General features: G+C 68.5%; 46 protein-coding genes and 1 tRNA gene (2 of these 47 only partly in view). 18 read left to right on the top strand and 29 right to left on the bottom strand.

Translation table 11 applies throughout. From position 1 onward, the window contains the following. From bcsG to AC0IZS_RS01985, 10 genes are all read right to left on the bottom strand, one after another. Positions 1-171, bottom strand: the 5' portion of a protein-coding gene (gene bcsG, locus AC0IZS_RS02030) for a cellulose biosynthesis protein BcsG (RefSeq protein ID WP_471634122.1). Its footprint begins 1,404 nt before the window's first position; the window shows 171 of its 1,575 coding nt (coding positions 1-171); its start codon is at positions 169-171; its stop codon lies off the left edge, out of view. Next, positions 168-2,678: a UDP-forming cellulose synthase catalytic subunit gene (gene bcsA, locus AC0IZS_RS02025; protein ID WP_471634121.1), complete on the bottom strand. Its 2,511-nt coding sequence runs from the start codon at positions 2,676-2,678 to the stop codon at positions 168-170. The genes bcsG and bcsA overlap by 4 nt, the downstream gene beginning before the upstream one ends. Beyond that, the gene (bcsQ, locus tag AC0IZS_RS02020) at positions 2,675-3,463 is read right to left on the bottom strand and encodes a cellulose biosynthesis protein BcsQ (protein ID WP_471634120.1); all 789 of its coding nucleotides are present in this window, start codon (positions 3,461-3,463) and stop codon (positions 2,675-2,677) included. Before bcsQ ends, bcsA begins: the two co-directional genes overlap by 4 nt. A 25-nt stretch (positions 3,464-3,488) precedes the next feature. Further along, entirely contained in the window at positions 3,489-3,662 is a 174-nt protein-coding gene (locus AC0IZS_RS02015; RefSeq protein ID WP_471634119.1) for a hypothetical protein, read from the bottom strand. Further along, positions 3,659-5,494: a cellulose biosynthesis protein BcsE gene (bcsE, locus tag AC0IZS_RS02010; RefSeq protein WP_471634118.1), complete on the bottom strand. Its 1,836-nt coding sequence runs from the start codon at positions 5,492-5,494 to the stop codon at positions 3,659-3,661. The genes AC0IZS_RS02015 and bcsE overlap by 4 nt, the downstream gene beginning before the upstream one ends. A gap of 1 nt (position 5,495) precedes the next feature. After that, entirely contained in the window at positions 5,496-9,392 is a 3,897-nt protein-coding gene (locus AC0IZS_RS02005; RefSeq protein WP_471634117.1) for a cellulose synthase subunit BcsC-related outer membrane protein, read from the bottom strand. Positions 9,393-9,397: 5 nt separating this feature from the next. After that, positions 9,398-10,552: a cellulose synthase complex periplasmic endoglucanase BcsZ gene (bcsZ, locus tag AC0IZS_RS02000; protein ID WP_471634116.1), complete on the bottom strand. Its 1,155-nt coding sequence runs from the start codon at positions 10,550-10,552 to the stop codon at positions 9,398-9,400. Further along, positions 10,545-12,884 (bottom strand): cellulose biosynthesis cyclic di-GMP-binding regulatory protein BcsB, encoded by a 2,340-nt coding sequence (bcsB, locus tag AC0IZS_RS01995; protein WP_471634115.1) that lies wholly within the window; start codon positions 12,882-12,884, stop codon positions 10,545-10,547. Before bcsB ends, bcsZ begins: the two co-directional genes overlap by 8 nt. 484 nt (positions 12,885-13,368) lie before the next feature. Continuing rightward, positions 13,369-13,444, bottom strand: a tRNA-Lys gene (locus AC0IZS_RS01990). A gap of 89 nt (positions 13,445-13,533) precedes the next feature. Further along, positions 13,534-14,421, bottom strand: coding sequence for an NAD(P)-dependent oxidoreductase (locus tag AC0IZS_RS01985; RefSeq protein WP_471634114.1), 888 nt, complete (start codon positions 14,419-14,421; stop codon positions 13,534-13,536). Between the two features lie 123 nt (positions 14,422-14,544). On the opposite strand from AC0IZS_RS01985, the gene AC0IZS_RS01980 reads away from it, so the two are divergent. Then, on the top strand, positions 14,545-15,441 hold the full coding sequence (locus AC0IZS_RS01980; protein ID WP_471634113.1) for an alpha/beta hydrolase: 897 nt from the start codon (positions 14,545-14,547) through the stop codon (positions 15,439-15,441). A gap of 33 nt (positions 15,442-15,474) precedes the next feature. Here the strand turns inward: AC0IZS_RS01980 and AC0IZS_RS01975 are convergent, their stop codons facing one another. Next, the gene (locus tag AC0IZS_RS01975; protein ID WP_471634112.1) at positions 15,475-16,452 is read right to left on the bottom strand and encodes a GMP reductase; all 978 of its coding nucleotides are present in this window, start codon (positions 16,450-16,452) and stop codon (positions 15,475-15,477) included. A 226-nt stretch (positions 16,453-16,678) separates the two neighbouring features. Continuing rightward, on the bottom strand, positions 16,679-17,395 hold the full coding sequence (locus AC0IZS_RS01970) for a hypothetical protein (RefSeq protein WP_471634111.1): 717 nt from the start codon (positions 17,393-17,395) through the stop codon (positions 16,679-16,681). Between the two features lie 31 nt (positions 17,396-17,426). On the opposite strand from AC0IZS_RS01970, the gene AC0IZS_RS01965 reads away from it, so the two are divergent. Then, positions 17,427-19,880, top strand: coding sequence for a UvrD-helicase domain-containing protein (locus AC0IZS_RS01965; RefSeq protein ID WP_471634110.1), 2,454 nt, complete (start codon positions 17,427-17,429; stop codon positions 19,878-19,880). A gap of 134 nt (positions 19,881-20,014) precedes the next feature. Beyond that, a complete protein-coding gene (locus AC0IZS_RS01960; RefSeq protein WP_436179440.1) occupies positions 20,015-20,167 on the top strand; it encodes a hypothetical protein in 153 nt (50 codons plus the stop codon). Between the two features lie 29 nt (positions 20,168-20,196). Here AC0IZS_RS01960 and AC0IZS_RS01955 read toward each other — a convergent pair whose 3' ends face one another. The 5 genes from AC0IZS_RS01955 to AC0IZS_RS01935 all read right to left on the bottom strand — a co-directional run bounded on the left by AC0IZS_RS01955 (position 20,197) and on the right by AC0IZS_RS01935 (position 25,239). Next, complete coding sequence (locus tag AC0IZS_RS01955) at positions 20,197-21,171, bottom strand: Bug family tripartite tricarboxylate transporter substrate binding protein (protein ID WP_471634109.1); 975 nt, start codon at positions 21,169-21,171, stop codon at positions 20,197-20,199. A 210-nt stretch (positions 21,172-21,381) separates the two neighbouring features. After that, entirely contained in the window at positions 21,382-22,338 is a 957-nt protein-coding gene (locus AC0IZS_RS01950) for a Bug family tripartite tricarboxylate transporter substrate binding protein (RefSeq protein ID WP_471634108.1), read from the bottom strand. Further along, complete coding sequence (locus AC0IZS_RS01945) at positions 22,335-23,141, bottom strand: citryl-CoA lyase (RefSeq protein ID WP_471634107.1); 807 nt, start codon at positions 23,139-23,141, stop codon at positions 22,335-22,337. The genes AC0IZS_RS01950 and AC0IZS_RS01945 overlap by 4 nt, the downstream gene beginning before the upstream one ends. Before the next feature lie 10 nt (positions 23,142-23,151). Next, entirely contained in the window at positions 23,152-24,045 is an 894-nt protein-coding gene (locus AC0IZS_RS01940; protein WP_471634106.1) for a dioxygenase family protein, read from the bottom strand. Positions 24,046-24,087: 42 nt separating this feature from the next. Beyond that, entirely contained in the window at positions 24,088-25,239 is a 1,152-nt protein-coding gene (locus tag AC0IZS_RS01935) for a CaiB/BaiF CoA transferase family protein (RefSeq protein ID WP_471634105.1), read from the bottom strand. Between the two features lie 152 nt (positions 25,240-25,391). Here AC0IZS_RS01935 and AC0IZS_RS01930 point away from each other — a divergent pair, with 152 nt between their 5' ends. After that, positions 25,392-26,312 (top strand): LysR substrate-binding domain-containing protein, encoded by a 921-nt coding sequence (locus AC0IZS_RS01930; RefSeq protein ID WP_471634104.1) that lies wholly within the window; start codon positions 25,392-25,394, stop codon positions 26,310-26,312. A 21-nt stretch (positions 26,313-26,333) separates the two neighbouring features. Here AC0IZS_RS01930 and AC0IZS_RS01925 read toward each other — a convergent pair whose 3' ends face one another. From AC0IZS_RS01925 to AC0IZS_RS01905, 5 genes are all read right to left on the bottom strand, one after another. After that, entirely contained in the window at positions 26,334-27,455 is a 1,122-nt protein-coding gene (locus AC0IZS_RS01925; protein WP_471634103.1) for a DUF1513 domain-containing protein, read from the bottom strand. 1 nt (position 27,456) lies between these two features. Continuing rightward, positions 27,457-28,554, bottom strand: a complete 1,098-nt coding sequence (locus AC0IZS_RS01920; protein WP_471634102.1) for an imelysin family protein — start codon at positions 28,552-28,554, stop codon at positions 27,457-27,459. After that, positions 28,551-30,017: a di-heme oxidoreductase family protein gene (locus AC0IZS_RS01915; protein ID WP_471634101.1), complete on the bottom strand. Its 1,467-nt coding sequence runs from the start codon at positions 30,015-30,017 to the stop codon at positions 28,551-28,553. The genes AC0IZS_RS01920 and AC0IZS_RS01915 overlap by 4 nt, the downstream gene beginning before the upstream one ends. A 26-nt stretch (positions 30,018-30,043) precedes the next feature. Next, positions 30,044-31,246: an imelysin family protein gene (locus AC0IZS_RS01910; protein WP_471634100.1), complete on the bottom strand. Its 1,203-nt coding sequence runs from the start codon at positions 31,244-31,246 to the stop codon at positions 30,044-30,046. Between the two features lie 319 nt (positions 31,247-31,565). Beyond that, the gene (locus AC0IZS_RS01905) at positions 31,566-33,512 is read right to left on the bottom strand and encodes a PhoX family protein (RefSeq protein ID WP_471634099.1); all 1,947 of its coding nucleotides are present in this window, start codon (positions 33,510-33,512) and stop codon (positions 31,566-31,568) included. Positions 33,513-33,788: 276 nt separating this feature from the next. Here AC0IZS_RS01905 and AC0IZS_RS01900 point away from each other — a divergent pair, with 276 nt between their 5' ends. Then, on the top strand, positions 33,789-35,819 hold the full coding sequence (locus tag AC0IZS_RS01900) for a PhoX family protein (RefSeq protein ID WP_471634098.1): 2,031 nt from the start codon (positions 33,789-33,791) through the stop codon (positions 35,817-35,819). 92 nt (positions 35,820-35,911) lie between these two features. Here AC0IZS_RS01900 and AC0IZS_RS01895 read toward each other — a convergent pair whose 3' ends face one another. The 4 genes from AC0IZS_RS01895 to AC0IZS_RS01880 all read right to left on the bottom strand — a co-directional run bounded on the left by AC0IZS_RS01895 (position 35,912) and on the right by AC0IZS_RS01880 (position 39,109). Beyond that, on the bottom strand, positions 35,912-36,739 hold the full coding sequence (locus tag AC0IZS_RS01895) for a FecR family protein (protein ID WP_471634097.1): 828 nt from the start codon (positions 36,737-36,739) through the stop codon (positions 35,912-35,914). Continuing rightward, on the bottom strand, positions 36,702-37,535 hold the full coding sequence (locus AC0IZS_RS01890; RefSeq protein WP_471634096.1) for a BPSS1780 family membrane protein: 834 nt from the start codon (positions 37,533-37,535) through the stop codon (positions 36,702-36,704). Before AC0IZS_RS01890 ends, AC0IZS_RS01895 begins: the two co-directional genes overlap by 38 nt. A 184-nt stretch (positions 37,536-37,719) precedes the next feature. After that, the gene (locus AC0IZS_RS01885; RefSeq protein ID WP_471634095.1) at positions 37,720-38,673 is read right to left on the bottom strand and encodes a homoserine kinase; all 954 of its coding nucleotides are present in this window, start codon (positions 38,671-38,673) and stop codon (positions 37,720-37,722) included. Between the two features lie 76 nt (positions 38,674-38,749). Next, positions 38,750-39,109: a hypothetical protein gene (locus AC0IZS_RS01880; protein WP_471634094.1), complete on the bottom strand. Its 360-nt coding sequence runs from the start codon at positions 39,107-39,109 to the stop codon at positions 38,750-38,752. A 67-nt stretch (positions 39,110-39,176) separates the two neighbouring features. Between AC0IZS_RS01880 and polA the strand changes: the two genes are divergently transcribed. From polA to arsC, 9 genes are all read left to right on the top strand, one after another. Next, positions 39,177-42,002, top strand: a complete 2,826-nt coding sequence (gene polA / locus AC0IZS_RS01875) for a DNA polymerase I (protein ID WP_471634093.1) — start codon at positions 39,177-39,179, stop codon at positions 42,000-42,002. Between the two features lie 41 nt (positions 42,003-42,043). Next, the gene (locus AC0IZS_RS01870) at positions 42,044-42,973 is read left to right on the top strand and encodes a LysR family transcriptional regulator (RefSeq protein ID WP_471634092.1); all 930 of its coding nucleotides are present in this window, start codon (positions 42,044-42,046) and stop codon (positions 42,971-42,973) included. Positions 42,974-43,136: 163 nt separating this feature from the next. Beyond that, positions 43,137-44,027, top strand: a complete 891-nt coding sequence (locus tag AC0IZS_RS01865; RefSeq protein ID WP_471634091.1) for an amino acid ABC transporter substrate-binding protein — start codon at positions 43,137-43,139, stop codon at positions 44,025-44,027. 15 nt (positions 44,028-44,042) lie between these two features. Next, positions 44,043-44,819: an aspartate/glutamate racemase family protein gene (locus AC0IZS_RS01860; protein WP_471634090.1), complete on the top strand. Its 777-nt coding sequence runs from the start codon at positions 44,043-44,045 to the stop codon at positions 44,817-44,819. A gap of 91 nt (positions 44,820-44,910) precedes the next feature. After that, the gene (locus AC0IZS_RS01855; RefSeq protein WP_471634089.1) at positions 44,911-45,867 is read left to right on the top strand and encodes an amino acid ABC transporter substrate-binding protein; all 957 of its coding nucleotides are present in this window, start codon (positions 44,911-44,913) and stop codon (positions 45,865-45,867) included. 115 nt (positions 45,868-45,982) lie between these two features. Then, a complete protein-coding gene (locus tag AC0IZS_RS01850; RefSeq protein WP_471634088.1) occupies positions 45,983-46,927 on the top strand; it encodes a 3-hydroxyacyl-CoA dehydrogenase NAD-binding domain-containing protein in 945 nt (314 codons plus the stop codon). Between the two features lie 138 nt (positions 46,928-47,065). Further along, positions 47,066-47,962 (top strand): dienelactone hydrolase family protein, encoded by an 897-nt coding sequence (locus tag AC0IZS_RS01845; protein WP_471634087.1) that lies wholly within the window; start codon positions 47,066-47,068, stop codon positions 47,960-47,962. Positions 47,963-48,084: 122 nt separating this feature from the next. After that, on the top strand, positions 48,085-48,909 hold the full coding sequence (locus tag AC0IZS_RS01840; RefSeq protein WP_471634086.1) for a ZIP family metal transporter: 825 nt from the start codon (positions 48,085-48,087) through the stop codon (positions 48,907-48,909). 129 nt (positions 48,910-49,038) lie between these two features. Next, a complete protein-coding gene (gene arsC / locus AC0IZS_RS01835) occupies positions 49,039-49,398 on the top strand; it encodes an arsenate reductase (glutaredoxin) (RefSeq protein ID WP_471639452.1) in 360 nt (119 codons plus the stop codon). Positions 49,399-49,405: 7 nt separating this feature from the next. Here arsC and AC0IZS_RS01830 read toward each other — a convergent pair whose 3' ends face one another. Beyond that, positions 49,406-50,158, bottom strand: a complete 753-nt coding sequence (locus tag AC0IZS_RS01830) for a LytR/AlgR family response regulator transcription factor (RefSeq protein ID WP_471634085.1) — start codon at positions 50,156-50,158, stop codon at positions 49,406-49,408. After that, complete coding sequence (locus AC0IZS_RS01825) at positions 50,155-51,336, bottom strand: sensor histidine kinase (RefSeq protein ID WP_471634084.1); 1,182 nt, start codon at positions 51,334-51,336, stop codon at positions 50,155-50,157. The genes AC0IZS_RS01830 and AC0IZS_RS01825 overlap by 4 nt, the downstream gene beginning before the upstream one ends. Before the next feature lie 51 nt (positions 51,337-51,387). On the opposite strand from AC0IZS_RS01825, the gene argH reads away from it, so the two are divergent. The 4 genes from argH to AC0IZS_RS01805 all read left to right on the top strand — a co-directional run bounded on the left by argH (position 51,388) and on the right by AC0IZS_RS01805 (position 56,473). Continuing rightward, positions 51,388-52,857 carry an argininosuccinate lyase gene (gene argH, locus AC0IZS_RS01820; protein ID WP_471634083.1) on the top strand — a complete coding sequence of 490 codons (1,470 nt, stop codon included), beginning with the start codon at positions 51,388-51,390 and terminating at the stop codon, positions 52,855-52,857. A 124-nt stretch (positions 52,858-52,981) separates the two neighbouring features. Continuing rightward, positions 52,982-53,968, top strand: coding sequence for a Bug family tripartite tricarboxylate transporter substrate binding protein (locus AC0IZS_RS01815; RefSeq protein WP_471634082.1), 987 nt, complete (start codon positions 52,982-52,984; stop codon positions 53,966-53,968). Positions 53,969-53,999: 31 nt separating this feature from the next. Continuing rightward, positions 54,000-55,463: a diguanylate cyclase domain-containing protein gene (locus AC0IZS_RS01810; RefSeq protein WP_471634081.1), complete on the top strand. Its 1,464-nt coding sequence runs from the start codon at positions 54,000-54,002 to the stop codon at positions 55,461-55,463. A 146-nt stretch (positions 55,464-55,609) separates the two neighbouring features. Next, positions 55,610-56,473 (top strand): SGNH/GDSL hydrolase family protein, encoded by an 864-nt coding sequence (locus tag AC0IZS_RS01805; protein ID WP_471634080.1) that lies wholly within the window; start codon positions 55,610-55,612, stop codon positions 56,471-56,473. 12 nt (positions 56,474-56,485) lie between these two features. Here AC0IZS_RS01805 and opgC read toward each other — a convergent pair whose 3' ends face one another. Further along, positions 56,486-56,912 carry the end of an OpgC domain-containing protein gene (opgC, locus tag AC0IZS_RS01800; RefSeq protein ID WP_471634079.1) on the bottom strand. It continues 842 nt past the right edge of the window, so 427 of the gene's 1,269 nt are visible here — the last part of the coding sequence; its start codon lies off the right edge, out of view — the gene reads right to left on this strand; it ends in the stop codon at positions 56,486-56,488.

The following is a 56,912-nucleotide window of genomic DNA, read 5'->3' as shown; positions in this document are numbered from 1 at the left end:
GGCGATGGCCGCGGGCCAGGCCAGCACGGCGCGCGTGCGCCGCAGCAGTGGGTGCGCGATGGGTGGCAGCAGGGCCAGCCACAGCAGCAGGTTCAGCCACCAGCTGAAGCCGATGTAGCCCGTGAAATGCAGGCCGACCTTGACCAGGAAATACAGGTTCCAGTAGCTCATGCGCGCAGCCCTTGTTGCCCGCGCTGGCGGCCCAGCGGCCAGCGCGCCCGTGCGGCTTCGAGCAGTGATTCCCAGAACTTGCGGTAGCCCAGCACGCCCAGCTGGGCGATCTCCTGCAGGCCGTGCAGGGGGCGGTCGGTGTCGTGGCTGTCGTTCCATTCGCGCCAGGTGTCCGGGCGCGCGAAGGTGCATTGCACCAGGTCGATCTGTTGTTCGCGGGTCATGGGGTCGAATTGCAGGCCCGTGGCGCCCTGGCCCCGGTGCAGCATGATGGTGGCAGGGAAGGTGCACTCGGTGTCGCCGCGCCACAGGCCCACCTGGACCCTGTCGCCCACGGTCAGCGGTGTGCCGCCCGGCAGCTGCAGGCCCAGGCCCGTCATCGAGAAGTCGATGCACACCGCCTGCAGCACGCTGCCATCGTCCTGGTACAGCGTGGCCTGCAACTGGGTGGCTACGCGGTGCATGCGGCGCACCTGGCGCGCCTCGGAGGCCACGCCCAGCGCGGCGCCCAGCATCAGGATGCTGTAGGTGGTCCACAGCAGGTTCAAGAGCACGGTAGCGGTCTCCTCGGTGTTCCAGAAGAACAGGCGCCCGATCCCCATGCCGAAGGCCGCGAAATTCAGCAGCACCAGCACCGTGTAGGGGCGCGAGATCACCCAGTCGAAGTACGGCTGCTCCACCAGCCCGCCCTTGGCCGTGACATTGAACTTGCCCAGGCGCGGGTTGATCAGCGCCACCGTGGTGGGCAGGGCCACGTACCAGGCCAGCACCGTCTCGTAGACCTCGGCCCAGAAGGTGTGGCGGTGCTCGCCCTGCACGTGGGCGTTGGCAATGTTCGATTGCAGGATGTAGGGCAGCACGTACAGCGCGATCATGATGGCGCCCGCGTTGATGATGTGCCACTCGAAGAACAGGAAGGCCATGGGCGCGGTGAGGAACACCAGCCGTGGCAGCCCGAAGAAGAAATGCACCATGGCGTTGGCATAGCAGATGCGCTGCCACAGCGTGAGGCCCTTGCCCAGGAACGGGTTGTCCACGCGGAAGATCTGCGCCATGCCGCGCGCCCAGCGGATGCGCTGGCCCACATGGGCCGACAGGCTCTCGGTGGCCAGGCCGGCGGCCTGGGTCTCGTTGATGTAGGCCGTGGTATAGCCGCGGCGGTGCAGCTTGAGGGCGGTGTGAGCATCCTCGGTCACCGTCTCCACGGCGATGCCGCCCACTTCCATCAGCGGGCCGCGGCGGATCACGGCACAGGAGCCGCAGAAGAAGGTGGCGTTCCAGAAATCGTTGCCGTCCTGGATCAGGCCGTAGAACAGCGCGCCCTCGTTGGGCACGCGGCGGAAGGTGCCCAGGTTGCGCTCGAACGGGTCGGGCGAGAAGAAGTGGTGCGGCGTCTGCAGCATGGCGCACTTCGGATCGCGCTGGAACCAGCCCACGGCCGTGGTCAGGAAGGAGCGCGTGGGGATGTGGTCGCAGTCGAAGATGGCGACCAGGTCGCCGTCGGTCTTGGCGAGTGCGTGGTTCAGGTTGCCGGCCTTGGCATGGTTGTTGTCGGGGCGCACGATGTAGCCCACGCCCATGGACTCGGCGAAGGCGCGAAATTCCTCGCGCCGGCCATCGTCCAGGATGAAGACCTTGACCTTGTCCTCGGGCCATTCCAGCGCCATGGCGGCCAGCACCGTGGTGCGCACCACGCTCAGCGGCTCGTTGTAGGTGGGGATGTACACGTCCACCGTGGGCCACGAGGCCGGCATGCCCTGCAGTGCGGCCGGGCGGCGCTGCAGCGGCCAGGCGGTCTGGATGAAGCCCAGCACCACCACCAGCCAGGTGTAGGCCTCGGCCGCGAGCAGGCCGTAGCCCAGGAAGGCCTCGATGACCGAGTCGAACTCGATGGACGAGGTCACGCGCCACCAGGCGTAGCGGCCCATGGCCAGCAGGCTGATGGCGGCGAGGGCCAGCGACGGGTAGCGCCCGGGCAGGCGACGCAGCACCAGCGACAGGCCCCAGCACAGCAGCATGAACAGGGTCTGTCCGAACCAGTTGAAGGGCGTGGTCATCACCACCAGGCCGGCGAGCATGCCCACGGCCAGCACGGCCCAGCGCAGTCCGGGGATCTCCAGGGCGGGCGACAGCACCCGGTCGGCCAGGCGCATGCCTTTTTCCACATTCACGTGGGTGGCCAGCCGGTCCATGGCGCGCAGGAACAGCCGGATCGGCCAGAACACGGCGGTCAGCAGCAGCGCCAGGCCCTTCCAGCCCCAGCGCAGCACGAAGGCAAGGCCCGCAAAAAGCCAGTGCACCGGCTGGAGCAGCCAGGGCAGCAGGGCGCGGTCCGGCGTGGCGGGCAGCACGATGCAGCGCCACAGCCACATCCACCAGGGCGCGCCAGGGGCCACTTCGAGCTGGCGCGCCAGCCATAGCCAGGCCAGGCGCAGCCGTGCGCGGGCGCCCTGCGCCGTGGCGGGTTCGGCGGGCGGGGCCACGCTGGTACCTGCTTGCACTGTCATGGCCGGCTTGCTCCAGCCACCAGCATCGACAGGGGGGCCTGGCGCTGGCCGGTGAGCCAGTTGCACACGCCCTGCAGGTCATGGGCCGACTGCGCCTGGGGCGCGAAGCTGCCTACGCACATGCCGCGTGCGAGCGCGCGCGGGATGTTCTCGTCTTCGTGCAGCGTATAGGGAATCAGCCGCTCGCCCCATTGCTGGCGCAGTGTCTGCAAGGCATCGCGGTGCGAGATCCGGCGTGGGTCGAAGCGCGTCACCAGCACGCCCTGGTCGGCCGGTGCCGCTGCAGCCTCGTGCAGCATGGCCTGCAATCCTGCGGGGTCGGCGCAGGCGCGGGCAGAGGCCTCCAGCGTCACCAGCACGGCATCGGCGCAGCGCAGCGCAGCCCGCGCCAGGGGCGATGGCCAGGCCGGCGTGTCCAGCACCACGGTGCAGGCATCGGGCACGTCGAGCAGCTCCAGTTGGTCCTGCAGCCAGCGCGGCTGCGCCTGCAGTTGCCGGTGCAGGGTGTCGATGGCCTCCGGCGTCGCCTTGCCGAAGGGCAGCACGCTGACGCCGTCCGTGTTGTCGAAACCGGCGTCGGCCCACCACTGGCCTGCCGCCGCCAGGGGGACCCAGCCCAGGGCGCTGGGCTCCTGCATGCCCAGGTGCATGCCCAGCAGGTTCTGGGCGCACAGTTCCACCGCCAGACAGGACTGGCCCTGGCGCGCCAGGAGCGTGGCCAGATGGGCGGTCAGGGTGGTTCGCCCCGATCCACCGAGCGGCGATACGACGGCAATCACACGCATGCAGGATCTCTCTTCATTTGTTCGGTCATTCCGCGGATGGCGGGGTCGCTGCGCCAGGCGGCGGCAGCGCGGGGCGGTAGGGCTGCACGCAGCGCAGCGGCCGGTGCGCGTGCCGCAGGCGGCGCAGCACCAGCCAGCAGGGCCAGGCCAGCAGGGCGCCCAGCACGGTGTAGAGCAGCAACTCGATCAGGATCTTCATGCCATCGACCTCGGTGAGGGGCGCGGCACGGCACGCCGCGCAATGGGCCGGTGCTGCACGCCAGGTCCGGCGGCCACGGGAAGCAGCGGACGGGGTTCGGTGCCGGCCACCTCGGGTGCCAGGCCGGGCGCAGGCGGCAGGGCCGGCAGGTCTGCCAGGGCCGGGGCGGCCACCGGCACGGCGCGGGCCGCGGCCTGCGCAGCGGCGGGCCGGGGGCTGCCAGCGAGGGCGGCGCTGTAGTCGGGCAGGCCCTTGCGCAGCGATTCCTGCAGGGGGGCCACCATGGCGCGGATGCCGGTGTCCGTGCTGTCCGTGGCTTCGCTGGCGAACAACTGGGTCAGGGGCAGCGTGAACAGTCGGTGCAGCGCCAGCTCGACGTCGGGCTCGCGGCAGGCGAACAGGAAGACGTAGACGCTTTCGTGGTCGGCGGTGAGCAGGTCGCCGTCGCGCGAGGTGTGGCAGGCGCGCAGGGCATCGAGGTGCGGGATCTGCGCCAGCACGTTCAACCGCACCAGGCTGTGCGACAGGCCGATGCCGTGGGTCCGGTCCAGCATGCCGCGCACCAGGGCGCAGAACTGGGCCGGTGGCTGGTAGCCACGCTCGCGCGTGGGCATGAAACTGTCCAGCGCTTCCTCGTAGTCGGGGTGTACCTTGCGGGTGTGGCTCTGGGCGTTGATGTCCTGCAGCAGTTGCAGCAGCCGGGAGAAGCCCACTTCCTTGTAGACCACGGCGCTCGCACCCAGTTGCAGCAGGGCCTGCTCGCTGTGCGTGCGCAGCTTGCCCAGGTTCTCGCGCACCACGATCTTGAGCGTGAGCGGGCGCGACAGGCGCAGCTGGTGCACCAGGCGCGCACGCGCCTCGAAGTCCGATGCCTGGCCTGCGTCGATCAGCACCGTGGCGGCCACGCTCGCGGCGGCGGCCACCTCCATGTCGGCCAGGCTGTCCACGATGCGCCAGTGGCCGGGCACGCCGCGCTGGCCATCGACCGAGGCACGCGTGGCGATCACCTCCGACTGGTCCACGGCCTCGACCAGTTCGCGCACGGCGCCCCGGGTGCGGGTGCCATCGGCCGCCAGGCGGTCCGACGCGCCATCGTGCAGCAGGCCGAAGGCGGTCTGGAAGAGGGCGCCGGCCTCCGTGTTCCAGCGTTCCAGGCCCAGGCTCCAGCGGTCGGCCTCGGTGCGCAAGGTGGCGATGTGCATGGACATCTGGCACAGGTTGCGCAGCGCGGGCAGCAGCACCTCGGGCGCAAGCGGCGGGAAGAAGCCCAGCACCACCGGGCGCAGGCGCTCGCGGCACAGGGCGCTGAGCTGGCGGCTCACCCGCGCCAGCTCGGCCACGCTCAGGCCTGTCAGAAGGCCCTGGGCATCGCAGAGGTACAGCGCGTGTCCGGGCTGCAGGCCGGTGCGCTCGAGTTCTTCCACCAGGGGGGGCAGGCCATGGCGCCGCACCTCGGATTGCAGGCCGGGGGAGAGCAGCCACAGCCGCAGGCGTCCGGCACGGTAGGCCGCCTGCAGTGCGGGGCGCTGCAGCAGCCCGTCGGCCCACGGCGCGCTCGAAGCGACCAGGGCCACCGGGCCGGCCGCGACAGCGTCTTCGATCAGGGCCGGGAACCACCGTGCGGCACTGCTGTCGTCGGCAGCCACCAGGGACACCGGCACATGCGCAGGCAACTGGCCCACCCCTTCGGGCAGGCCTTCGATGCCGATGCGTGTCGGCGTGGCGCTGGCGGCCGCATCCTTGCGGGCCGCGGGCCGCAGCCAGCGCAGGGCGGAGCGCGCCAGCCCTGTGGGTGGTGCGCCCTTGCGCGGGGAAGAGGAAGCGGAGGACATGTCAGAAACTCGAATAGGGCTGCACCGGACGCGGGCGGTTTTCCAGCGGCGCGAGCACCGGGTCGAAACGGTAGCGGCCGTAGACCATGAGGTTGGTGGGTGCGTAGTAGGCCGAGCGGTCCAGCTCCAGCTGGGCACCCAGGGCGAGGTTTTTGGTGACCTGGTACTCCAGTGCGCCGCGGAACGAGCGGCCAAAGCCCGAGCCCGAGCTGCCCGTGTACACCGGCACGCTGCTGCTTTCGGCCAGGCGCGCGCGCGCCAGCGATTGCAGCAGCGCGTTCTGCGGGAAGTAGTCGGTGTCGGCGCTGCTGCTGCGCGAGACCGAGATGGCACCCCGCGCCAGCCAGGTGAGTGCGCCCTTGCGCCCACTCCACTCGAGGGGCAGTGCGATGGACGCGTAGCTGCGCGGGCTGTAGTAGCCGCCATGGCCGAAGCTGTACTCCGACAGGTCCTTGCCGTAGTGCCAGGCCGAAAAGGTCACGCCCATGTTGACCACGCTGGTGTCGCCCTTCCAGACGTCGCGGTCCACGGCCACGCGCAGCTGGGCACGGGTGTTGGTTTCCACGCTCTTGCCCGTGAGGGCCGCGAGGTTCAGGCTCACCGAGCTGCTGTAGGGGCCGAAGTCGGTCGACAGGCGCCCGGAGGCACCCGTGGCCACCACACCGCCCCAGACCTGGCCGGTGATGGGATCGCGCGCGCCGGCATAGGACAGCAGGCTGCCCGTGATCGGACGGCGGAACCCTTCGAGCTTGTAGCGGTAGCGGCCCAGCTCGCCGGTCCTGGCGAGGCCCCCCACCAGGTTGGTCACCGGAAAGCCCACGCCCGTGGTGCCGATGTCCCACTGGAAGTCATCGCCCACGAAGCCGAAGCCCAGGTTGGTGCCCGTACCGCGCTGGCGCCGGTAGGCCAAGGGCGAATTGGGCGGCAGCGCCGCGATCTGGCCGAAGTCCGTGAAGTCCGAGCCATCGGCCGGCAGCTCGCCGGCATCGAGCTTGACCCGGTCCACATGCAGGAAGTAGTGGCCGTCGTAGCCGCGCGGCATGAAGGCCACCACGGGCCGCTCCCAGCCGCGCAGGCTGGAGATGCCATCGGTGGAGTTCTTGCGCAGGCCCGTGTGGGCAGCTTCGATCCACACCTGGCGGCGCGCTTCGATGGAGTCGATCTCGCCCTGGATCTTGGCCACCACGGCCGTGTCCACGGGCAGCGAGAGCGCATAGCTCTGCTGCAGTACCAGCGGGGGCTCGGTCACCGTGGATGGGTCGGGGGCGGTTTCTGCGGGCGCGCTGGCAGCAGCGCGCGTCTCCAGCATCAACGCGCTGCGAAAGAACACCAGCGCCTGCGCGTAATTGCGGTTTGCGCGCTCAAGCCGCGCCGCATGCAGCAGCACGTCGCTGTCCTGCGGAAAGTCCTGCAGCAGCCGTGCGGACAGCGCACGCGCCTCGTCCATCCGGCCGGCGCGCTGCCAGATGCGCAGCAGCGCCAGTTGCTGGCCGGCGTCGGTGGCCGGCAGGTGGTCCTGCAGCCACTGGGCGTGCTCGGTGGCGCCGCGTGCATCGCCCAGGCGCGACAGCGCGTCCGCCAGGTTCATGCGGACCTCCATGCTGTCGGGCTGGGCCTTGGCCAGCGGGGCCAGCAGCTGGGCGGCATCGGCGTACTCGCCAGCAGCCATGAGCAGGCGCGCCTGCGTCTGCGTGCGCTGCTGGGCGGTGGCGGGCGTGTCGGGCAGTTGCAGCGGCTGGCGGGCCAGGCGCAGGGCTTCGCCGAGGTGGCCGGCCTGGCGCTGCTGCTCGATGAGCCGCTCGCGGTGCGCGGTGTACACGGCGACGAGCCGCGCCTCCTGCTCGGCGCTCCAGCCGGGCGACTGCAGCAGGCCGGGCAGGCGGACGGCCAGGCCCACGTCGTCCTGCGCGCGGTTGAGCAACTGGGCATGGTCGAGCTGCACGTCCATCGGCAGCGCTGCGCTGCGCGCGGCCAGGCGGTCGAACACGGCCACGCCGCGGGCCGATTGCGCGCGGCGGAACCAGGTGTTGGCCACCGAATACAGCAGCTCGGCATCGTTGCCCGCCGCTTGCTCGGCCTTGTCGAGCAGGGCCTGGGCCTGTGCCGGGCTGCGGCTGGCGCCACCCTGGGCCACCAGCGACTTGACCGTGGAGCGCTGCGCCAGGGCCCGCATGGCATCGGTCTGCTCGGCCGCAGGGATCTGTGCCAGGTCGGCGAGGGCGCCCTCGTCGTTGTCCACCGCCGAGCGCACCAGGGCGCGCGCATAGTGCATGGCGCTGCGATCCGTGCCGGCCGCCGGTGGCCGCGCGATGCCTTCGTCCATCACGCTCAGCGCCTCGCGCGGCAGGTTCAGCCGCAGGTACAGGCGCGCCAGGCGGTGGCGCAGCCAGGCATCGTCGGGCGTGAGCAGCACGGCCGACTCCAGCGTGCGCATGGCGGCGCTCAGGCGCTGGGCCTGCAGGTGCTCGTCGGCCTGGGCACCGAGGATGTCGGCCTGCGTGCCCAGCAGTTTTTCACCCAGCGCCGCGTCGCTGGCGGAGGCCTTCTCGAGCAGTACCAGGGCTTCGCCCGAGCGGCCCGTGCGCGCATACAGCCCGGCCAGGCCCTTCAAGGCCGAGCTGCTGTTGGCCTCGGTCTGGATCGCGCTTTGGTACAGGGCTTCGGCCTGGGGGCGCTCGCCCTGCAGGTCGCGGATGCTGGCCAGGGTCGTCAGCGCCTCGGCATTGTTCGGCTGCATGGCCAGGGCCCGGACCGCCAGGTCGGCGGCCGTGGCCAGTTCGTTCTTTTCCAGCGCCACGTCGGCCTGGCGCAGGTAGCCCCAGAACCGGGCCGTGGCCTGCAGGTCCTTCCACTTGCCCTGGCGGGTGAGCGCGAAGGCCTGGCCGAACAGGTCCTGGGCCTCTCCATGCTGGCCCTGGCGCAGGCGGATCATGCCCAGGTTGCCCAGGCTCTCGCCGTCGCCGGGGCGCAGCGCGAGCACGGTCTGCAGTTGCTCTTCGGCGCGCTCGGTGTTGCCCTGGTCGAGTGCCAGGCGCGCGGCATTGCGCGCGATGTTGGCCGGGTCGCGGGCTGCGCGCTCCGCGCGTTCGACGGCCTGCTGCATCGCGGCCAGGCGGTCCACCATGGCCTGGTCGCCCGGGTAGCGCTGCAGGAAGTTGCGCACGCGCGGCATGTTGGCTGCGGTGTTGGGCAGGCGGTCCACAGCGCGGCGCCACAGGTCCTGCAGTTGCTGGGCATTCACGTCGGGCTGCTTGGCAAGCGCCTCGATCTCCTGCACCACGGCGCTGGGGTTCTCGCCGCCGTACATGCGCATTTCGAGCTGCGCCAGGCGGTAGCGCGACTCGCCCGTGTCCTGGTAGAGCTTGCCCAGCTGGCGTGCGGAATCGCCGCCGCCCTTGGCGCCTGAGCCCAGGATCTGGTGGTATTCGAGGGCCAGGCCGCCGAGTTCGGGCGGGCCGGCGGGAAACAGCTCGCGTGCCAGGTCGGCGGCCTCGGCCTTGCGGCCGGCACGCGCCATCAGCCGCATCTGCGAGAGCTTTTCGCGGTCGGGGCCGTACACGCGCACCAGGGTCTCGAGTTCCTGGGTCACCTTGTTCTGGGGGTGGCGGGTGCGCAGCGTCTCCAGGATGCGCTTGGCCTCGTCGGTCTTCTTTTCGCGCAGCGCCAGGTCACCGAGGGTGCCCAGGCCCTGGGGGGAGTAGGGGTCCATGGCCAGCAGCTTGTCGACCAGTTGGCGCGCCATGTCGGGGCGGTTCTTGGACGCCCACAGGCGTGCGCCGCTGAGCAGCTCAGCCTCGATGGCGGGCGGCGCACTGGCCAGCACGCCGTGGCTGGCCGGAAGGCAGGCGGCGGCCAGCAAGGTGAGCGAGGGCAGCCACTGGCGGGTCCGGCGGGGCATTGGGGTCACGGTTTCCACCGCGCAATGAGCTGGCCCGTCGCCGTGAATCGGTACTGGCCATCGAATGCGCCCTGGCCGAAGAGGGCCAGCACCTGTTCGTAGTAGGCCGTGGGCCGCAGGGGGCGGGCCTCCAGGCGCATGCGCTGGGCTTGCAGGGCCTTGTCGTCGCCCGCGGCGCGCAGGAAGGGCAGCATAGCGGCCGAAAAGCCCGAGGGCGCCGGCCCCGAGGCCTGCCCGGTCAGGATGTCGATGGATTCGGGCGGATAGCCCTGCTCGCGCACGTAGCGGGCCATGGGCGCCAGGGTGTCGAGCAGCGCCCTGCGGCCCGGCGCGTCGGCATGCACCATGCCGGCCCACAGGTAGACGCGGATGGCGTTGTAGGTGCCCTGGCCTTTTTCCTTGCCCTCGGTGTCGACGAGGAAGCCCTGCTTGGCGTCGTACACCGTCCAGTCGGGCGTGAAGCCCTTGGGCGACGAACCGCGGATGACCTTGAGCGAGCTGTCCACCAGCAGCTTCCACTGCGGGTCGGCGTCGCCCGCGGCCAGCCAGTGCATCAGGTGCATGGGCATGTAGCTCGGGTTCAGGCGCCAGCGTCCATTGGGCTGCACGAAGCCCTTGGGCGCGGGCAGCAGGGTGGGGCCCAGGCCGGGGATGTCGGCGGTCTCTTCGCGCAGCACGCGCGCGGCCAGCAGGGCCGACAGGGCGCGGTAGCTGCGCTCGTTCCACAGGCGGCCGGCTTCGCCCAGGGCGTAGGCGATCCACAGGTCGGCGTCGGAGGCGGCGTTGGCGTCGATCACGCCCCAGGTGCCATCGGGGCGCTTGCCCCAGAGCCAGGCGGGCAGGCGCGCCGTCATGTCGCCGGCGCACAGGTTGTTCTCGGTCCAGCGCAGCAGCTTGTCGAACATCGGGCGGTCGTTGGCCACCAGGGCGAAGAACAGCGCATAGCCCTGGCCTTCGGAATAGGTCTGGCCCCCCCCATCGTCATCGGAGACCACGCGGCCGCCTTCGTTGATGAACTGGGCCTTGAACACATCCCAGGCGGGCCAGACCGCGCGGCCGGGGGCGGCCTGTTGGGCCCGGGCGGCCGGCAGGCCGGACAACAGCAGGGCTGCACTGGCACCGGCCTGCAGCGCGGTGCGGCGTCGAAGGAAATCAGTCATTGCGTGCCGCCAGTCGGCGCCGGGCCATGCTGCGCAGCGCGGCATAGACGATGAAGGTCAGCAGCAGGCCGGTGCCGATGCCCACCAGGGCCAGCAGCAGCGGGTGGCTGTGCATGTGGAACCACAGGCGCTGCCACCAGGGCAGGTCGCCCACGTAGTACACCGGCTTGATGCGAAAGCTCTCGATGGCGTCGCCGCGCATCAGTCCCAGGTCGCCGCGCAGGCTCTTGATCTTGCCCGCATCGTTGAGGCCCAGGCTCAGGAGGGCCATGGCCTCCTTGTCGGTGGCCGTGAGGGCCACCACGCTGCGCCCGGCCGAGAGCGGGGACTCGAAGCCCGTGACGGCGGCCAGCGGGCCATTGCCCTGCAGGATGGCCTGGCCGCCCGAGGCCGACAGGCGCTGGTTGGACTCGAGGTTGAACAGGTCGATGAAGGAACCCATGGCACGCTCCAGCGGCTGCACGGAGCGCGCGCCGGCAGCCAGCAGGGCCGGCAGGTGGCTCTGCCACTTCTGCAGCAGGCCATCGCTGTCGGCCTGGGAGATCACGAGGATGTCGGTGTCGGCGGCCTTGTCGGCCTCGGCCGCGCGCAGCAGCTTGAAGCGCGTGCCGGGATAGCCGGTGGAGGCGCTCATGCGGCCCACGGCGGTGAGGAAGACCTCCACGTCCGCGGTGGTCGGCTGGTTGGGCAGGATGATGGAGGTCTGCGCCAGGTCGGGCACCCGCGTGAAGGGGAAGCCGCTGTTGGCATAGGCCGCCAGATTGGGCATGGCCAGGTAGTGGCGGAAGGCCGTGAGGTCGATGGTCGACTGCGGGTCGATGGCCGCGTACAGCTCCGTGGGCGGCGCCGAGCGGCAGCGACCCAGGTCGTTGGGCGGGATCTGGAAGGCGAACTGCAGCTGGTTGTCGCCGCCGATCATGAAGGCCGGGATCTTCAGGTCCGAACGCGTCTGGGCGTTGCCGTCATCGAACAGCGGCAGCATCACCGTGCTCTTGCCGCTGGTGCGGTCTTCGCGCGACTGCAGCGGGTAGGACTGGATGAACTGGTTGTTGATCGAGATGTTCAGCGCGCCGTGGTCCGACACGCTGTTGGGCGTGTAGCGGTAGGTCAGGTCCAGCGGCACGCCCTTGGCGTTCCAGGTGAACAGGTCGGGCGCCATGCGCGTATAGACATTCACCGTGTCATTGAGCACCGAGCCGCGCAGCTGCAGGTCGGCTGCGCTCTGCACCAGTTCGGCCAGGCGCACGGGGCGCTTGGTGGTGATCCAGCGCGGGGCATCGTAGGGCTTGGCCAGGTCGGGGTAGTCGAGCGATTTGACGGCGATGGTCTGCCCCGACAGCACGGCCTTGCCCAGGGCCAGCGCATCGGCGGCCATCTGCACCTGTGCATCGTCCTTGCCCAGCACCAGCAGCAGCTTGGCACCGGGCACCTCGGGGTGGGGCACGACGGAGAGCGTAGGCTCGGTGACCGGTGCCATCGCCTGCAGGAAGGCGGGGCGGTTGTCGTTGGTGGCCAGCACCACGGCGTGCTGGCGTGGCAGCTGGTTCTCGAACACCGGGAACTGGTTGCCGCGGTAGCCGGCGAGCATGCCGATCCAGCTGGCAATCGAGCCCGATGCCTTGAGCGTGCCGGTGCTGGGCTTGGCGCCGTACACGAAAGGCAGGTTCACCGGCCGGTTGTCGCGCGGGTCGAAGAACGGCGCGGGCAGCAGGGCCAGGTCGTCGCGCAGCGGGATCTGGCGCAGCGACAGCTCCAGCTGGCTCTCGTTGCTGATGGTGGCCCACAGGCTCGAATGGTTGGGCGCCTCGCACTCCATCGTGTAGTGGCCGATGAACTGGAAGCGAAAGCGGTTGTAGTCGGTGAAGTAGCGCGGGTCGATGGTGAGTTCGACCGTCTGTGGCGTGCCCAGGCGCTCCTTGTCGAGCACGATGGTCTGCAGCGTCTCGTCGTTGAGGATGAGCTTGAGGTGCGACAGGTTCGGGATCAGCGCCGGCGACAGCGTGAAGGTCAGGCGCAGCCGGGCGGCCTCCACCACTTCGTCGCGCCGCACACCCACGCCGACACTGGCTTCGCTCTCCACGCCGCGCAGGGATATGGGGCGCGCCAGGCCCAGGTCCTTGAGGCTGGTCTTCCACTGGCGCAGGGGCAGGGCGGGTGCGGTGGGCTCTGCCGCCGCGGCCGTCGCGGGGCTGTCGGGCACCGTGGCTGTGTTGCGGGCCGCGCGGGCCTTGGCCCGCTCCCTGGCGGTCGATTCCTTGGCGGGCGCCGTCTGGGCGTTGGCCGTGGGAAGGGGCGCAGAAACCAGGCCCAGGGCCATCAGCGCAGCCAGCAAGGGAACTGTTCGGGTGGTGTGTCGAGAATTCACGGGGCTTTGAAGGGTTCTGGCGGTTGGGTGGTGGAGACGCCCGCGACTTGCCTGCCGACGATGTCATCTGTATGACAAAGTGTATCGATACATTTTGACTATGAAATACCGGAAGACACTAGTTTGCAATTAACGCGGACGCATTGAGGGCCTTGCGCATGGGTACGCGGGAAAGTGCTTGCTGGATGCAATTTCCGCGCAAAAAATCTGTCGCGCCAAATTCACGCTGGCTTTTGTCGGGAACAGGGGCGGGGGGTTTTCGCACGCCGGATGCGCAGGCGGTGCGCGCGCATCCAGATGACCCGAGTGCGAAGACCGGTGGTGTGCAAAAACAAGGGGGAGGGCAAGCCCTGGGGAGGCGCGGGTGCCATCCACTGATCGACTGCGGCGCCAACAAAAAAGCCGATACCACGTGAGCAGTATCGGCCTTGTGTGCCTTGCGGCTTAGATTTGGTGGGTCCTGAGTGACTCGAACACTCGACCTACGGATTAAGAGTCCGCTGCTCTACCAACTGAGCTAAGAACCCAAATCTTTTAATGATCTGTCTGCGTTGCTGCAGAGCCTCGAATTATGCACTAGTTTTTTCAGGGTTGGCAAGTCGCGGCAAAAAAATCTTCATTGCATCGCATTGCGGCTGGCCAGTTCCACGAACAGCCCACTGTGGTCCAGCTCACCCAGGCCATGCTCCACGCCCTCGGCGTACAGCGCCTCGAAGAGTGCCGTGATGGGCGCGTCGAAGCCGATCTCGCCGGCCGTGGCCAGGGCGTTGCGCATGTCCTTGAGCTGCACCGTCATGCGGCCCTGGGGGGCAAAGTTGCGCTCCACCATGCGCTGGCCATGCAGTTGCAGGATGCGGCTGTCGGCAAAGCCGCCGCCGATGGCCTCGCGCACCTTGGCCATGTCGGCCCCGCCCTTGGCGGCGAACAGCAGCGCCTCGGCCACGGCGCCGATGGTGATGCCCACGATCATCTGGTTGGCCAGCTTGGCGAGCTGGCCCGCGCCGTGCGGGCCGACGTGGGTGGCCCGGCCAAAGGCGGCAAAGATGGGCAGGGCGCGCGCATAGTCCTCGGGCCGTCCGCCGGCCATGATGGCCAGGGTGCCGTTCTCGGCGCCCACGGTGCCGCCGGAGACCGGAGCATCGAGGTGGGCGATGCCCATCTCGCCCAGGCGCGCTGCATGGTCGCGCGCCTCGCGCGGCTGGATGGAGGCCATGTCGATGAACAGCGCATCCCGGCGCAGGGCCTGCGCCGCGCCCAGTTCGAACAGCACCTGGCCCACCACGGGGCCGTTGGCGAGCAGGCTGATCACTACATCGGCGCCGGCCACGGCAGCGCGCACGTCCGTGTGGACGGTGATGCCGGAGGCGGCAAGCGGTTCGGCCGCCTCGCGCGTGCGGTTCCAGGCATGGACCTCGTGACCGGCAGCGCGCAGCCGGCGCGCCATGGGCGCGCCCATCATGCCGATGCCCAGGACGGTGGTGCGCAGGGGAGGGGTGTTGTGCATGGTTTCTGTCTCCTGGTGTGCTTGTCTCTGGCGCCATCATCGGCGGTTTTTGCGCTGCCAGCCTGTCATCGGGCTTGCAGTCAGCGCCACTTGCCGGGATGATGTAACGAGGAGAACAAACCCATGGCCCTGGACACCAAAACACCGCACGACCCCGCCTGGCTCGAGCTGATGTACAACAACCGGGCGCTGGTACCCGAGCACGTGAACTACTTCGCCCGCTGGGCCCAGGAATCGGCCCAGGTGCGGGCCGACCACCCCTGCGTGGCGGACCTGGCCTATGGCAAGGGCACGCGCGAGACCCTGGATATCTTTCCCACCACCCAACTGCCGCCCGGCTCCGGCAAGGGGGCTCCGGTGCTGGTGTTCATCCACGGCGGTTACTGGCGCGCGCTCGACAAGTCGGACCATTCCTTCATCGCGCCGGCCTTCAACCGCGAAGGCGTCTGCGTGGTGGTGGTCAACTATGCGCTGTGCCCCGGCACGCCCGAGGCACCGGTCGGCATTCCCCAGATCATGCGGCAGATGGAAAAGGCCATCGCCTGGATCTGGCAGAACATCGGGCGCTATGGCGGTGACCCGCACCGCATCACGGTGGCCGGGCATTCGGCGGGCGGGCAACTGGCGGCCATGCTGCTCACCAGCGTCTGGCCCCTGATCGGCAACCTGCCCGATGGCGCGGTGCGCAGTGCCCTGTCGGTCTCGGGCCTGCACGACCTCGATCCGCTGATGCACACGCCCTTCCTGCAGGAAACACTCAAGCTCACGGAACAGCAGGTGCTGCAGTACAGCCCGGCACGCCTGCAGGCACCCGGTCAGGGCATGCTGTACTGCGCCGTGGGCGGCGATGAGAGCCCGGAGTTCATCCGCCAAGCGCGGCTGGTGCAGGACGCCTGGGGCTCGCACGCCGTGCCGCGCTGCCAGGTGCAGGAAGGCCTGAACCACTTCAGCATCGTCGATGCGCTGGCCAAGCCAGGGCATGACGTGCACCACATGGCCCTGATCCTGCTGAGGGCCTGAGGTTGTCCCGGGCCCGGTGAAGAACGGGCCTGCTTACATTAGCAGGTGCTCGCCCGCGTTGTCGCCGCCCAGGATCACGTAGTTGACCTTGCGGATGTCCATGAGCTTCTTGCCGCCGGCGTAGCTGATGGAGCTTTGCACGTCCTGCTCCATCTCGATCAGGGTGCCCGCCAGCTTGCCCTTGATGGGCTCGAGGATGCGCTTGCCCTCCACGTGCTTGTACTCGCCCTTGTTGAAGTCGCTGGCCGAGCCGTAGTACTCCTTGAACAGCGCGCCGTCCACTTCCACGGTGTTGCCGGGCGATTCCTCGTGGCCTGCGAACAGCGAGCCGATCATGACCATGCTGGCGCCAAAGCGGATGCTCTTGGCGATGTCGCCGTGGCTGCGGATGCCGCCGTCGGCAATGATGGGCTTGGTGGCCACGCGGGCGCACCACTTGAGCGCCGAGAGCTGCCAGCCGCCGGTGCCAAAACCCGTCTTGAGCTTGGTGATGCAGACCTTGCCCGGGCCCACGCCCACCTTGGTGGCGTCGGCGCCCCAGTTTTCGAGGTCGATCACCGCCTCGGGTGTGGCCACGTTGCCGGCGATCACGAAGGCCGCGGGCAATTTGGACTTGAGGTAGCCGATCATGTTCTTCACGCTGTCGGCATGGCCGTGCGCGATGTCGATGGTCACGTACTCGGGCGTGATGCCCGCAGCCGCCAGTTGGTCTACGGTGTCGTAGTCGGGTTGCTTCACGCCCAGCGAGATCGAGGCGTAGCAGCCCTTGGCATGCATGTCGCGCACGAACTGCACGTTGTCCAGGTCGAAGCGGTGCATGACGTAGAAATAACCGTTCTGCGCCATCCAGGTGCAGATGGTTTCGTCCACCACCGTCTTCATGTTGGCCGGTACGACCGGCAGGCGGAAGGTGCGCCCGCCCAGCTCCACGCCGGCATCGCATTCCGAGCGGCTTTCCACCCGGCACTTGCGCGGCAGCAAGAGAACATTGTCGTAGTCGAAGATTTCCATGATTTCCAAGCTCCATAAGAGGACGCAGCAGAAGGATTTCCGCTGCGGTGGGCGCTTGGCCTGGAGACCGGTCGTATGGTTGCAGCCGCGAAGGATGCAACGAACCCTGCTGTGCGCAGGCATAAAAAAACCGGGCTGCAAGAAACTTGGGCCCGGTGATTGATTCTACCCGCGCCAGCCGGCGCCGGTATATCCCTACTGTTATCCGTCCAATAGGGCGAAGCTTCTAAGGCACGCAGCGCGACTGCGCCGCGTCGATGATGCGCCCGTCCTTGTCCTGGACCCAGCCCACCAGGCGCAGGCGGTCGGTCTTGGCGCCTTCGGGGATGTAGATCGGGCGCGAGTCACGCCAGCCCGAGCGCTCGCCCTTGGACAGCGTCTGCGGGTTGTCCAGAGAGCGCTGGTACACGTTGCGCACCAGATGGCGGGCCACCGGCGAGCCTTCGGCACCGGCGGGGAGGGATTCCACCAGCAACAGGTAGAAACCGCCCGCGTCGGGCCCTGCCGCAGGGGGCGCGCCGCGCGTGGGCACGGGAGAGAAGGCGATGGAGGCGCCCAGGTAATCATTGAACGCCGGCCCGTGCGACACGCGCAGCCGGCTGCCCTGCACGCCCTGCACGGGCGCGGTGCTCACGTCGGTGGCCGTGGGGGCCGTGCGGCCCAGGGCGGCCAGCCGCGCTAGTGCATCGCGCGTGGCGGCCGCTGACAGCGGGGCATTGTCGCCTTGCGTGCCGGGCACGATCCAGTCCAGCACCAGGGTGCCGGGTGCCGAGGGGGCCGGCGTGGCCTTGTCGGCCCAGCAACTCTCGCAGTCGGCGCTCACGAAGCGCTCGAACAGGGCCACGGGGCGCGGCATGCCGTCGCTGCTGCAGCTCGACTGGGCCGCGAGATGGGGGGCGTGCAGGGCCAGCAGCATGGCTGCGGCAAGGGCAATGTTTTTCATGGCAGGCGGTGGCGCTTTCTACAATGCCCCCATGTTCCCACAAGACCTGTTTCCGGGTGCGCCCGAGCCCCTGGAGTCCTCCACGCCCGCCGCCCCCTCCGCTGTGCCGCCGCTGCTGGCCAATCTGAACCCCGAACAGCTCGCCGCCGTCACCCTGCCGGCGGGGCATGCGCTCATCCTGGCGGGCGCCGGCTCGGGCAAGACCCGGGTGCTCACCACGCGCATTGCCTGGCTGCTGCAGAACGGCTACGCCACGCCCGGCGGCATCCTGGCCGTGACCTTCACCAACAAGGCCGCCAAGGAAATGGTGGCGCGCCTGTCGGCCATGCTGCCGGTGAACGTGCGCGGCATGTGGATCGGCACCTTCCACGGCCTGTGCAACCGGCTGCTGCGCGCGCACCACAAGCCGGCGGGCCTGCCGCAGTCGTTCCAGATCCTGGACACGCAGGACCAGCTTTCGGCCGTCAAGCGTCTGTGCAAGCAGCACAACGTGGACGACGAGCGCTTTCCGCCCAAGCAGCTCGCGTATTTCATCTCCGGCTGCAAGGAGGAGGGCCTGCGCCCGGGCGACGTGCAGGCCAACGACAGCGATACGCGCAAGAAGATCGAGGTCTACCAGCTCTACGAAGAGCAGTGCCAGCGCGAGGGCGTGGTGGATTTCGGCGAGCTGATGCTGCGCAGCTACGAGCTGCTGCGCGACAACGACCCGATCCGCGAGCACTACCAGCGCCGCTTCGCGCACATCCTGGTGGACGAGTTCCAGGACACCAACAAGCTGCAGTACGCCTGGCTCAAGCAACTGGCCGGCAACGACAGCGGTGGGCGCTTCGAGGCGCGCGGCAGCGTGATCGCCGTGGGCGACGACGACCAGAGCATCTACGCCTTTCGCGGGGCGCGCGTGGGCAACATGGCCGATTTCGTGCGCGAGTTCGACGTGCAGCAACAGATCAAGCTCGAGCAGAACTACCGCAGCTACAGCAACATCCTCGACTCGGCCAACGCCCTCATCAGCCACAACAGCCGCCGCCTGGGCAAGAACCTGCGCACCACGCAAGGCCCCGGCGAGCCGGTGCGCGTGTACGAGGCCACCACCGACCTGGCCGAAGCGCAGTGGATGGTGGACGAGATCCGGCAACTGGTGAAGAGCGACGGCTTCGAGCGCAAGGAGATCGCCGTGCTCTACCGCAGCAATGCGCAAAGCCGGGTGATCGAATCGGCGCTGTTCAACGCCAGCGTGCCCTACCGGGTGTATGGCGGCCTGCGCTTTTTCGAGCGCGCGGAAATCAAGCACGCGCTGGCCTACCTGCGCCTGTTGGAGAACCCGCACGACGACACCAGCTTTCTGCGCGTGGTCAACTTCCCGCCGCGCGGCATCGGCGCGCGCAGCATCGAGGTGCTGCAGGACGCGGCACGCGCGGCCGGTTGCTCGCTGCACGACGGCGTGAGCGCCGTGCCCGGCAAGGCAGGCGCCAATCTCTCGGCCTTCGTTGCCATGGTGGACGTGCTGCGCGAGCAGACCGAGGGCATGAACCTGCGCAAGATCATCGAGCAGATGCTGCAGTCCTCGGGCTTGGTGGAGCATTTCCGCGCCGAGAAGGAAGGCGCCGACCGCATCGAGAACCTGGAGGAACTGGTCAACGCGGCCGAGAGCTTCGTCACGCAGGAGGGTTTTGGCCGCGATGCCGTGGCCCTGCCGGTGGACGAGCTGCGCAACGACCGCCTCACGCAAAGCCCCGCCAGCCAGGGGCTTGACCCCGATGCGCCGGTGACCGACGAGGCCCTGCCCACCGTGGCCGGCATCGTCGACGCCGACACGGGCGAAACGCTGTCGCCCCTGGCGGCCTTCCTCACCCATGCAGCGCTGGAGGCCGGTGACAACCAGGCCCAGGCCGGGCAGGACGCCGTGCAGCTGATGACGGTGCATGCCAGCAAGGGCCTGGAGTTCGATGGCGTCTTCATCGGCGGCATGGAGGAGGGCCTGTTCCCGCACGAGAACTCGGCCAACGAGCGCGAAGGCCTGGAGGAAGAGCGCCGCCTGATGTACGTGGCCATCACCCGTGCGCGCAAGCGCCTGTACCTGAGCCATTCGCAGACGCGCATGCTGCACGGCCAGACGCGCTACAACATCAAGAGCCGCTTTTTCGACGAGCTGCCCGAGGCGGCGCTCAAGTGGATCACGCCCAAGCAGCAAGGCTTTGGCACCTATGCGCCCAACGCGGGCAGCAACCCGTTCGGCCAGCGCGACCGCAGCCCATTCGGCTCCGGCCGCTCGGAGCAGTTCGCCAGCCCCCCGGTGCCGGTGCAGAAGGCCGCGCCATCGCATGGCCTGCGCGTGGGCCTGGCCGTGTTCCACACCAAGTTCGGTGAGGGCAAGGTGCTGGCGCTGGAGGGCACGGGCGACGATGCGCGGGCCCAGGTGAGCTTTCCGCGCCACGGCACCAAGTGGCTGGCGCTGTCGGTGGCCAAGCTCACGATCGTCGATTGAAGGGGTTCGCCTTTTTGGCGCCCTTTTCTGACAGACAGCGGGGGCCGGGACCGCAAAAATGGAGATTCCAAGGGGCTGCGCCCGCGCCGTCCGGCACACGCCCTCCGTCCCGACGGCCAGGGAGGACCCCGCCCATGCTGTTCCATCCATCCCCCATGTCCCGCGCCGCCGTGGCCGGCGCCTGTGTGCTGGCGTTGGCCCTGGCCGGCTGCGACAAGGTGCCCAAGCCCAAGGCCCAGGAGGCGCCGGCCCCGGTCGCCGCGCCGGCACCTGCACCCGCCAAATAGCGGTGCCCCCTCAGGCACCGCTGGCGCGATCAGTCCACCTTGATGTTGCGCGCCTTCACCACGCGGCTGTAGATCTCGGCATCGCGGCGCACCATGGCCGCCATCTCGGTGCGTGTCACGCCCAGCGGCTCGCTGTGCAGCTCCTTGATGCGGCGCGACAGGTCGGGGTCCTTGCTCGCCTCGACCAGCAACGCGTTGAAGCGGGTCAGGATGGGCTGCGGCGTGGCGGCGGGCGCCCAGATGCCGTGCCAGGACATCATGGAGAACCCGGGCATCACCTCCGACAGCGTGGGCACGTCGGGCAGGGCAGGGTGGCGCGTGGGGCCCGAGTAGGCCAGGGCCTGCACCTTGCCGCTGCTGATGAGCTGGTAGCCGGTGGCGATGGGCTCCATCAGCGTGTCCACCTGGCCGCCCACCAGGTCGGCGATGGGGCTGGCGCGGTAGGGCACATGCAGCATGTCGATGCCGACCTCGTCCTTGAGCGATTCCACGATCAGCTGAGAGGGGCTGCCCGCGCCGTACGAGGCGTGCGAGTAGGTACCCGGCTTGGCCTTGGCGGCGGCCACCAGGTCCTTGACGGTCTTGGCCGGGAACTTGTTGGTGGCGATCAGCACCAGGCCCTGGCGCATGGTGGTGGCCACGGGCACCAGGTCCTTGTCGGGGTCGAACGGCAGCTTGCTGTAGATGAAGGGGTTGATCGTGAACGCCGTGGACAGGTTGTACACAAAGGTGTAGCCGTCCGCAGGCGACTTGGCCACCGTGTCCGAAGCCAGGTTGCCGGCCGTGCCGGGCCGGTTGTCGATCACCACGGGCACACCCAGCTTCTTGCCCGCGTAGTCGCCGTACATGCGGGCGAAGATGTCCGGCGGCGTGCCGGGCGCAAAGCCCACCACGATCTTGATGGGCTTGTTCGGCCACTCGGCCCCCTGGGCCAGGGCCTTGCCGGCCAGCAGCGTACCGGCGGCCAGCACCAGCATCGTCTTCATCACCATTGTTCTGCGCATTCTTGTCTCCTGTCGCGGGTTCGTGTCCGCTTGTGTGGTCTGTTCGCTTCGCTCGTTTACCGCGCAGCGCCGCCATGGCGTGCACCGCACCGTGTGGATCTGTCCGTCAATCGATGGCATCACTCCTTTCGTGCCGGGCATGGCTGCGCCAGGGCCGCCGATTCCGGTGGGCGGGCTGTGGGAGGGGCATGCGTGGCCTGTGGGTCGCTATCAGTCCACCTGGGCGCCGGAGCGTTTCACCGCTTCGCCCCACTTGGCGACCTCGGCCGTGCCGAAGGTGGCCATCTCTGCGGCGTTCATGGCCGCGGATTCAATGCCCTGCGCGGCGAGCTTCTCGCGCACCTCGGGCTGGGCCAGCACGGCCTGCGTGGCATCGCGCAAGGCGTCGCGCTGCGCGGCCGGCATCGAGGCGGGCGCATACAGCATGAACCAGGCGACCAGGTCGAAATCGGCCACGCCCTGCTCGGCCAGTGTGGGCACGTCGGGTGCGGCCGCGCTGCGCCTGGCGCTTGATGCGCCCAGGGCGCGCAGCTTGCCCGCGCGAATGTGCGGCAGCACGGCGGCCGGGTGGTAGAACATGAACTGCACGTTGCCGCCCATCAGCTCGGTGAGTGCCTGCGCGCCGTCGCGGTACGGCACGTGCACGAAGTCCTTGGCCAAGCGGATGTTCAGCGTCTCGCCCGCCAGGTGGCCCGAGGTGCCGTTGCCCGCCGAGGCGAAGCTCACCGACTTGCCGCTGGCCTGGCGCAGGTCGGCCACGCTCTTCCATGGCGCGCCGGCCGGCACCACCAGCAAGGTGGGCGTGGCGCCCGCAAAGCCCAGCGGCACGAAGTCGCGCAGCGGCTGGTAGGGCAGCTTCTTGTACAGCGTGGGGTTGATGGCGTGGGTGCCCACGGTGCCCATGAGCAGGGTGTTGGCGTCGGCACCCGCACGCGCCACCATTTCGCTACCGATGGTGCCGCCCGCACCGGGTTTGTTCTCCACGATCACCGTCTGCCCGAGCTGGCGGCCCAGGGCCTCGGCCAGCACCCGGCCCACGATGTCGGTCGAGGTGCCGGCGGCAAAGGGCACGACCAGTTTGAGGGGGCGACCGGTGCCCTGGGCACTGGCACCGCTGGCCAGCAGAGCCAGGGCTGTGGCAGTGATGATCTGCCTGCGCTGCATCATGCTGCTGCCCCAAAGCCGTCGGGCAGGCTGCCCTCGTACTGCAGTTCGCGCGTGGCCTGGTAGGACAGGGCAAAGCCGCTCGGCGTCTCGGCCTCTTCGGCCAGGTGGGCGATGAGGCCTGCCGTGCGCGCCAGGATGGGCACGCCGCGCAGCGAGGCCACGGGGAAGCCCACACCCATCAGCACGGCAGGGATCGCGGCCGACACGTTCAGGCGCAGCTCCTTGCCGACGATGGCGGGGATCACCTTTTCCAGCGCCTGGGCGATCTGCACGTAGCGGAGGTCGGCGCCGGCTTCGGTGGCCACAGCGATGAGCCGGCCCACGCGCGGGTCCACCTCCTTGTGCAGCGGGTGGCCGTAGCCCGGAATGGAGCGGCGCGCGGCCTTGAGCTCGCTGACCACGGCCGTGGCCGCATCGTCGAGCGTGGCGCCGGCATCCACCCGCGCCGCCACGTCGGCGAACATGCGGCCTGCGGTTTCCGATGCGCCGAGGATCACCGAGCCACAGCCCAGGATGCCGGCGGCCACCGCACCCTGCAAGGCATCGGGCGCCGCGGCAAAGGTCATGCGGCTGGCCTGCACGCTGGGTACCAGGCCGTGCTCGGCGATCGCCACCAGGGTGGCGTTGAGCACCGCGCTGCAGGCCGCATCGGGCCGGCGGCCGGTGAGCAGCAAAAAGAAGTAGTCGGCGAACGAGATGTGGCCGATCAGGTCCTGGCACAGGTCCTCGCCGCGCACGACGATGGTGTGCTCGTTCGAGGTGCAGATGGCGGTGCGCGGGACGGTGGATTTTCCGATTTTCATGGAGCGGCTTTCAGGCGTGTTGCGGTTCGAGGCGGAAGTCGTAGTGCGCCGACCACCAGGGCGCGGCCTGTGCGCTGCCGTCGGGCGCCTGGCCCACGGGGTGCTGCTCGAAGTCCACGATCAGGCTGGGGCGCACGCCGAACACCGCATCCGATTCGATGTAGGGGCTGCCCGCCACGAAGAGGTGGGTGGTGACCGGGGCATGCCCTGGCGCCGAGACCATCATGTGGATGTGGCCGGGGCGGTTGGGGTGGCGGCCCATGCCGTCGAGCATGCGGCCCACGGGGCCATCCACCGGCACGGGGTAGAAGCTCGGGCGGATCGACCAGAACCAGTAGCGGCCCTGGTCATCGGTGCGGACGCGCGCGCGCGCGGCCATGCCCGAGCCTTCCACCTGCATGTCGTACACGCCCTCGCCGTCGCCCGACCAGATGTCGAGCAGCGCGCCTGCCAGCGGCTGGCCGTGCGTGTCGGTCACGCGGCCACTGTAGAAGGTGGGTTCGCCCTTGACGCCTGCGGACAGGTTGGCGCCCAGCGGCAGCTCGGGTGCGCCCTCCCAGTAGTAGGGGCCCTGCACCGTGGCCTCGGTGGCTTCGGTCATGCGCTGGCTGCCCTTGGCATGGGCCGTGGCGCGCAACTGGTCGAGCATCACCACCATCATCGAGGCACCCAGCGTGTCCGACAGCAGGATGAACTCCTGGCGCTGGCCGGTGCAGGCCTTGCCCACGGCGGTGAGGAATTCGATGCCCTGCATCCATTCCTCGGGCTTCAGGTCCACCTCGCGGATGAAGGCATGCAGGTGCGTGACCAGCGACTGCATGATCTGCGCGAAGCGCGGGTCGCTGGCATCCTCCAGGCGCTGCAGCACGGCCTGGGTCAGCTCGTTTTCATTCGATGGGGTCATGGGTTCTTGTCTCCTTGTCTTTTCTTGGGATCGGCTGGCGGGTCAGAGTGCTTGCCCGAGCCGCTGGCGTATCGGTCCGACGATGGCCGCGTTGTCGGCCCCCAGCATGGGCGGCGCGGTGACTTCCAGGGCGCGCTCGCCGTCGAAGCTCACGGGCGAGCGGATCGTGCGCCACTGGCCGCCCTCGGGGTGGGGGGCGCTCACTTCCAACTGCAGGTGGCGCGCCTGGGGGTCTTCCATGGCTTCGCGGGTGTCGTACATGGGCGCGTGCGGCACATCCTGGGCTTCGAGCCGGGCGCACCAGGTGGCGCGCGTCTGTTCGCGGAACAGGCCGCCGAGCAGGTCAATCAAGTCCTCCTGGTGGGCGATGCGCGCTTCGCGCGTCGCAAAGCGCGGGTCGTCGAACAGGCGCGGGCGCTCGATGGCGTTGGCCAGGCCCTGCCAGAATTTTTCGGGCGAGGACATGTGCAGCGCGATCCACAGGCCGTCGGCGCATTCGAGCACGTAGGACTGCGAGACGCTGGGCCGGCTGTAGGGGCCCATGACCTCGTCTTCCGAGAAGTAGTGCGTGAACGCATCGAGATTGAAGTGGCACATGGCCTCGAGCATGGACACCTCGACCTTGCGGCCCACGCCCGTGCGGCCGCGCTCGACGATCGCGCCCAGCACGCCGTAGGCAGCGTAGAAGCCGGTCATCGCATCGGCCAGCGCCGGCCCCACCACGCGGGGGTTGGCAGGGTTCACCAACAGCTTGAGAAAGGCGCTCGCGGCCTGGGCCACGGTGTCGTAGGCGGGCCGCCCGGCGGCCGGGCCGGTCTGGCCGAAGCCGCTGATCGCGCAGTACACCAGGCGCGGGTTCAGTCCCCGCAGCCGGGCCTCGCCTGCGCCCAGCCGGTCGGCCGCGCCGGGGCGAAAGTTCTGGATGTACACGTCCGCATCCTTGACCAGCTCGTCGAAAACGGCCGCGTCCTCGGGCAGCTTGGGGTTGAGCGTGATGCTGCGCTTGTTGCGGTTGTAGGTCTGGAAGTGCGGGCTGTAGAGGCCGCCTCGGAACGCGCGGAACGGGTCGCCCGCGCCGGGCTGCTCGATCTTGATGACCTCGGCCCCCAGGTCGGCCAGGAACATGCCTGCCGCCGGGCCCGTGATGAACGTGCCTTGTTCCAGCACCTTGATACCGCTGAGGACTTTGTGCACCTCGTTGTCTCCTGTTGTAGGTCTCTGGCCGCCCGCTTTTCAGGGTCGGCCTTGTGGGTTGGAGGCGACTGTAGGCGGCGCGGCGGATTCCTGGAAATGATTGTTTTTCATGGTTACCATCGACAGCATCGATCAACCACTGGTGGCACGCCATGGAACTCAGGCACCTGCGCTACTTCATTGCCCTGGCCGGCTCGCTCAACTTCACGCGTGCGGCTGAGCGGTTGCATGTCACGCAGTCCACGCTGTCGCACCAGATCAAGCAGCTCGAAGAGGAGATCGGCGCGGCGCTGTTCGACCGCTCGGGCAAGCGCGTGGCGCTGACCGGTGCGGGCGACGAGTTTCTGCACTACTGCACCAAGGCCCTGCACGAGATCGACCTGGGCCTGGGCGCGCTGCGCCAGAATGGCTCGGAGGTGGCGGGCGAGCTGCACATCGGCTCCACGCACACCTTCAACCTGGGTTTCATCCCGGGCTGCATCGCCGCCTTCCACGAGCGCCATCCGCGCGTGAAGGTGGTGGTCGAGGAGCTGTCTGCCGACCACATCGCCGCGCGCCTGCAGCAGGGCACGTTGGACCTGGGCATCGCCTACCGGCCGGCAGTGCCCGGGCCACTGCAGTTCGAGCCGCTGTACAACGAAGAGATGGTGCTGGTGGTGGCCAAGGGCCATGCGCTCGCCCGGCGCAAGCGCGTGCGCATGGTGGAGCTGCACCGCATGCCCATGGTGCTGCTGCCGGCGAGCTTTGCCACGCGGCAGATGCTGGACGAGTGCTTTCGCTCCTGCGGCGCCGAGCCGCAGGTGGTGGCCGAGATCAACACCCTGGCGCCCATGATGGACCTGGTGGGTAAGACACAGCTCGCCTCCATCGTCGCGGCCAACGTGGTGTCAGTGCATTCGGGGCTGGTGTTGGTGCGGCTCGAAAGCCCCACGCCGGTGCGCACCCCGGGCATGCTGTGGTCGCCTGTGGCGCGCGAGTCGGCACCCACGCGCGCGTTCTCGGCCATCGTGCGCAAACTGGCGCTGCGCAGCAGCCTCAAGGACGTGGCCCAGCGCGCAGGCCGGGCGGCCTGAAATGCCAGCCCCTGGGGGGTGTCAGGCCAACCTTACCCAGTGGTTGTCCATGCGCGCGCCCGTGAGCTCCTTGGCGTGCGCATGCGTGAGCGGGGTCGGAGAGCGTGCGTCTTCCAGGGAATGCGAAACACCGGCGGCCCACAGCCGGCCGCTGCCCACCGCCAGTGCGCACACTTCCTCCAGGCCCACCAGGCCGCGCCACTGGCCATCGGGCGTGAAGGTGGCCACGCCCTGGCTGCGCGGGCAGCTCACGGCCCAGCCCTCGGCGGTGCTGGCGATGCTGCCGCCATAGCCTGCCATCGACTGGCCGGCGGGGCACAGGCGCAGCGCCTTGCCATCGAACAGCGCGAGGATGGGCGCGGCCGCCTTGTCGGCCGCATGGCCATGCTCGGCCTGCAGGGCGATGCCCAGCACCGTGCGCTCGGCGTTCCAGGCCAGGTGGCGCAGGCTCAGGCGCGCATCGGGCAGGCGCCACTGGCCCTGCAGCTCGCCGCTGTCACCGTGCAGCCGCACGATGCTCGAATCCATGGTGTGCAGGTCGCGCTTGGTGCGGCCGGTTTCGGGGGCGGTGGGCACGCCGCCGTTGGCCACGATCAGCGCCGGTGGGCCGCCTTTGGCCGTGGGCGCCCAGATCAGCTCGTGTGCATCGATGCCGTGCGTCGCCCACTCGTCCACGGTTTCCAGGCTGCGCGCATTGCGCCGCGCCACCAGGCTGGCGCCTGTGTCCACGTCGGTCTCGGTGGTGTAGAGATAGCGGCCATCGGCGCTGGCCATCACATGGCCGTTGAACGAGCGTGTCGCATCCACCCAGTGCCACTGCGCCTTGTCGGCGGGCTGGCCTGGGTGCCAGCGCACCAGCCAGTCACCGGGGCGGCGCGCGCTGGCAACCATGCTGCCATCGGGCAGGCGGGCCAGGCCGTGGGCGCGCGTGGGCACTTCCAGCACCTGGCGCACCTGCAGGGGCGAAGGCCCGCCGGCCTGTGCGGCCAGCACGCCGATGCGGTAGCTGCCATCGGCCTGCTGCCAGGCAGCCAGCAGTTGCATGGCTGCCGCCGCGGCGGGGGCTGCGTGGGTTGCCAGCGGCATCGCCGCCAGGCCGCCCATCAACCACAAGGCCTCGCGGCGGCTCAGCGCGGCGTTCACCTCAATCTCCATCGGCGTCCGAGAAGCCGATGCTCACCTGCAGCGCGGGCGCGATCTCGGCCTCGGCCAGGCGCTTGAGCGCGGCCAGCTCCCTGGACGCCTGCAGCACCCGTTCGCCACCGGCCTTGCCGGTGGCGCCGGACTGGTCGATGGCCTGCAGCGCCTTGTCCACGCGCTGCGTGGTGGCCAGCAACTGGTCGGCCAGCGGGTTCAGGCCGCGGCCGCGCAGGTAGGTTTCCAGCGGTACCAGGGCCTCGCCGGGCGTGGGGGTGGCGGCGCTTTCGGGCAGCACGGCCAGGGTGCGCAGCGCGTTCCACTCGGCCTTCCAGGCGGCAGAGGCCTGGCCGCTGGCGGCGCGCGGGTACTCGGGTGTGCGCGTGCCCTGGGCTGCGCGCAGCGGCTTTTCCATGTGCGCCCAGCGCAGGCGCTCGATGCCGCCCACCCACTGGTTGATGAACTCGCCCATGGCTGCGGTGGAGCGCTCCTGTTCATCCTCGGCGGCCCAGTCGGTGCCGGCTGCGGTGTCGAAGGCGCTGGCCACGGCCATGGCTTCGCGCTCGATGTCCAGAGCCACCTCCACGGCATAGCCGCAGGCGGGTGTGCCGGGCGCCACGGGTTGGGTCCACAGCAGCCATTCCAGCGCCGACAGGCCCTTGGCGGGCGTGCCGATGCGCTCGAAGGCCTGGGCACCCTGGGGTTGGGTCTTGATGGCGCGCTCGATCAGTGCCGGGCGCGTGGGCGCGAAATCCATCTGCCGTTGGGTGCGGCGCGTGATCACCGGGCCCACTGCCACGGCGCCCAGCGTCTCCCAGGCCATCATGCTGCGCTGCCAGGCGCTGCGGGCACCGTTGAGGGCGGGGGCGGACTGGCCGGCAGGCGCCTCGCACAGCGCACGCACGGCCGGGGCCAGCGCCTGTGCGGCCGTGGCCAGCTCCTGCGCGCGCGGCTTGCCCCAGTGGCTGTACAGGCTTTGCAGCGCGTGCGTGGTGTCGTAGAACGGCACGGCGTCGCGCTTCCAGCCGGTCTGGGCGTGTGCCGGCAGCAGCAGGGCGCCCAGGGCCAGGGCGGTCACCAGTGCGCGAAGGGAGGGGTGTTTCATAGCGACTCCACGAACTTGACCAGCGCATCGCGCTCGGCCTTGTTCATCTTCAGTACCTTGTCCTTGGCGGCTTCGGCCTCGCCGCCGTGCCACAGCACGGCCTCGAGCACGCCGCGGGCGCGTCCGTCGTGCAGCAGCCGGGTATGGCCGTTCACGTCCTTGATCAGGCCCGTGCCCCACAGCGGCGGGGTCTTCCACTGCCGGCCATTGGCGGCGAAGTCGGGCCGGTTGTCGGCCAGGCGTTCGCCCATGTCGTGCAGCAGCATGTCGGTGTACGGCCAGATGCGCTGGCCCGAGAGCGCCTTGCTCGTCAGGTGCGGGAAGGGGCCTTCCTTGGTGACGTAGCTCGGCCGGTGGCACGTGGCGCACTGGGCATTGGCGAACAGGGCCTGGCCGCGCAGCACCTGGGCGTCCTTGGGGTTGCGGCGTGCGGGCGGTGCCAGCGTGGCCTGGTAGAAGACCACGTCGTCAAAGGTCTTGTCATCGATTTCCACGCCTGGCTGGCCCTGCGCCGCAGCACTCTTGCCGCTGGGTGCGGCCAGGCAGTCCTTCTGCGTGGGGGTGCAGGTCTCGTTGGCGAAGTGCTTGGAGGTGATGCCCATGTCGCCCTGGAAGGCGCCGCCGGTCTGGTGCGCGATGGTCGCAACGTTGCCCTTCCAGCCAAAGCGGCCCAGCATCATCTGGCCCGAGGGGGCGTCCCACACCCGGTTGGGCACGCCCTTGATCGGGCCACCTGCCGCGGCCTGGTCGGCCACGTTGGCGAGGATGTCGGCCTCGGCAATGGCTTCGAGCAGGCCCACGCCGATGATCTGCGGCGCAATGCGCGGGCTCGCCATGATCCCTGCGGCCATGGGACCGTAGCCCAGGTCGGCAAAGCCGTAGTGGGGGTCGAGCAGTTCGTAGGGTGTGCCGTCGGCGAACTTTCCTTTGATGGTCTTGTAGCGCAGGGTCACGCGGCCCTCGGGCTTGACGCCCTGGACAGCCGCGTTGTCGAACTGGTCGCCGTACACCGGGTCGTGCTTCGGGCCGCCATGCGCGTCCGCGCCCGGGATGGACAGGCGGATCAGCAGGGCCACCGTGGGGTCCTTGGTATCGCCCAGGCGGTTGAAGATGGCGGGCGGCTCGCCCCGGCCGTCCTGCACGTGGCAGCCGCCGCACGAGCGCGCGATGAAGTGCGGGCCCAGGCCGTCGCGCGCCTTGGTGGAGGCGGGTGCCTCCACCCAGTTGCGGCGGAAGAATGAATTGCCGATCACGAAGCGCGTGCGCTCCGCATCGTCCAGGTTGGCGGCCGGGAAGGAAAAGGCATTGCGGCCCGTGGCGAACACCGTGGTGTTGCCGCCGACCTTCTCGCCGAGCGGGTCGGCAGGGGTGTCGGCCATGAGGCCGCCCAGGGCCGCGAGGCCGATGCTGGCAACCGCCAGGCGCAGGGCGCGCTGGCGGTAAGGGGCTTGCAAAGGGGACATGGAACGAAAGGAAGGCGCCGGGGGCCTCAGGGTTGGACCAGCGTGAGCTTGGTGATGCCGATGGCGTTGGCGGCTTCCACGAGGTCCTTGCTTTGTTGGGTCAGGCTGTCGATGGTCTTCTGGATGCGCTGGCGGCCTGGGGCATCCTTGCCACCGATGATCTCACGGTCGAAAGGTGCCTGGATGCCTTCGGCCGCCGACACCGAGGCAGCGATCTGCTTGCTGGTCCTGTCGGCCAGGGCCGGGTTCCTGGCGGCGACGAGGTCGCGCAGTGAGGCACCCTTGACCACGCTGCCATCGGCGCGCTGGTACTCGCCCAGCCACACGTTCTGGATGCCCTTGGCATTGGTCACGGCGTCGCGGTGCGTATTGTCCGAGAAGCACGAATGCTCGTCTTCCTGGTCCTGGCTGTTCACGGCCACTTCCAGGCGTTCGCCGGCCAGCTCGCCGCGCGACAGCGAGCCCAGGCCCACCAGCATCTTGCGCACCGATTCCATGTTGCCCTTGGCGAAGCGCGTGCGGTAGTTGGCCTTGGCATCGGGTGCCCAGGACTTCACGAGGAAGGACAGGTCGTCGATCAGCAGCTCGGTCACCACGTTGAGGTACTGGCGGCGGCGGTCGGCGTTGGGCTTCTTGCCGTCCATGAAGTCCTCGAAACTGCGGTTACCGGGGCCGGTTTCGGACAGGTCCTGGCCCCACAGCAGGAACTCGATGGCGTGCCAGCCCGTGGCGATGTTCTCTTCACCGCCGCGCTCGTTCTGCGCTGCCAGCGCCTTCTTGGTGATGGCGATCTTGCGGTTGTTGACGAGGCCGGCCTTGGGCTTGCCTTCGACGCTGTCCACATAGGACTCGTCCATGGGCCAGGCATTGATCTGGCCCTCGGGACCCTTGTCGTCGTCGATGGGGCCGCCGTAGAAACGGAAGGCTTCGGTCTGGCCGTAGAACTCGCGTGCGGCCAGCCAGGTCTTGCGCGCCTCGGCCAGGGTCTCGGCCGACGGCTGGGCCGTGAACGCCTTGATCGCCGCCTGCATGGCTTTGGCGCTGGTCAGCGTGTCTTCGTAGTTGGCATGCACCAGCGTGGCGTATTGCGCTGCCACCGCAGCGGGCGTCACGGCCTGCTGGGCCTGGGCTGCCGTGCCCTGTGCCTGTGCCACGCCCATGAGGCCCAGGGGGCTCGCCGCGAACAGCGCGGCAGCGAGGGTGGTGGTGTGCAGTAGCGTGGTTTTCATGCGTTTCTCCTCAAGAACGAAGACGGGTGACAAGGCAGACCTGCCTGGAGCCGCCCGGTCTGGTTGGGGCCAGGCCGGGAATCCGGTGGGTGTGGATGGGGCGAAAAGGCCCGAAGTTCAAGGATGCATTGCGGTGCCGCACCCCTGGATGGCGATGATTATAAGAATGGGATTTATTTGCATTCGTGCAAAAAGGGCATTGTGCCTGTGTGTGCCCTGCCGTTCCTCGTGCGGGAATGCACTGCACGAAAAAGGGGTCCCGCATTGCTGCGGGACCCCTTGGGGGCTGCGCGGGCGCAGCCGTTGCGGGACCGGAAGATCAGCCCAGGCGCGGCTGCTTGGGCGTGGCCGAGAGGTAGCCCACGGCGGCACCGGCCTTGTTCTTGTAGTTGGCGATGATCAGCGGGTCCAGCGTCGGCTTGACCACGTTGTGGATAGCGCCCCAGTCACCGGCGTGCTGGAAGTTGCTCATGATGTAGGTCCAGCCATTGATCTCGTCCACGGCATGCAGGCCGGTGGATTCACCGCCCGCAGGGATGGACATCAGGCGCGACAGCTGCTTGGTGTCGATGTTGTAGGCCCACAGGAAGTTGTTCACGTGCTGGCCGCTGTCTTCGCCGATGAACAGGGTGCGCATCTTTTCCGAGAACTTGAGGTTGTCGGGGTTGCCGATGTTGTTCGGGTTGGCCGTGTTGCCCAGTGCGTCGGAGGCGATGTCCTCGCCGACCAGCAGGGCCTTGGTGTCCACGGGCATCCAGTCGCTGTTGATGGCGGCGCCGGCCGTGTCCTTCTGGCCACCGCGCAGGTTCAGGGCCATCACGGCACCGGCGTTGATCGCCTTGGGCACGGACACGCCGTTGCCCGCCACGTTCAGCGCATTGCCGGCCACCATCGAGGTCTGCACGTTCTGCAGGGCCGAGTAGGCGATCTTGTCCTTGGCGTTGACGGTCGTGCCTTCCATCTTGGTGAAGCCCATGCTCGCGCCCACGAAGGCGGCATAGCGGTGGGTTTCCAGGAAGGCGGCAGCCTTTTCCATGCCGGGCTTGAGCTTGATCCACTCTTCCTTGCCGTTGGACACGATGCGGGTGTAGCTGGCGTCGTTCGGGTTGGTGGTGGCCACGGCCATGATGTCGGTGGGCTTGAGCGTGTTGGCCAGGGCCTCGATCTCGGCGCTGTTGGCCGAGCCGAGCTTGATCCAGGTCAGCGGCGCGCCGGTGGTGGCCTTGGCGTCGACGGTAAAGCCGGCGCCGACCTTGGCGGCGTACAGCGTGCCGGAGGACAGGTCCTTTTCCTTGTCGGCCACGAACACGAAGTAGGCGCTGTTCGTCGCATCGTCACCCATCAGCGCGGTGCGCTGGTCGGGCATGACCTGCACCAGCTCGTGCGAGATGCGGCCCATGCAGAAATGCTTCTTGATGCTGGCCGTGCCGTCGGCGTTCACTGTCACTTCGGGCATGTGGCCGTAGTGATAGGGGTTGGCGCGGTTCGCGTCGCCGTACAGGTTCTTGCTGTAGGCCTGGAACTGGGTGTTGCTGGCGATGGTGAAGGCGTCGGGTTCGTACTCTTCGCTCGACAGGTGGGTGCCCCAGGGCGACAGGCTGGCGCCGCAGGTGATCCACAGGCCGTGTACCTTGGAGGTGTCCACGTTGTGGTACTTCACCAGGGCGAGCTTGCCGGTGTTCGGGTCCTGGTCCAGCGTCAGCACGGCGATGGGCGAGGGCAGCTTGCCGTACATGTCGGTCTTGCCGTCCTGGGCCCAGGTGGTGTATTCGAACTGCACCACGGCGAACACGTGGTTGCCCTTGACGCCGTCGACCTTGGCATTGGGCACGGTCAGCAGCGAGGTGCCGTCCGGAGCGTCGGAGAAGAACTGGCGCTCCTTGCCGGCCACCGTGGTGTCGATGATGGGCTGGTTGTTGATGTCGAAATAGCTGCCGGCCAGGATCTGGCCGCCCTTGACGTTGGCCACCGAGTCGCCGGTGATGAAGAAGGGTTGGTAGGCCAGTGCGTAGCTTTGCACCGAGTTGTCGCTCAGCGTGACCTGCATGGTCGAGCCCACGGTGTTGGTGGCCATGGCTGCCGGGTTGGCCAGCGTGGGCGCGGCCATCGAGGTGAAGGCGGTGGACACATAGCTCGCGCCGTCACTGCCACCGCCGCAGGCGGTCAGCAGCGCAGCGGCGGCGCCGCCGCTGGTCAGGGGAAGCAGGGGAATGCCGGCCAGGAATTGGAGGGCCTGGCGGCGCGAAGGGATGGACGCAGAGGTCATGGAGTGCAGCTTCCGTGGTTTGTTATATGGGTTTTTATAGAGAGCGGCCCGATCCACGACCGCCCCGCAGGAAGGGCCAGGCAGCGGGGGGCGCTCTCTTGGTGCCGGATGCTAAGAACACTGTGTGACAGGCATTTGACGGTGCTGTGGCGGCTGTCGCACAGGCCCGTGAATCGCCCTGCGGGCCGAGTGCTCTTGCGTCACGGATCGGTCATATACGCTTCCTAGACTGCCCACTTCCCATGACCAACCAATACCACGAGGAGTGCGGCTCTCATGAGCAAAACTATTTCTGACAAGGTCGTTCGCAACGACGCCGGCAACACCCCCTTCAGTGCCATCCTGGACGTTCATCTGTCACGCCGCACGGTCACGCGCGGTGGCCTGAGCGCGGCGCTGGCCCTGCTGACCGGTACCAGCCTCTCCGCCTGCGGCGGCAGCGACGACGAGCCGCTGAAGCTGGCCTTCACCTCGCTGGCCAATTCCATGACCGATGGCTGCGTCGTGCCGCCCGGCTACGTGGCCCAGGTGCTGGGTGCATGGGGCACGCCGCTCAACGACAGCGCCGCCGAGTGGGACAAGGACGGCAAGAACACCTCCAAGGACCTGCTCAACTCCACCGGCATGCACCATGACGGCATGCACTATTTCCCGCTCGACGGCAGCTCCAGCGAAGGCCTGCTGGTGGTCAACCACGAGTACATCGACGAGAAGGCGCTGCACCCCGCAGGCCCGACCACGGTGAACAACAAGCGCCCCGCCGAGGAAGTGCGCAAGGAAGTGAATGCCCACGGCGTGGCCGTGATGCACATCCGCAAGACCGGCAGCGCCTGGGCCATCGTCAAGAACTCGCGCTACAACCGCCGCTTCACCTCGGCCACGCCCATGGCCATCAACGGCCCGGTCGGCGGCACCGACTGGGTCAAGACCCCGTACTCGCCCACGGGCACCACCGTGCGGGGCACCAACAACAACTGCGGCAACGGCACGACGCCCTGGGGCACCTACATCACCGCCGAGGAAAACTGGGCGGCCTGCTTCGTCAACACCAATGCATCAAGCCAGCCGGCCCACCAGGTGCGCGTGGGCGTGCCCACGTCCGCCGGCCGCTACAAGTGGGAAACCGCTGCCGGCGACGCCACCGAAGTGCAAGGCGAGTTCGCCCGCTTCAACGTCACGCCCAGCGGCACCAGTGCCCTGAACGACTGGCGCAACGAGGTCAACGGCTTTGGCTACCTGGTTGAGATCGACCCCTACGACCCCGCCAGCGTGGCCACCAAGCGCACGGCCATGGGCCGCTTCGCGCACGAAGGCGCAGCCTACGGCAAGCCCGAAGCGGGCAAGCCGCTGGCGTTCTACAGTGGCGACGATTCGCGCTTCGAGTACATCTACCGCTTCGTGTCGGACGCGAACTGGGATGCCGCCGATGCCCGCCGCGCCGACCGCCTGGCCGTGGGCGCCAAGTACCTGGACAAGGGCACGCTCTACGTCGCCCGCTTCAACGAAGACGGCACCGGCACCTGGCTGCCGCTGACCTTGGCCAGCGTGGGCAAGGACGGCACCCGCCTGGGCGACAAGTACAAGACGATCGACGAGATCCTGATCAACACCCGCGCCGCGGCCGACTTCGTGGGCGCCACGCCCATGGACCGCCCCGAGTGGACGGCCGTGCATCCCTCCAACGGCGATGTGTACGTGACGCTGACCAACAACACCAGCCGCAATGCCACCACCGGCACCAACGCTGCCAACCCGCGCCTGAACAACGCCAACGGCCACATCGTGCGCTGGCACGACACGCCCAATGCGAACACCTTCAAGTGGGAGATCTTCGTGTTCGGCTCCGAGGCCGGTGCTGCCGCCGACACCAACCGCTCGGGCCTCACGGCGGTGAACCAGCTGGCCAGCCCCGACGGCCTGGCCTTCGACGACCGCGGCATCCTGTGGATCCAGACCGACAACGGCATCGATGGCGGCCGCAACAACGCCGTGGCCCGCTCCACCAACGACCAGATGCTGGCCGTGATCCCCAGCGCGATGACGACGGACAGCAAGGGCACGGGGCCGGTCATCAATGCCCAGAACCAGGGTGATCTGCGCCGTTTCTTCGTCGGCCCGAACGAAGCCGAGATCACCGGCTTCGCGTTCACGCCGGACTACAAGACCATCTTCCTGAACATCCAGCACCCGGTGAACTGGCCGGCCTACGGCACGAGCGACGCCACGGCGTTGCCCTCGGGCACCGTGCGCCCCCGCTCTTCGACCGTGGTCATCCAGAAGGCGGACGGCGGCCCCATCGGCGTGTAGTCGGGCACTTTTCCGCAGTAAGCCCTTGCAGGCTGTCACGCGCAGGCGTGGCAGCCTTTTTTACTGCGCGGCTGACGACAAGCCGGCGTGCTTCAGTAGTCGGATCCGTAGGGCGACGCTGGCCGCGCGCGCGAAGTGGGTCTGGGGACCGCCGGTGCGGGAGGTGTGGCACCACCGCTGCCGCCAGGGGCTACGGGGTAGGTGATCTGCCCGCTGCCATCCTTGCTGCCCTTGTGTCCCGCGATCTGCCAGGCCGTGCGCTGGTCCACCAACTGGGCCAGGAACTCCAGTTCCTCGTCCGTGTGGTTGATGGCGCCAGCCGGCGTCAGCATGCGGCCGTTGCGCGGCGCCACTTCGGCCCAGAAGGCCTGGTGGTAGGAGGCCTGGCTGACGACGGACTCGCTGCCGGCCGCAATGTCCACCGTGCCGTAGCAGTTGCAGAAGTAGCTGCGAAAGTCCTGTTCGGGGAAGACCTCGGCATACACCCCCGTGCCGCGGATGCCAGCCGTGGCCGTGGGCATGACCACCTGGCGCTCGCTGCCGCGGCCCCACACACTGGCCACCGCGCCGGTCAGCAGGCGCAGCACTTTCACGGCCATGGGGGTGTCGCCCTCGAGTGCGATGCGCGTGTTCTGGCGCACCATGAAGGCGTCCTTGCCGACGGTGAAGACCACGGTGGAGCCCGGCCCGGTCTCGATCCGGTCACCGGGCGCGATGGCTTCGCCCGCCGCCAGGGCCTGGCCATTGCGGCGCACGTCGCCGCGCATCTCCACCACATTGCGCGTCCCCTGTTGCGCATGCGCCGCTGTGAACGCGCCGGCGGCCGTCCAGGCCGCGGCTGCCTGCAACAGGCTGCGCCTCTGGTACCAGACGATTTCGTCCTCAGTGCGGCCCTGGAGCTGGTGCTGGCTGTTCGTCATGGGATTCCTCCGATGAGGGTTTGGCAGGCGGTTCGAAGCAATCGCGGAAGGTGAATACGATGGAGGTGAAGAACATCGCCGCCAGCATCATGGCCGTGCCGACCATGATGCCGCTCGCGGCTGCACCCAGCCCAGCCAGCGCAATCAGGCCCGAGGCGAGGGCCACGACCACGCCGGCCATCAGGAACACGCCCATCCAGCCCAGGCCGAACACGAAGAAGGCGCCGAAGTTGCGCACGCAGGCCACCAGGCTGAAGAACAGGGCCTTCACCGGAGGGATGCCGTGCCAGTGCACCAGCCCCGGCGCATGCCAGAAGGTCAGCGACAGGGGCAGGTACAGCAGCATCGACAGCCACATGGCGGCCTGGAACGCGCCGTTTTCGGCCACTTCGCGCTTGAGCGGCGTGCCGCCCAGGTAGACGCTGGCGAACAGGCCGCCGTCGATCAGCGCGGACAGCCCCATGATGGAGAGAAAGCCCACCGCGTACAGGGCGCCCAGCACCAGCATGTCGCGCAGGCGCTGCTGGCCGGTGCGAAACGCCACCAGCAGCACGGCGGGCGTGGGAAAGCGCCCCATCGTGGTTTCGGCGGCCGCCACCATCATGGCCAGCGTGGCCGAAGGCAGCAGGGCCAGCGCGATCGCCGGGCCCACCAGGGGCACCAGACTGGCCAGCGACATGGCGGCCATGGTCATGAAGAACAACGCCGCCAGCGCCATGGGTTGGCGCCAGAACGACCGGATGCCGAGCTGTACCCAGGTCATGCCGGTGCGGGCGGGGACGATGTTGAGTTTCATGGGTGCGGAGGACGGATCGGGAAAACGGCCAGTGCAGTCCGGGCCTGGCAGGTTGGTGGGGAGATGGCGCCTAATTTACCCCAGCGCACCATGGCCGGGGCCGCATGGGGGCATGCGAAAGGCGCCAGGGTGTGACATTCCTCGCGGAATGGTGGTTCAGGGCTGTCTCTGGGGGTGGGGACGCTCAGCCCGCATGCACCGGCCGGGCAATGCGCCCGCGCAGCACGCGCTCGAAGTGGGTCGGGTCGTGCGGGGTCAGCATGGAGGCCTCGCGCGGCAGGTAAAAGTCCCACAGCCGCGAGATCCAGAAGCGCAGGGCACCGGCACGCAGCAGGGCCGGCAGCAGTTCGCGCTCGGCCGCAGTGAGCGGGCGCACGGCCTGGTAGGCATCGAGCATGCGCTGTGCGCGCTCGGGGTCGTGGGCGCCCGTGGGCAGGTCGATGCACCAGTCGTTCAGGCACACGGCCAGGTCGAACAGCCAGGTGTCGACGCCGGCAAAGTAGAAGTCGAAGAAGCCCGTGAGTTCTTCGCCATCGAACATCACGTTGTCGCGGAACAGGTCGGCATGTACCGGCCCGGTGGGCAGGGCTGTGTAGGCCGATGAGGCCGCCACGTGGTTCTGGTAGGCCAGCTCCGAGCGCAGCAGCGCCGCCTGGCGGGCGTCGAGGTGCGGCAGCACCACGGGCACGGTCTCGTTCCACCAGGGCAGGCCGCGCAGGTTGGGCTGGTGGCGGTCGTAGCCGCGCCCGGCCAGGTGCATGCGCGCCAGCATGCTGCCCACGGCGGCGCAGTGCACCGGGCCGGGGGCCAGCTGGCTCTTGCCGTGCAGCTTGCTCACCACGGCGGCCGGCTTGCCGCACACGCTGTGCAGGATGTCGCCGTTGCCGTCCGCACGCGGGTCGGGCACGGGCACGCCGCCGTGCGCCAGGTGCTTCATCAGGTGCAGGTAGAACGGCAACTGCTCGGCCGTGAGGCGCTCGAACAGCGTCAGCACGAACTCGCCCTGATCGCTGGTCAGGAAGTAGTTGGTGTTCTCGATGCCGCCTTCGATGCCGCGCAGCGCGACCAGCTCGCCGAGGTTCAGGCGGCGCAGCAGTGCGCGCGCCTCTTCATTGGAGACTTCAGTGAAAACGGCCATCGCTCAGCGGGAAAGGTGCGGGAAAAGGGACGAAACAGGGAGGGCGGCGCACGCAGTGCGCGGGCACCAGGGGGTGTCAGAACTTGAGGACGTTCCAGACCCGGGGGCCGGTATTGGTTTCGGCGCCGTTCAAGGCGCCGGTGCGACCGCGTGCGCCGTCGGGCGACTGCACTTCGTAGCTGGGCATGTTGCCGGTCTTGGGCTGCACGTTGATGCTCTGCGTCTGGCCGCCCACGCGCAGTTCGTCGACGCGGCTGCCGGCGTCCTCGATCTGGATGCGTTCGGTGCGCTGGTTGGTGCGCCCGGACAGGGATTCGGGCGTGGTGAGCGCCTCGCCTTGCCGGGGGGCGCCCACGGGGGCATTCTGGCCAGGGGTCTGGGCCAGTACGGGGCCGCCGGCCAGGGCCAGCAGCAGGGAGAGGTGAACAGCGCGCATGGCCCGATTGTAGAGCGCCCCCGCGCACGGGTGGTGCAGGGGCTTTGGCCATGCACAATGGCCCCCCATGAGCAATAAAAAGACCCTGGTGCTGGTGGACGGCTCCAGCTACCTGTACCGCGCCTACCATGCCATGCCTGACCTGCGGGCCGTGCCGGGCGACCCCACGAGTGCCGCCACGGGCGCCATCCGCGGCATGATCAACATGATGCAGGCCCTGCGCAAGGAAGTGCATGCCGACTACGCGGCCTGCATCTTCGACGCCAGCGGCCCGACCTTCCGCGACGAAATCTACCCCGAGTACAAGGCGCAGCGCGCGCCCATGCCCGACGACCTGCGCGCGCAGATCGACCCGATCCACGAAGTGGTGCGCATGCTGGGCTGGACGGTGCTGGCGATTCCCGGCGTGGAGGCCGACGACGTGATCGGCACCCTGGCCGTGACCGCAGCCACCCAGGGCATCGACGTGGTGGTCTCCAGCGGCGACAAGGACCTGTCCCAACTGGTGGACGAGCACATCACCATCATCGACACCATGAACGGCAAGCGCCGCGACGTGGCCGGCGTGACCGCCGAGTTCGGCGTGCCGCCGCACCTGATGGTGGATTTCCAGACCCTGGTGGGCGATACCGTGGACAACGTGCCCGGCGTGCCCAAGGTGGGCCCCAAGACGGCCGCCAAGTGGCTCATGGAATACGGATCGCTGGCCGAACTGGTGGCGCGCGCCCATGAGATCAAGGGCGTGGCCGGCGAGAACCTGCGCAATACGCTCGACTGGCTGCCCACCGGACGCAAGCTGGTGACCATCCGCACCGATTGCGACCTGGTCGAGCACATCGTGGGCCTGCCCGCGCTCGACGCCATCGTGATCGGCGAGCAGCAGGTCGATGGGCTGCGCGAGTTCTATGAAAAGTACGGTTTCAAGGGCCTGGCACGGGCCCTCGGGGGGCCTGCCGCCGAGCCTGCTGCCGAGCCCGCGCCCGCTGCCCGCAAGAAGGCCGGCGGCGATACCGACACCGCCGACCTGTTCGCCGAACCTGCGGCGGGTGGTGGAGATGGCGCCCCGGCTGCTGTGGAGAAACCGGCCCGCAACGAGCGCTACGAGACCATCCTGACCTGGGACCAGTTCGACCGCTGGCTGGCCACCCTGCACGTGGCGCCGCTGACGGCGCTGGACACCGAGACCACCTCGCTCGACGAGATGCGCGCCGAGATCGTGGGCATCAGCTTCAGCGTGGAGCCTGGGGCTGCGGCCTACATTCCGCTGCGCCACGAGGGCCCCGATGCGCCGGCGCAACTGCCCTTCGACGAGGTGCTGGCGCGCCTCAAGCCCTGGCTGCAGGACCCGCGGCACCTCAAGCTGGGCCAGCACATCAAGTACGACCGCCATGTGTTCGCCAACCATGGCATCGAGGTGCAGGGCTACGCACACGACACCATGCTGCAAAGCTACGTGCTCGAAGTGCACAAGCCCCACGGCCTGGCCAGCCTGGCCGACCGGCACCTGGGGCGCAGCGGCATCAGCTATGAAGACCTGTGCGGCAAGGGCGCGCACCAGATCCCGTTTGCCCAGGTCGATGTGGCCAAGGCCGCCGAATACTCGTGCGAGGACTCCGACCAGACCCTGGACGTACACAAGGCCCTGTGGCCGCTGCTCGAAGCCAACGAAAAGTTGCGCTTCATCTACGACCTGGAGATGGCCAGCAGCGAGGCCCTGTACCGCATCGAGCGCAACGGCGTGCTGATCGACGCGCCCACGCTGGCCAACCAGAGCCACGAGCTCGGCCAGCGCATCGTGCAGTTGGAGACTGAGGCCTATGAGATCGCGGGCCAGCCCTTCAACCTGAGCAGCCCCAAGCAGCTCGGTGAGATCTTCTTCGACAAGCTGGGCATGCCCGTGGTCAAGAAGACCGCCACCGGCGCGCGCAGCACCGACGAAGAGGTGCTCGAAAAGCTGGCCGAGGACTACCCGCTGCCGGCCAAGCTGCTGGAGCACCGCAGCCTGGTCAAGCTCAAGGGCACCTACACCGACAAGCTGGCCCAACTCGCGCTGCCGCGCACGGGCCGGGTACACACCCACTATGCACAGGCCGTGGCCGTCACCGGGCGGCTGTCGAGCAACGACCCCAACCTGCAGAACATCCCCATCCGCACGCCCGAAGGCCGGCGTGTGCGCGAGGCCTTCGTGGCGCCTGCAGGCAGCGTGATCGCCAGCGCCGACTACTCGCAGATCGAGCTGCGCATCATGGCCCACATCAGCGGCGACCACTCGCTGCTGCACGCCTTCCATGCCGGGCTGGACGTGCACCGTGCCACCGCCGCCGAAGTGTTCGGCGTGGCGGTGGACCAGGTCACGAGCGAGCAGCGCCGTTATGCCAAGGTCATCAACTTCGGCCTGATCTACGGCATGAGCAGCTTCGGCCTGGCCAAGAACTTGGGGATAGAGACCAAGGCCGCAGCTGCCTACATCGACAAATACTTCCAGCGCTACCCCGGCGTCAAACAGTACATGGACGAGACCAAGGCCGCCGCCAAGTCCATGGGCTATGTGGAGACCGTGTTTGGCCGGCGCCTGTACCTGCCCGAGATCAATTCGCCCAACGGCCCGCGCCGCAGCGGTGCCGAGCGCGCAGCCATCAACGCGCCCATGCAGGGCACGGCGGCCGACCTGATCAAGCTGGCCATGGTGGCCGTGCAGAAGGAACTTGAGGCGCACAAGCCAAGCATCAAGATGATCATGCAGGTGCATGACGAACTGGTGTTCGAGCTGCCCGAGGGCGAGGTGGACTGGGTGCGCAGCCACATCCCGCGCCTGATGGCCGAGGTGGCGGCACTCAAGGTGCCGTTGCTCGCTGAGGTGGGCGTGGGCCCCAACTGGGACAAGGCACATTGAAAAGCCGCGGCGCTGGCGCATTCATTGCAAGGTAAAAAGGCATGCGCCTTCGCCACATTGAAGTCTTCAACGCCGTGATGCTCACCGGCAGCGTGAGCGCTGCCGCGCGGCTCATCAACGTCACCCAGCCGGCGGTGAGTCGCATCCTGGCGCATGCGGAACTGCAACTCGGGTTCGCGCTGTTCCACCGGCTCAAGGGCCGCTTGGTGCCGACCACCGAGGCACAGACGCTGTACCCGCACATCGAGCGCCTGTTTGCCCAGCTCGACGACGTGCAGCGCCTGGCGGCCAGCCTCAAGGGCGACCGGCGCGAGGGGGCGCTGCACATCCTGACCGTGCTGGCGTTGAGCTACGAGGTGCTGCCGCGCGCGCTGCGCAGCTTCCGTGCGCTGCATCCGGACGTGGACGTGGCCATTGACGCCCTGCACTCGCCGCAGATCGTCTCGGCCCTGGTGCTGCAGGAGGCGGATGTGGGCTTCGTGTTCAGCTCCATCGCCCACCCCTCGCTGAGCCAGGAGCACATCGCCGACGGCTACATGGTCTGCGTGGCGCCCAAGGGCATGCTGGGCCCCGCACTGGTGCAGGCCGGCAGCGTACACCTCACGGACCTGGCGGACACCCCCGTGGTGCGCCTGGACGTGCGCGACCCCATCGGCACCGTGATGGGCCATGCCTGCCGCGAGGCCGGCGTGGGGCTGCGCACGGCCATCACGGTGCAGACCTACCATGCGGCACTGGCCCTGGCACAGCATGGCCATGGCGTGGCGCTGGTCGATGCCTGCACGGCCGCCTCGGCCGACCGCAGCCAGGTCGACGTGCTGGCCCTGGCGCCGCACATCCCCGTGCCCATCCAGTCGCTGCGCACCGTCAACCGGCCGGCCTCTCTGCTGGCCAGTGCCATGGCCGCCTGCATGCGCCAGGCCGTGGCCGAGACCATGGCCAGCAAGGGCCTGCCCAGCCCCAGGCCCTGAGAACAGGCTCTGATCGGAGGGGGCGGGCGGGCCCCCCATAACTTTCCGGCATGGCCTACCCGGAGAAATGAATTGTTCAAAGCGGCGCTGAATTTCTACAGTGCGTCCACGTCTTGCCCTTGTGCATTTCGCTCCACCAGTCCCCGCCCACCAAGGAAATTCCATGCAACTGTCCGCCGTTTCCCGTGCTGCCCTGCTGGCCGCCAGCCTGGTCGCCTGCGCCGCCGCCAGCGCCGACACGCTCAAGAAGATCGCCGACACCGGCAAGATCACGCTGGCCTACCGCGAATCGTCCGTGCCCTTCAGCTACCTGGCCGGCACCGGCCAGCCCGTGGGCTTTGCGGTGGACATCTCGAACGCCGTGGCCGACGCCGTGAAGAAGCGCCTGAACAACCCGGCCATCAAGGTCGAGCTGCAGCCCGTCACCTCGCTCAACCGCATCCCCCTGGTGCAGAACGGCACCGTGGACCTGGAATGCGGCTCGACCACCAACAACAGCGTACGCGGCAAGGACGTGCAGTTCGCCACCAACTATTTCTACACCGGCACGCGCCTCTTGACCAAGAAGAGCTCGGGCATCAAGGGCTTCGGCGACCTGGCCAAGCGCAAGCTCTCCACCACCTCGGGCACCACCAATGCCCAGGTGGTGCGCAAGTACGACCGCGACAACAAGCTCGAAATGGAAGTGCTGATGGGCAAGGACCACGAGGATTCGCTGCTGCTGGTGGACACCGGCCGGGCCGAGGCCTTCGCCATGGACGACATCCTGCTCTACGGCCTCATGGCCAATGCGCGCAACCCGGCCGAGTGGGACGTGGTGGGCGAGGCGCTGCAGGTCGAGCCCTATGCCTGCATGCTGCGCAAGGACGACCCGCAGTTCCAGGCCCTGGTGAATGGCGTCATCGGCTCCATGATGAAGTCCGGCGAGTTCGAGAAGCTCTACACCAAGTGGTTCATGTCGCCCATCGCACCGCGCGGCCAGAACCTCAGGCTGCCCATGGGCAAGGAGCTGCGCGACAACCTCGCAGCCCAGAGCGACAAGCCCGCCATCTGACGGGAGCCACCGAGCATGTTGGCAAGCCATCGCCCCGCCACGCAGACGGTGGGCATCCTGGGCGGCATGGGGCCGGCCGCAGGCGCGGACTTCGCGCGCCTGTTTGTGCAGGCCTGCGGCGAGCGCATGGCGCAGCTGGGTATTCCCGTGCATGACCAGGCCTACCCCGAGCACTGGCTGGCGCAGGTGCCCATCCCCGACCGCACGGCCGCGCTGGGCGACACCCGCCTGGGCGCGCACCAGCCCGCCGAGCCGATGCTGCAGGCCACCGGCCGCCTGGCCGCGCTGGGCGTCCGCGCAGTGGCCATTGCCTGCAACACGGCCCATGCCTGGCACGGCCTGCTGCAGCAGCGCTTTCCACAGCTGGTGGTGCTGCACGGGGTGCAGGAGGTGGTCGCCGGCCTGGCGGCGCGCCAGGTGAGCGCGGTGGGCTTGCTGGCCACGCGCGGTGCCTACGACGCCGGCCTGTACCAGGCGGAGCTCGAGCGTGCGGGCATCGCCTGCTGTCTGCCCACCGCTGCCGAGCGCGATCAGCTGATGCAGGGCATCTACGACGGGGTCAAGGCCGGCGACTATGCGCTGGCACGCCAGCGCTTCGAGTCAGTGGCGTGCGTGCTGCAGCAGCGCCATGGCGTTGCCACCCTGGTCATGGGCTGCACGGAGATACCGCTGGCGCTGGCCGAAGGGCCCCAGTTGCCGGGTGTGGCGCTGGTCAACCCTTCGGTCGTGCTGGCGGCGGCGCTGGCGCGGCAGGCCTATCTGGTGGACACGGCGGCATCCGCAACGGCCTGACACCGGGCCTTCCCATCGGCAGTGCTGCTGCCGTTCCATTGCACCAGCCTGCGCTGCACAAGCCGGCTGCACTTTTCAGGGTGATCGCGATATGACTTCTGAATCCCATGCGTGGTGGAGCCGCTGGCGTGCCCGCCTGCCTGCGGCGTCGGCCATGTGCCTGCTGGTGGCAGCGGCGCCAGCCATTGCGCAGGCACAGCTCCCGCCCCCCGCCACCGCAAGGGCGCCCGGAGGCACCCTGCAGCGCATCAAGGAGCGCGGCACCGTGGTCATCGGGCACCGGGAATCGTCCATGCCCCTGTCCTATGTGGCGGACGGCGTGCCCCTGGGCTACAGCGTCGATGTCTGCCGGAGCATTGCGCAGGCCCTGGGTCGGCATCTCCAGTTGCGCGAGACCCGGGTGGACTACCGCCTGGTCACCTCCAGCACCCGGTTCGATGCGATCGAGAAGGGCGAGGTGGACCTGGAATGCGGCTCCACCACCAACACGGCGGCACGCCGACAGCGCGTGGCCTTCACCATCCCGCATTTCGTCGCTTCTTCGCGCATGGTCGTTCAGAGCAGCAAGCCCTATGGCCGAATCGAGGACATGGATGGCAAGCTGGTGGCCTCCACCATCGGCACCACCAACATCGATTCGCTGGCCCGGGAGGCGCTGGCCAAGGCGATCCGCATCCAGATCGAGCCGGCCCGCGACCATGCACAGGGGTTCGCCTGGGTGGTGCAGGGCAAGGTCGAGGGGTTTGCCATGGACGATGTGCTGCTCTTCGGCCTGCGGGCCAGCCACCACCGGCCCGAAGACGTGAAGGTCATCGGCAAACCCATGACCATCGAGCCCTATGCCATTGCCTTCGAGCGGGACAACCCCGAACTCAAGACCGTGGTGGATACAGAACTGCGCCGGCTCATCCAGACGCGGGAACTGCACCGCCTCTACGACAAATGGTTCAACTGGCCCATCCCCCCGGGCGGTATCAATCTGGGTATGCGCATGCCGCATCTGCTCGTGGACTCGCTCAAGTACCCCTCGGACTACGTTCCCCAGTAAGCGTCGAGAGTGCCCATGGCGTGAATCCGGTGCCTCTGGGATGGGCACTTGGATGGTTGGGTGGCAGCGGACCCGATGGGCTGCATGGACCGTTGACTCAGAAAGGGAATGCGCGATGAAAAAAGCGGTCGTGATCGTGGGTGGTGGAATCATGGGGCGCGACATCGCAGCCATCTTCATTGCCGCAGGATGGAAAACCCAGATCGTTGCAAGAGACGAAGGCAAGTGGCCCCAGTTGCGGCGATCGCTCCAGGCTTCGGTCGAGCAACTGGGCGCCGTGGTACACCCGGTCATCCATCTGAGGGCGGACATTGGTGATGTCGACTGGGACGGCGTGGTGCTGGCTCTGGAAGTGGTCCCGGAGCAGCTCGAGCTCAAGCGCAAGGTGTTCGCGGCGCTGGACGCGAGCGCTCCCGCGAACGTCGTCATCGGCTCCAACAGCTCCAGCCTGCGCATCACCGACATAGCGGCTGATCTGGCCGGGGCTGCAAGGATGGCGAACACCCACTTCTTTCAGCCCGCCCATATCGTCCCGCTCATCGAGATCGCCAAGGGCGACACGATATCCTCGCGAACGATGGAAACCTTGCACGACATCTTCTATGCGGTGGGACGCGCACCGGTACGGGTGAACAGCGATCTTCCCGGCTTTCTGGCAAACCGCATGCAGCACGCCCTCATGCGTGAAGCGTTTGCGGTCATCGACAGCGGGCTGGCGTCTGCGCAGGACGTGGATACCGCCGTGCAGTTCGGTTTCGGCTTTCGCTACGTGGCAGCCGGGCCGATGTTGATCAAGGAGTTTGCCGGATTCGATACCCAGCACGCAGCGGCAACGGCCATATACCCCACTCTGTGCAACGACTCCGCACCTGGCAAGACATTGTCAGGGCTGGTGGAGCAAAAGCACTTTGGCGTGAAGTCCAGGAAGGCGTTGAGAAACTGGACCCCCGAGTCGATCAAGGAAGAGCGCGGGCGGTATGAGTCTGCACTCATGAAGGCCGCGGGAATTCTCTGGAGCTCCCTGGGCTTCAAGAAGCAGCAGGAGCCGCGCGAAAACTGACGCCACTCCATGGCCTGGGAGCCGCACCCTGCTTTTTGCCCCTGCCACTGGACAGTTTACCGCAGCCCGGGAGCGCCCGCAGGGGCGTTGCCTTAGACTGCGCGCTCGCCTTGTCCCATTTACCTTTGGAGATCGACGATGCTGAGCGATGACCACCGACTGGATACCGAGGCCCTGGTGCCCGGCCGTACCACCGAAGCCGGCGCCACGCGCCGCCTGGCCCTGCAGACCGCTTTGGGCCTGGGCTATGCCGCCGCAGCCACGCCGCTGATGGCGCAGACGGCCATCGCCACCCCGGCCGACGGCCTGACGGCCGGTGAGGTCAGCTTCACCGTGGGCGGCTTCAAGGTGCCCGCCTACCGCGCTGCGCCCGCCGGCAAGACCGGCCTGCCCGTGGTGCTGGTGATCCAGGAGATCTTCGGCGTGCATGAGTACATCGCCGACACCTGCCGCCGCTTTGCCAAGGCCGGCTACCTGGCCATTGCCCCGCAACTCTACGCGCGCCAGGGCGATGCCTCCAAGTACACCGAGGCCGCCAAGCTCATGGCCGAGATCGTCTCCAAGGTGCCCGATGCGCAGGTGATGGCCGACCTCGACGGCGCCGTGGCCTGGGCCACCGCCAACGGCGGCGATGGCGCGCGCATGGGCATCACCGGCTTTTGCTGGGGTGGCCGCATCACCTGGCTGTACGCCGCGCACGGCCCGGTCAAGGCTGGCGTGGCCTGGTATGGCCGCCTCGTGGGCCAGGCCAGCGACCTCACGCCCAAGCACCCCGTGGACATCGCGCCCATCCTCAAGGCGCCGGTGCTCGGCCTGTACGGTGAAAAAGACACCGGCATCCCCCTTGACACGATTGATAAGATGAAAGCAGCCCTGGCCGGTGGCACTGCCGCCGCCAAGGCTTCGGAATTCGTGGTGTACCCCGATGCGCCGCATGCCTTCCACGCCGACTACCGCCCCAGCTATCGCAAGGAAGCGGCCGATGATGGCTGGAAGCGTGCGCTGGCCTGGTTCAAGGCGAACGGCGTCGTCTGACCGACCGCTCTCCTACAATCAGCCGCCCCTGCATTCAAGGGGCGGCTTTTTTTGAGCCCGTGGTGCCACCCGATTGACACAAGAATCAATCCCTATCGCTCAATGGACGGGCACGTAAAGCCATGACTCTGCTAGCAATCATTTTGGCCACCCTGGCTGCCGGCATCGGCAGCGTGTGGCTGGCCGCGCTGCTGATGCGCCTGGGGCTCGGCGGCCGCACGGACAGCGTGGGCCCCCAGCACCTCCTGAGCCTGGCGGCCGGCGCGCTGCTGGCCACGGCCTTCATGCACCTCTTGCCCGAGGCCTTCGAGAGCCAGGCGGGCGCACACGACCTGTTTGCCACGCTGCTGGTCGGCGTGGTGTTCTTCTTCCTGCTGGACAAGGCAGAGCTCTGGCACCACGGGCATGAGCACAGCCATGCCGCACCCGCCGAGCATGAGCATGCGGGCCATGCACACGGCCATGCGCACCATCACCACCACCACGACACTCCCCGCACGGGCGGCTGGGCCGTGCTCACGGGCGACAGCGTGCACTGTTTTGGTGACGGCATCCTGATCGCATCGGCCTTCATGGCCGACATCCGGCTGGGCATGATCGCGGCCGTCTCGGTGCTCGCGCACGAGGTGCCGCACCACATGGGCGACCTGGTGGTGCTGCGCCAGACCAGCCCGAACCGGCGCATGGCGCTGGTCAAGGTGTCGCTGGCGGGCGCCGTCACGGCGCTGGGCGGCCTTGTGGGCTACTACCTCGTGGGGCAGTTGCAGGACCTGCTGCCCTACTTCCTGGCAGTGGCATCGAGCAGCTTCATCTACGTCGCCCTGGCCGACCTGATTCCCCAGCTGCAAAAGCGCCTGTCAGCGCGCGAGACCGTGGCCCAGATTGCCTGGCTGATCGCCGGCATGGTGATCGTCACCCTTGTGAGTGGAGCGGCCCATGCGCACTAGAGAGGCCCCCCTGAGTCGCCTTCGGCGCCATCCCCCCAGGGGACGCCCCCAGCGCGGCGGGGCGGCCCTTGCGCGGGGGCGCTGGCTTAGTGCTGCACCAGTTGCATAGGCAACTGGCGACAAGGACAACTGGAGGAGAGAACCTTGGTTACGATTTACCACAATCCCCGCTGCGGCACCTCGCGCAACACCCTGGCCCTGCTGCAGGAGCGCGGCGTGCAGCCCGAAATCGTCGAGTACCTCAAGACCCCGCTGGACCGTGCCGCGCTGCAGGCGCTGGTCGCAGCCATGGGTGTGCCGGTCATCGACGTGGTGCGGGCCAAGGAAGCGGTGTTTGCCGAATTGAAGCTGGGCGAGCCGGGCGTGACGGACGCGCAGCTCATCGATGCCATGCTGGCCCACCCCATCCTCATGAACCGGCCCATCGTCACCACGCCGCTGGGCACACGGTTGTGCCGGCCTGCAGAGACGGTGCTGGAGATCCTCTAACCGCAGGTCAGCGCGCCAGTTCCTCGCGCACGGCCGCCACCTGCCGGCGCGAGACGGTGAGCACTTCCGTCATGCCCTGCAGGCGCACGGCCCAGCCGTCGCCTTCCTCCGGGTCGTAGTGCTTTTCGAGCGCGCGCACGGCGCGCCGGGCCACCAGCGCATTGCGGTGGATGCGCAAAAAGCGCGTGGGGTAGCGCGCCTCCAGCTCGCTCAGGGCCCCGTCCATGATGTAGCTGCGCGTGGCGGTGCGCACCGTCACGTACTTCTGCTCGGCCTTGAAATACAGCACCTCGGCCAGCGGCAGGCGTTCGGTGCGGCCCCGGTCCTGGATCACCAGCGCCTCGCCATCGGCGGCAGAAGGGGCCGCCGCCGTGCTGTGGGCCGGGCGGGTGGTGCGCTGCACCTTGGCCAGGGCCTGTTGCAGGCGCTCGCGCCGCACGGGCTTGGTGAGGTAGTCCACGGCGTCGAGCTCGAAGGCATTCACCGCGTGGTCGGCGTGGGCCGTCACGAAGACCACGGCCGGCGGGCGCGCCAGGGCCTGCAGCGCGTGCGCCAGGCCCAGGCCGTCCTGGCCGGGCATGTGGATGTCCAGCAGCACCAGGTCGAAGGCGCTGCCCCCGGTGGGGCCCAGCAGGGCCATGGCTTCACCGGCATTGCCGGCCTCGGACACGGTGGTGTGCAGTGTCTCGGCGCAGTCGCCCAGCAGGGTGCGCAGGCGGCTGCGGGCCAGGGCTTCGTCGTCAACGATCAGGATGTTCATGGCGCGGCATTGCGGGTAGGGGCGGAGGGCGGTGGCGACGGGGCTGGCGAGGCGGGCCGGCCATGGCGGCGGGGGCGGCCGGACACGCGGGCCGGCCGGTCCTGCACGGGCAGCGTGATGCGCACCTGGTAGAGGCCGTCGAGCACGCCGGCCGTGAACTCGCCCTGCACATCATGCAGCAACGCCAGGCGCGCGCGCACGTTGGCCAGGGCAATGCCATGGCCGCGGGGCACGTCGTGGTAGCGGATGTCGCTCGCCGGCAGGGTGTTGGTGATGCGCACCACCACGCGGTTGCCGCGCAGTTCGGTCATCACCTTGAGCTTGCCGCCGCGCGGGCTGGGCTCCACGCCATGCTTGACGGCGTTTTCCACCAGCGGCTGCAGCAGCAGGGGTGGCAGGCGGGCGCTGTCGGTGCGCGGGTCCAGGCTCCACTGCACCTGCAGGCGCTTGCCAAAACGCACCTCCTCGATCCCGAGGTAGCGGCGTGCCAGGGTGATTTCCTCGCCCAGGGTGGTCACTTCGCCCTGCTCGACGAGCGCCACGCGGAACAGGTCGCTCAGGTCTTCGAGCAGGGATTCGGCCTTGGCGGGCTCCTTGCGCACCAGCGCGATCGCGCTGTTGAGGGTGTTGAACAGAAAGTGCGGGCGAATGCGCGACTGCAGCTCGGTCAGCCGTGCCGTGGTGGCCGCCGGGGTGCGCCCGCGCGCGCGCAGCACCAGGGCCGCGACCAGCAGGGCGGCGAGCAGGGCGCCGGTGGCGGCGCTGGCCACCCAGGGGGAGCGCTCGGCCACACCAGCCAGTGTCAGCATGGCACAGGCATACAGGCCTGCCAGCGCCCCGAGCGTCACGCCGGCCGCATACTGCTGGCCCGTGCCCAGGCCCTGCAGCACGGTCTTCAAGCTGCATGCCGTGATCAGCCAGGCCAGCGTGGCTGGCAGGGCGCCGCCCGTCACCAGGGCCATGCTGGCCAGCCACTGGGCGGGGTTCTGGGCGCCGAACAGGGTGCCGACGCCGACCACGACCTCGACGAACAGCACGGCCCGCAGCACCACGCCGACCTGGCAGGCGTCGAACACCAGCGCCCTTCCGGCAGCGGGCTGGCCACTGGGCGAAGGGCCTCTGGGGGGGCCGGATTCGGCGTCGGGAGGCGGGGTCGATAAAATTTGCGTGTTTTGCATTGCGGCATCCGGGTGTTCCGGGTGTCAGAACTACCGGATTATTGCCCTCCCATGTCCAACAGCCAAGCCAATAGCGCGCCGTCCGCGCCCTCCCACAACCAGCTCGACACCAAGGCCCAGGCCTGGTCGGCGCTGTTTTCCGAGCCCATGAGCGACCTGGTCAAGCGCTACACCTCCAGCGTCTTCTTCGACAAGCGCCTGTGGCAGGCCGACATCGCGGGCAGCCTGGCGCATGCCGACATGCTGGCCGCGCAGGGCATCATCAGCGCCGAGGACCATGCCTCGATCCAGCGCGGCATGGCGCAGATCGCGTCCGAAATCGAATCCGGCGGCTTCGAATGGAAGCTCGACCTCGAAGACGTACACCTGAACATCGAGGCGCGCCTGACCCAGCTGGTGGGCGACGCCGGCAAGCGCCTGCACACCGGCCGCAGCCGCAACGACCAGGTGGCCACCGACGTGCGCCTGTGGCTGCGCGGCGAGATCGACCTGATCGCCGACCTGCTCAAGGAGCTGCAGGTGTCCCTGGTGGACGTGGCCGAGCAGAACGTGGAGGTCATTCTGCCGGGCTTCACCCACCTGCAGGTGGCCCAGCCCGTGAGCTTTGGCCACCACATGCTGGCCTATGTGGAAATGTTCGCGCGCGATGCCGAGCGCATGGCCGACGTGCGCCGCCGCGTCAACGTGCTGCCCCTGGGCGCCGCTGCGCTGGCCGGCACCACCTACCCGCTGGACCGCGAGCGCGTGGCCCGCACCCTGGGCATGCAGGGCGTGTGCCAGAACAGCCTGGACGCCGTGAGCGACCGCGACTTCGCCATCGAGTTCACCGCTGCCGCCAGCCTGTGCATGGTGCATGTGAGCCGCCTGAGCGAAGAGCTCATCATCTGGATGAGCCAGAACTTCGGCTTCATCAAGATCGCCGACCGCTTCACCACCGGCAGCTCCATCATGCCGCAGAAGAAGAACCCCGACGTGCCCGAACTGGCGCGCGGCAAGACCGGCCGCGTGGTCGGCCACCTGATGGGCCTGATCACCCTCATGAAGGGCCAGCCCCTGGCCTACAACAAGGACAACCAGGAAGACAAGGAGCCGCTGTTCGACACCGTGGACACGCTCAAGGACACGCTGCGCATCTTCGCCGAAATGGTCGGCGGCCAGCTGAACCCTGCCACGGGCAAGAAGGAGGGCGGCATCACCGTCAATGCGCCGGCCATGGAGCAGGCTGCGCTCAAGGGCTACGCCACCGCCACCGACCTGGCCGACTACCTGGTCAAGAAGGGCCTGCCCTTCCGCGACGCCCACGAAACCGTGGCCCACGCCGTGAAGGCCGCCGTCTCGCACCAGGTGGACCTGTCGGAGCTGCCGCTGGCCGTGCTGCAGGGCTTTCACCCGCAGATCGAGAAGGACGTGTTCGATGCGCTGAGCCTGCGCGGCTCGCTCAACGCACGCAACACCCTGGGCGGCACCGCACCAGTCCAGGTGCGCGCCCAGTTGGCGCGCCACCGCGCGCGGCTGGGCTGACGCCGCCTGGGCGTGCTTCTTGCATGGTACGGATGCCGCAGGCCGCTGCGCATGACAGCGCCGCAGCCTGCGGCTACGATCCCTGTCTGTTGCACCCGATGACCTATCCGCTGGAGCCCTTCGCATGACCTCGCCCCGCCGCCGTCTTTTCGCCCACACCCTGCGCACCGGTGCGCTGCTGCTGGGCCTTGCGGCCGCAGGCCTGGCATCGGCCCAGCCCAAGCCGATCCGGTTGCTGGTGGGCTTTCCGGCCGGCGGCGGCACCGATGCCATCGCGCGCACCCTGGCCGAAAAGCTCAAGGACGAGCTCGGCACCTCGGTGGTGGTCGAGAACAAGCCCGGCGCGGGCGGGCAGATCGCGGCCCAGACGCTCAAGGCCGGCCCGGCGGACGGCACGGTGTTGTTTCTCACCCACGACCACACCATCTCCATCCTGCCCCAGGTGGTGAAGAACCCAGGCTACGAGCCCGCGCGCGATTTCATCCCCGTGGTCGGCATTGCCACTTTCGTCAATGCCTTCGCCGTCTCGGGTGGCACGCCCGCCAAGTCGTTTGGCGAATACGTCGCCTGGATCAAGGGCGCGGGCGGCGGCAAGGGCGCGGTGGGCATCCCGGCACCTGCGTCCACACCCGAATTCCTGGTCAAGCTCGTGGGCGGCAAGTTCGGCATCGACCTGGTCTCGGCACCCTACCGGGGTAGCGCACCGATGATGGCCGACATGCTGGGCAACCAGATCGGTGCCGGCGTGGCCTCCATCCCCGACTTCATCGAGAACCACAAGGCCGGCAAGGTGCGTGTCGTGGCCGTGCTGGGCAAGGCCCGCCAGGCGGCCATGCCCGACGTGCCCACCTTCGACGAACTGGGCCTCAAGGGCTTCGAGGACCTGCCGTACTACGGCATCTATGCGCCCACCGGCACGCCGCAGAAGTTCGTCACCGATTTCTCGAACGCCGTGGCCAAGGTGATCGCCATGCCCGAGGTGCGCGACCACCTCACGGCCATGGGCCTGACCGTGGGCCACATGCCGTCCGCGCAGTTCGCCACGCGCGAGAAGGCCTATACCGCCGCCTGGACCAAGATCATCAAGGACACGGGCTTCGTGGCCCAGTAACCCACCCTGCCGGCGCAGGCCGGCTTCCGCCATGCCCACCACCCGCCTGCCCGCGCACTGGCAGCAGTCCCGCTACCTGCCCCTGCTGGTGGGGCTGTGCAGTGCCGCGCTGGCCATGCTGCTGGCCTGGGTGGTGATCGACATCTCGCACACCAAGGCGCGCACCGAGATCGGGGCCCGCGGGCAGACGCATCTGCTCGAAATCCGCGACCGCCTGGACCGCCAGTTGCAGAGCACGCTGTCAGTGCCCGAAACCGTGGCCGCCTTCGTGGCCGCGCAGGGCCATATGCCGCCCGAGATCTTCGCCTCGGTGGTCGGGCGTTTGCTGGAGAGCCAGCGCAACATCCGCAACCTGGCACTGGCGCCGGACAACGTCATCAGCGACATCTACCCACGCCTGGGCAACGAGAAGGCCCTGGGCCTGCGCTACCTGGACAACGCGCAGCAGCGCGGCGCGGTGGAGCGCGCCATCCAGACCCGCCGCACGGTGGTGGCCGGCCCCATCCCTCTGGTGCAGGGCGGGCTGGGCATCGTGAGCCGCACGCCCGTGTTCCTGTCGGGTGTGCCGGGCGCGGCCCCCGTGGCCGAGCCGCGCTACTGGGGCATTGTCTCGCTGGCCGTGAATGCCGACACCCTGTTCACCGACGTGGGGCTCAACACCGAGCAGATGGGCTTCCAGGTGGCCGCGCGCGGCCTCGATGCCATGGGCGCCCAGGGGGCCGTGTTCGTGGGCCGTGCCGGCCTGTTTGACGAAAAGCCGGTCACGCTCGACGTGCCCCTGCCCGGGGGCGGCAGCTGGATCCTGGGCGCCGTACCGGTGGGCGGCTGGAAGGCCGCCGGCAGCGCGCCGGCGCTGGTCGTGACGCTGTCGTACGTGTTTGCCCTGCTGCTGGGCCTGCTCAGTGCCTGGCTGGTGCGGGCGCACCAGCAGGTGCTGGCGCTGGCCAGCCACGACCGCCTCACCGGTCTGCCCAACCGCCGCCTGTTCGAAGACCGCCTGTCCCAGGCCGTGCTGGCCGCCTACCGCGACCGCCGTGCGGGCGCACTGCTGCTGGTGGACCTCGATAGCTTCAAGGCCATCAACGACAGCATGGGCCACGGCTGTGGCGACCAGGTGCTGCTGCGCGTGGGTCAGCGCCTGGCGGGCCTGGCCCGTGCCAATGACACGGCGGCACGGCTGGGGGGCGACGAGTTCGCTCTGGTGTTGAATGCGGTGACCTCGCCGCAGGCCGCGATGGAAATCGCCCAGCGTGTCCTCCAGGACATGCTGGCGCCCATCGGCCTGGACAACGGTGAGCATGTGCGCATCGGTGTCAGCATCGGCGTGGCCGTGTTCCAGGGCGACGCGGCAGAGCCCCTGCCGGCGCTGATCGACCGGGCCGACCAGGCGCTGTACGCCAGCAAGCGCGCCGGCAAGGGCAAGGCCACGCTGGCCGCCTCGGCCGAGCTGCACACCTATGCGACCCAGCCGCAGAGCAGCTCCACCATGCCGTGAACCATCCATTCGGATGGCTGTGGCAGTGCCCATGGCTGGATTGGCATGACGAGCCCGCCGAAGTTGTAAAACATGGGGTGGACGCGGTGAAATTGCCGAAAATGGCCCCATCTGACAACGATGTGCCACTTCCTGGAAACCATGCCATGAAGCGATTTCCCCGCCTCTCCAAGCTCGCCCGGCGCCTTGCGCTGTCGGGGGTGCTGGTGTCGAGCACGGCCGCGGTGCATCCGGCGCCCGTGGGTGGAGCCGGCTCTGCGCCCGGCCCCAAGACCACGCAGTCCTCATCGGCCTCCCACTATGCCCGCTGGCAGGCCAGCATGGACGCGTTTGCCGCAGCCGACAGGGCCCAGGCCCCCGCCGAGGACGGCGTGCTTTTCGTGGGCAGTTCCACCATCCGCTTCTGGACACAGCTGCCGCAGGACTTTCGCGACGCGCCGGTGGTCATCAACCGCGGCTTCGGTGGCTCCACCATGGCCGACTGCCAGTACTTCGTCAAGCAACTGGTGCTGCAGTACCGCCCGCGCCAGGTGTTCGTCTATGCAGGCGACAACGACCTGGCCGAAGGCCGCTCGCCGCAGCAGGTGCTCGAAAGCTTCGAGGGCTTTGTGGCTGCCGTGCGCGCCGAACTGCCCGACACGCGCATTGCCTACATCTCCATCAAGCCCAGCCCCTTGCGCGCCGAGCTGATGCCCAAGGCCCGCGAGGCCAATGCCCTGCTGGCCGCCTATGTGCGTGGCTTGCCCAACAGCGACTACATCGATATCTTCACGCCCATGCTCGACCTGCAGGGCGCGCCCCGGGCCGAGCTGTTCGGTCCGGACCGCCTGCACATGAGCGATGCCGGCTACCGGCTATGGCGGTCGGTGATCGCCGACTATGTGGGACGCGGCCAGCCCGCGCTGCAGGCCGACCCGCACAAGGGTGCAAAGAACGCCACGGACACCACGGCGGCTGCGCCGCAGGCCGTTCCGGCGGCCGCTGCCGTCCAGGTCAGCACCGGGCGCTGAAAGCCCGCCTCTTCATCCTGGAATCGCCTTCGCCTTCGCCTTGGGCGGGTCCTGCGGTGCGGGCTGCAGCGCCATGCGGGCAGGTGCTGGCGGGTACATGGGCGGGCGCTTCTGGCCAGGGGCCAGTACGGCGGGCGGCGTGGTATCTTCCTTCTGATGGCGTTCGAGCCACAGGGTTGCCCGCGCGACCGCATACAGCACGCCGAAGCAGGCGGCCAGCAAGGCGATGTCCTGCAGCCAGGGCCGCTCGTACTTGGCCCCCAGCCCCACCAGCACCATGAGCACCAGCACCAGGTGCGCACAGAACACCGGCAACGAGGCCGAGCCCAGCGTCTCCAGCCAGCGCTGGCGCGGCATGCGGGCGGCCAGCCGGGGGCCGTAGTGGATGGCGAGCACCACCAGCGCAAACAGATTGACCATGCGCATCGGTCCCAGTGCC

Source organism: Acidovorax sp. AC410, from assembly GCF_979253235.1.
Note: the sequence above shows the minus strand (reverse complement) of the source record. Positions and strands in the feature narration are given on the sequence as shown.

What these genes read in the sequence shown, in the direction of transcription:
- AC0IZS_RS01955 (WP_471634109.1), bottom strand. Translation starts at nt 21,171, where the DNA reads ATGCGCAGAACAATGGTGATGAAGACGATGCTGGTGCTGGCCGCCGGT.
- bcsE (WP_471634118.1), bottom strand. Translation starts at nt 5,494, where the DNA reads ATGTCCTCCGCTTCCTCTTCCCCGCGCAAGGGCGCACCACCCACAGGG.
- AC0IZS_RS01920 (WP_471634102.1), bottom strand. Translation starts at nt 28,554, where the DNA reads ATGAAACACCCCTCCCTTCGCGCACTGGTGACCGCCCTGGCCCTGGGC.
- AC0IZS_RS01930 (WP_471634104.1), top strand. Translation starts at nt 25,392, where the DNA reads ATGGAACTCAGGCACCTGCGCTACTTCATTGCCCTGGCCGGCTCGCTC.
- AC0IZS_RS01850 (WP_471634088.1), top strand. Translation starts at nt 45,983, where the DNA reads ATGAAAAAAGCGGTCGTGATCGTGGGTGGTGGAATCATGGGGCGCGAC.
- AC0IZS_RS01825 (WP_471634084.1), bottom strand. Translation starts at nt 51,336, where the DNA reads ATGCAAAACACGCAAATTTTATCGACCCCGCCTCCCGACGCCGAATCC.
- AC0IZS_RS01895 (WP_471634097.1), bottom strand. Translation starts at nt 36,739, where the DNA reads ATGACGAACAGCCAGCACCAGCTCCAGGGCCGCACTGAGGACGAAATC.
- AC0IZS_RS01960 (WP_436179440.1), top strand. Translation starts at nt 20,015, where the DNA reads ATGCTGTTCCATCCATCCCCCATGTCCCGCGCCGCCGTGGCCGGCGCC.
- AC0IZS_RS01975 (WP_471634112.1), bottom strand. Translation starts at nt 16,452, where the DNA reads ATGGAAATCTTCGACTACGACAATGTTCTCTTGCTGCCGCGCAAGTGC.
- AC0IZS_RS01890 (WP_471634096.1), bottom strand. Translation starts at nt 37,535, where the DNA reads ATGAAACTCAACATCGTCCCCGCCCGCACCGGCATGACCTGGGTACAG.
- AC0IZS_RS01910 (WP_471634100.1), bottom strand. Translation starts at nt 31,246, where the DNA reads ATGAAAACCACGCTACTGCACACCACCACCCTCGCTGCCGCGCTGTTC.
- AC0IZS_RS01855 (WP_471634089.1), top strand. Translation starts at nt 44,911, where the DNA reads ATGACTTCTGAATCCCATGCGTGGTGGAGCCGCTGGCGTGCCCGCCTG.
- AC0IZS_RS02015 (WP_471634119.1), bottom strand. Translation starts at nt 3,662, where the DNA reads ATGAAGATCCTGATCGAGTTGCTGCTCTACACCGTGCTGGGCGCCCTG.
- AC0IZS_RS01905 (WP_471634099.1), bottom strand. Translation starts at nt 33,512, where the DNA reads ATGACCTCTGCGTCCATCCCTTCGCGCCGCCAGGCCCTCCAATTCCTG.
- AC0IZS_RS01950 (WP_471634108.1), bottom strand. Translation starts at nt 22,338, where the DNA reads ATGATGCAGCGCAGGCAGATCATCACTGCCACAGCCCTGGCTCTGCTG.
- AC0IZS_RS01970 (WP_471634111.1), bottom strand. Translation starts at nt 17,395, where the DNA reads ATGAAAAACATTGCCCTTGCCGCAGCCATGCTGCTGGCCCTGCACGCC.
- AC0IZS_RS01980 (WP_471634113.1), top strand. Translation starts at nt 14,545, where the DNA reads ATGGCCCTGGACACCAAAACACCGCACGACCCCGCCTGGCTCGAGCTG.
- AC0IZS_RS01860 (WP_471634090.1), top strand. Translation starts at nt 44,043, where the DNA reads ATGTTGGCAAGCCATCGCCCCGCCACGCAGACGGTGGGCATCCTGGGC.
- AC0IZS_RS01805 (WP_471634080.1), top strand. Translation starts at nt 55,610, where the DNA reads ATGAAGCGATTTCCCCGCCTCTCCAAGCTCGCCCGGCGCCTTGCGCTG.
- AC0IZS_RS01985 (WP_471634114.1), bottom strand. Translation starts at nt 14,421, where the DNA reads ATGCACAACACCCCTCCCCTGCGCACCACCGTCCTGGGCATCGGCATG.
- AC0IZS_RS01880 (WP_471634094.1), bottom strand. Translation starts at nt 39,109, where the DNA reads ATGCGCGCTGTTCACCTCTCCCTGCTGCTGGCCCTGGCCGGCGGCCCC.
- argH (WP_471634083.1), top strand. Translation starts at nt 51,388, where the DNA reads ATGTCCAACAGCCAAGCCAATAGCGCGCCGTCCGCGCCCTCCCACAAC.
- AC0IZS_RS01810 (WP_471634081.1), top strand. Translation starts at nt 54,000, where the DNA reads ATGCCCACCACCCGCCTGCCCGCGCACTGGCAGCAGTCCCGCTACCTG.
- AC0IZS_RS01870 (WP_471634092.1), top strand. Translation starts at nt 42,044, where the DNA reads ATGCGCCTTCGCCACATTGAAGTCTTCAACGCCGTGATGCTCACCGGC.
- AC0IZS_RS01845 (WP_471634087.1), top strand. Translation starts at nt 47,066, where the DNA reads ATGCTGAGCGATGACCACCGACTGGATACCGAGGCCCTGGTGCCCGGC.
- bcsZ (WP_471634116.1), bottom strand. Translation starts at nt 10,552, where the DNA reads ATGACTGATTTCCTTCGACGCCGCACCGCGCTGCAGGCCGGTGCCAGT.
- AC0IZS_RS01840 (WP_471634086.1), top strand. Translation starts at nt 48,085, where the DNA reads ATGACTCTGCTAGCAATCATTTTGGCCACCCTGGCTGCCGGCATCGGC.
- bcsA (WP_471634121.1), bottom strand. Translation starts at nt 2,678, where the DNA reads ATGACAGTGCAAGCAGGTACCAGCGTGGCCCCGCCCGCCGAACCCGCC.
- AC0IZS_RS01900 (WP_471634098.1), top strand. Translation starts at nt 33,789, where the DNA reads ATGAGCAAAACTATTTCTGACAAGGTCGTTCGCAACGACGCCGGCAAC.
- AC0IZS_RS01940 (WP_471634106.1), bottom strand. Translation starts at nt 24,045, where the DNA reads ATGACCCCATCGAATGAAAACGAGCTGACCCAGGCCGTGCTGCAGCGC.
- AC0IZS_RS01830 (WP_471634085.1), bottom strand. Translation starts at nt 50,158, where the DNA reads ATGAACATCCTGATCGTTGACGACGAAGCCCTGGCCCGCAGCCGCCTG.
- AC0IZS_RS01945 (WP_471634107.1), bottom strand. Translation starts at nt 23,141, where the DNA reads ATGAAAATCGGAAAATCCACCGTCCCGCGCACCGCCATCTGCACCTCG.
- AC0IZS_RS01815 (WP_471634082.1), top strand. Translation starts at nt 52,982, where the DNA reads ATGACCTCGCCCCGCCGCCGTCTTTTCGCCCACACCCTGCGCACCGGT.
- AC0IZS_RS01965 (WP_471634110.1), top strand. Translation starts at nt 17,427, where the DNA reads ATGTTCCCACAAGACCTGTTTCCGGGTGCGCCCGAGCCCCTGGAGTCC.
- AC0IZS_RS01865 (WP_471634091.1), top strand. Translation starts at nt 43,137, where the DNA reads ATGCAACTGTCCGCCGTTTCCCGTGCTGCCCTGCTGGCCGCCAGCCTG.
- AC0IZS_RS02005 (WP_471634117.1), bottom strand. Translation starts at nt 9,392, where the DNA reads ATGCCCCGCCGGACCCGCCAGTGGCTGCCCTCGCTCACCTTGCTGGCC.
- AC0IZS_RS01915 (WP_471634101.1), bottom strand. Translation starts at nt 30,017, where the DNA reads ATGTCCCCTTTGCAAGCCCCTTACCGCCAGCGCGCCCTGCGCCTGGCG.
- AC0IZS_RS01885 (WP_471634095.1), bottom strand. Translation starts at nt 38,673, where the DNA reads ATGGCCGTTTTCACTGAAGTCTCCAATGAAGAGGCGCGCGCACTGCTG.
- polA (WP_471634093.1), top strand. Translation starts at nt 39,177, where the DNA reads ATGAGCAATAAAAAGACCCTGGTGCTGGTGGACGGCTCCAGCTACCTG.
- bcsQ (WP_471634120.1), bottom strand. Translation starts at nt 3,463, where the DNA reads ATGCGTGTGATTGCCGTCGTATCGCCGCTCGGTGGATCGGGGCGAACC.